The organism is Chryseobacterium sp. SN22 (genome assembly GCF_008329705.1).
Taxonomy (GTDB): Bacteria; Bacteroidota; Bacteroidia; order Flavobacteriales; family Weeksellaceae; genus Chryseobacterium.
Genome location: NZ_VTSX01000028.1, coordinates 1 through 57,671, shown reverse-complemented (window position 1 = coordinate 57,671; position 57,671 = coordinate 1). Strand labels below are relative to the sequence as shown.

Annotated in this window: 51 protein-coding genes and 1 pseudogene; 11 read left to right on the top strand and 41 right to left on the bottom strand. The window is 40.2% G+C overall.

Features of this window, described 5'->3' with window-relative positions; translation table 11 throughout:
- Nucleotides 1-174: 174 nt before the first annotated feature.
- The 17 genes from FY557_RS17250 to FY557_RS17170 all read right to left on the bottom strand — a co-directional run bounded on the left by FY557_RS17250 (nucleotide 175) and on the right by FY557_RS17170 (nucleotide 24,015).
- Nucleotides 175-2,787 (bottom strand): TonB-dependent receptor, encoded by a 2,613-nt coding sequence (locus FY557_RS17250; protein WP_149248484.1) that lies wholly within the window; start codon nucleotides 2,785-2,787, stop codon nucleotides 175-177.
- Between the two features lie 210 nt (nucleotides 2,788-2,997).
- The gene (gene nadC / locus FY557_RS17245; protein ID WP_149248483.1) at nucleotides 2,998-3,858 is read right to left on the bottom strand and encodes a carboxylating nicotinate-nucleotide diphosphorylase; all 861 of its coding nucleotides are present in this window, start codon (nucleotides 3,856-3,858) and stop codon (nucleotides 2,998-3,000) included.
- A gap of 10 nt (nucleotides 3,859-3,868) precedes the next feature.
- Entirely contained in the window at nucleotides 3,869-4,504 is a 636-nt protein-coding gene (locus FY557_RS17240; RefSeq protein WP_149248482.1) for a hypothetical protein, read from the bottom strand.
- Nucleotides 4,505-4,514: 10 nt separating this feature from the next.
- Entirely contained in the window at nucleotides 4,515-6,086 is a 1,572-nt protein-coding gene (gene nadB, locus FY557_RS17235; protein WP_149248481.1) for an L-aspartate oxidase, read from the bottom strand.
- Nucleotides 6,087-6,118: 32 nt separating this feature from the next.
- Nucleotides 6,119-6,745 (bottom strand): NAD(P)H-dependent oxidoreductase, encoded by a 627-nt coding sequence (locus FY557_RS17230; protein WP_149248480.1) that lies wholly within the window; start codon nucleotides 6,743-6,745, stop codon nucleotides 6,119-6,121.
- 264 nt (nucleotides 6,746-7,009) lie between these two features.
- Entirely contained in the window at nucleotides 7,010-9,271 is a 2,262-nt protein-coding gene (locus FY557_RS17225) for a T9SS type B sorting domain-containing protein (RefSeq protein WP_149248479.1), read from the bottom strand.
- 175 nt (nucleotides 9,272-9,446) lie between these two features.
- Complete coding sequence (locus FY557_RS17220; RefSeq protein WP_149248478.1) at nucleotides 9,447-11,699, bottom strand: T9SS type B sorting domain-containing protein; 2,253 nt, start codon at nucleotides 11,697-11,699, stop codon at nucleotides 9,447-9,449.
- Nucleotides 11,700-12,063: 364 nt separating this feature from the next.
- Entirely contained in the window at nucleotides 12,064-12,540 is a 477-nt protein-coding gene (gene rnhA / locus FY557_RS17215) for a ribonuclease HI (protein WP_149248477.1), read from the bottom strand.
- Nucleotides 12,541-12,601: 61 nt separating this feature from the next.
- The gene (dnaB, locus tag FY557_RS17210; protein ID WP_149248476.1) at nucleotides 12,602-14,200 is read right to left on the bottom strand and encodes a replicative DNA helicase; all 1,599 of its coding nucleotides are present in this window, start codon (nucleotides 14,198-14,200) and stop codon (nucleotides 12,602-12,604) included.
- 164 nt (nucleotides 14,201-14,364) lie between these two features.
- Nucleotides 14,365-16,719 (bottom strand): T9SS type B sorting domain-containing protein, encoded by a 2,355-nt coding sequence (locus FY557_RS17205; protein ID WP_228451822.1) that lies wholly within the window; start codon nucleotides 16,717-16,719, stop codon nucleotides 14,365-14,367.
- 91 nt (nucleotides 16,720-16,810) lie between these two features.
- Nucleotides 16,811-18,901, bottom strand: coding sequence for a T9SS type B sorting domain-containing protein (locus tag FY557_RS17200; protein ID WP_149248475.1), 2,091 nt, complete (start codon nucleotides 18,899-18,901; stop codon nucleotides 16,811-16,813).
- Between the two features lie 30 nt (nucleotides 18,902-18,931).
- The gene (locus FY557_RS17195) at nucleotides 18,932-19,591 is read right to left on the bottom strand and encodes a hypothetical protein (RefSeq protein WP_149248474.1); all 660 of its coding nucleotides are present in this window, start codon (nucleotides 19,589-19,591) and stop codon (nucleotides 18,932-18,934) included.
- Nucleotides 19,592-19,681: 90 nt separating this feature from the next.
- Nucleotides 19,682-20,917, bottom strand: a complete 1,236-nt coding sequence (locus tag FY557_RS17190) for an MFS transporter (RefSeq protein ID WP_185151757.1) — start codon at nucleotides 20,915-20,917, stop codon at nucleotides 19,682-19,684.
- 95 nt (nucleotides 20,918-21,012) lie between these two features.
- Complete coding sequence (locus FY557_RS17185) at nucleotides 21,013-21,342, bottom strand: hypothetical protein (protein WP_228451821.1); 330 nt, start codon at nucleotides 21,340-21,342, stop codon at nucleotides 21,013-21,015.
- Nucleotides 21,343-21,441: 99 nt separating this feature from the next.
- A complete protein-coding gene (locus FY557_RS17180; RefSeq protein WP_149248472.1) occupies nucleotides 21,442-22,944 on the bottom strand; it encodes a GH3 auxin-responsive promoter family protein in 1,503 nt (500 codons plus the stop codon).
- 126 nt (nucleotides 22,945-23,070) lie between these two features.
- Nucleotides 23,071-23,358: a hypothetical protein gene (locus FY557_RS17175; RefSeq protein ID WP_149248471.1), complete on the bottom strand. Its 288-nt coding sequence runs from the start codon at nucleotides 23,356-23,358 to the stop codon at nucleotides 23,071-23,073.
- A 264-nt stretch (nucleotides 23,359-23,622) separates the two neighbouring features.
- Nucleotides 23,623-24,015 carry a hypothetical protein gene (locus FY557_RS17170; RefSeq protein ID WP_149248470.1) on the bottom strand — a complete coding sequence of 131 codons (393 nt, stop codon included), beginning with the start codon at nucleotides 24,013-24,015 and terminating at the stop codon, nucleotides 23,623-23,625.
- Nucleotides 24,016-24,259: 244 nt separating this feature from the next.
- On the opposite strand from FY557_RS17170, the gene mfd reads away from it, so the two are divergent.
- The 7 genes from mfd to pth all read left to right on the top strand — a co-directional run bounded on the left by mfd (nucleotide 24,260) and on the right by pth (nucleotide 33,270).
- A complete protein-coding gene (gene mfd, locus FY557_RS17165; protein WP_149248469.1) occupies nucleotides 24,260-27,631 on the top strand; it encodes a transcription-repair coupling factor in 3,372 nt (1,123 codons plus the stop codon).
- A gap of 571 nt (nucleotides 27,632-28,202) precedes the next feature.
- On the top strand, nucleotides 28,203-29,027 hold the full coding sequence (locus tag FY557_RS17160) for a hypothetical protein (RefSeq protein ID WP_149248468.1): 825 nt from the start codon (nucleotides 28,203-28,205) through the stop codon (nucleotides 29,025-29,027).
- A gap of 8 nt (nucleotides 29,028-29,035) precedes the next feature.
- Nucleotides 29,036-29,848, top strand: a complete 813-nt coding sequence (locus FY557_RS17155; RefSeq protein ID WP_149248467.1) for a hypothetical protein — start codon at nucleotides 29,036-29,038, stop codon at nucleotides 29,846-29,848.
- A 2-nt stretch (nucleotides 29,849-29,850) separates the two neighbouring features.
- Nucleotides 29,851-30,594 (top strand): hypothetical protein, encoded by a 744-nt coding sequence (locus FY557_RS17150; protein WP_149248466.1) that lies wholly within the window; start codon nucleotides 29,851-29,853, stop codon nucleotides 30,592-30,594.
- 136 nt (nucleotides 30,595-30,730) lie between these two features.
- A complete protein-coding gene (locus FY557_RS17145) occupies nucleotides 30,731-31,582 on the top strand; it encodes a hypothetical protein (protein ID WP_149248465.1) in 852 nt (283 codons plus the stop codon).
- A 102-nt stretch (nucleotides 31,583-31,684) separates the two neighbouring features.
- Entirely contained in the window at nucleotides 31,685-32,620 is a 936-nt protein-coding gene (locus FY557_RS17140) for a hypothetical protein (RefSeq protein ID WP_149248464.1), read from the top strand.
- A gap of 86 nt (nucleotides 32,621-32,706) precedes the next feature.
- Nucleotides 32,707-33,270 carry an aminoacyl-tRNA hydrolase gene (gene pth / locus FY557_RS17135; RefSeq protein WP_149248463.1) on the top strand — a complete coding sequence of 188 codons (564 nt, stop codon included), beginning with the start codon at nucleotides 32,707-32,709 and terminating at the stop codon, nucleotides 33,268-33,270.
- A gap of 38 nt (nucleotides 33,271-33,308) precedes the next feature.
- Here the strand turns inward: pth and FY557_RS17130 are convergent, their stop codons facing one another.
- The 11 genes from FY557_RS17130 to FY557_RS17080 form a co-directional block, all read right to left on the bottom strand.
- The gene (locus FY557_RS17130; RefSeq protein ID WP_149248462.1) at nucleotides 33,309-33,734 is read right to left on the bottom strand and encodes a hypothetical protein; all 426 of its coding nucleotides are present in this window, start codon (nucleotides 33,732-33,734) and stop codon (nucleotides 33,309-33,311) included.
- 214 nt (nucleotides 33,735-33,948) lie between these two features.
- A complete protein-coding gene (locus FY557_RS17125; RefSeq protein ID WP_149248461.1) occupies nucleotides 33,949-34,584 on the bottom strand; it encodes a carbonic anhydrase family protein in 636 nt (211 codons plus the stop codon).
- Nucleotides 34,585-34,640: 56 nt separating this feature from the next.
- Nucleotides 34,641-36,233: a SulP family inorganic anion transporter gene (locus tag FY557_RS17120; RefSeq protein WP_149248460.1), complete on the bottom strand. Its 1,593-nt coding sequence runs from the start codon at nucleotides 36,231-36,233 to the stop codon at nucleotides 34,641-34,643.
- 130 nt (nucleotides 36,234-36,363) lie between these two features.
- Entirely contained in the window at nucleotides 36,364-36,663 is a 300-nt protein-coding gene (locus FY557_RS17115; RefSeq protein ID WP_149248459.1) for a hypothetical protein, read from the bottom strand.
- 17 nt (nucleotides 36,664-36,680) lie between these two features.
- Nucleotides 36,681-37,346 (bottom strand): carbonic anhydrase, encoded by a 666-nt coding sequence (locus tag FY557_RS17110; protein WP_149248458.1) that lies wholly within the window; start codon nucleotides 37,344-37,346, stop codon nucleotides 36,681-36,683.
- A 252-nt stretch (nucleotides 37,347-37,598) separates the two neighbouring features.
- Nucleotides 37,599-38,156: a serine acetyltransferase gene (locus FY557_RS17105; protein WP_149248457.1), complete on the bottom strand. Its 558-nt coding sequence runs from the start codon at nucleotides 38,154-38,156 to the stop codon at nucleotides 37,599-37,601.
- Nucleotides 38,157-38,200: 44 nt separating this feature from the next.
- On the bottom strand, nucleotides 38,201-39,349 hold the full coding sequence (locus FY557_RS17100; RefSeq protein ID WP_149248456.1) for a glycosyltransferase: 1,149 nt from the start codon (nucleotides 39,347-39,349) through the stop codon (nucleotides 38,201-38,203).
- On the bottom strand, nucleotides 39,350-39,913 hold the full coding sequence (locus tag FY557_RS17095) for an acyltransferase (protein WP_149248455.1): 564 nt from the start codon (nucleotides 39,911-39,913) through the stop codon (nucleotides 39,350-39,352).
- The gene (locus FY557_RS17090) at nucleotides 39,910-41,073 is read right to left on the bottom strand and encodes a glycosyltransferase (RefSeq protein WP_149248454.1); all 1,164 of its coding nucleotides are present in this window, start codon (nucleotides 41,071-41,073) and stop codon (nucleotides 39,910-39,912) included. Before FY557_RS17090 ends, FY557_RS17095 begins: the two co-directional genes overlap by 4 nt.
- Nucleotides 41,073-41,909, bottom strand: a complete 837-nt coding sequence (locus tag FY557_RS17085) for a glycosyltransferase family 2 protein (RefSeq protein WP_228451820.1) — start codon at nucleotides 41,907-41,909, stop codon at nucleotides 41,073-41,075. Before FY557_RS17085 ends, FY557_RS17090 begins: the two co-directional genes overlap by 1 nt.
- Nucleotides 41,906-42,451, bottom strand: a complete 546-nt coding sequence (locus tag FY557_RS17080; protein WP_149248453.1) for an acyltransferase — start codon at nucleotides 42,449-42,451, stop codon at nucleotides 41,906-41,908. The genes FY557_RS17085 and FY557_RS17080 overlap by 4 nt, the downstream gene beginning before the upstream one ends.
- 95 nt (nucleotides 42,452-42,546) lie before the next feature.
- Between FY557_RS17080 and FY557_RS17075 the strand changes: the two genes are divergently transcribed.
- The 3 genes from FY557_RS17075 to FY557_RS20410 all read left to right on the top strand — a co-directional run bounded on the left by FY557_RS17075 (nucleotide 42,547) and on the right by FY557_RS20410 (nucleotide 44,633).
- Nucleotides 42,547-43,317: a class I SAM-dependent methyltransferase gene (locus FY557_RS17075; protein ID WP_149248452.1), complete on the top strand. Its 771-nt coding sequence runs from the start codon at nucleotides 42,547-42,549 to the stop codon at nucleotides 43,315-43,317.
- Nucleotides 43,318-43,725: 408 nt separating this feature from the next.
- Nucleotides 43,726-44,037 (top strand): hypothetical protein, encoded by a 312-nt coding sequence (locus tag FY557_RS20415; RefSeq protein WP_228451819.1) that lies wholly within the window; start codon nucleotides 43,726-43,728, stop codon nucleotides 44,035-44,037.
- Between the two features lie 236 nt (nucleotides 44,038-44,273).
- Nucleotides 44,274-44,633, top strand: a complete 360-nt coding sequence (locus tag FY557_RS20410) for a hypothetical protein (protein WP_228451818.1) — start codon at nucleotides 44,274-44,276, stop codon at nucleotides 44,631-44,633.
- A gap of 10 nt (nucleotides 44,634-44,643) precedes the next feature.
- On the opposite strand, the gene FY557_RS17065 is transcribed toward FY557_RS20410, so the two are convergent.
- The 13 genes from FY557_RS17065 to FY557_RS17005 all read right to left on the bottom strand — a co-directional run bounded on the left by FY557_RS17065 (nucleotide 44,644) and on the right by FY557_RS17005 (nucleotide 57,451).
- Complete coding sequence (locus tag FY557_RS17065) at nucleotides 44,644-45,585, bottom strand: glycosyltransferase family 2 protein (RefSeq protein ID WP_149248451.1); 942 nt, start codon at nucleotides 45,583-45,585, stop codon at nucleotides 44,644-44,646.
- A 66-nt stretch (nucleotides 45,586-45,651) separates the two neighbouring features.
- Nucleotides 45,652-46,530 carry a hypothetical protein gene (locus FY557_RS17060; protein ID WP_149248450.1) on the bottom strand — a complete coding sequence of 293 codons (879 nt, stop codon included), beginning with the start codon at nucleotides 46,528-46,530 and terminating at the stop codon, nucleotides 45,652-45,654.
- Between the two features lie 184 nt (nucleotides 46,531-46,714).
- Complete coding sequence (locus tag FY557_RS17055; RefSeq protein ID WP_149248449.1) at nucleotides 46,715-47,668, bottom strand: glycosyltransferase family 2 protein; 954 nt, start codon at nucleotides 47,666-47,668, stop codon at nucleotides 46,715-46,717.
- A complete protein-coding gene (locus tag FY557_RS17050) occupies nucleotides 47,665-48,570 on the bottom strand; it encodes a GT-D fold domain-containing glycosyltransferase (RefSeq protein ID WP_185151756.1) in 906 nt (301 codons plus the stop codon). Before FY557_RS17050 ends, FY557_RS17055 begins: the two co-directional genes overlap by 4 nt.
- Before the next feature lie 2 nt (nucleotides 48,571-48,572).
- On the bottom strand, nucleotides 48,573-50,369 hold the full coding sequence (asnB, locus tag FY557_RS17045; RefSeq protein ID WP_149248447.1) for an asparagine synthase (glutamine-hydrolyzing): 1,797 nt from the start codon (nucleotides 50,367-50,369) through the stop codon (nucleotides 48,573-48,575).
- Between the two features lie 115 nt (nucleotides 50,370-50,484).
- Entirely contained in the window at nucleotides 50,485-51,414 is a 930-nt protein-coding gene (locus FY557_RS17040; RefSeq protein WP_149248446.1) for a glycosyltransferase family 2 protein, read from the bottom strand.
- A gap of 6 nt (nucleotides 51,415-51,420) precedes the next feature.
- Entirely contained in the window at nucleotides 51,421-52,089 is a 669-nt protein-coding gene (locus tag FY557_RS17035; RefSeq protein WP_149248445.1) for a hypothetical protein, read from the bottom strand.
- Nucleotides 52,090-52,102: 13 nt separating this feature from the next.
- Nucleotides 52,103-53,035: a glycosyltransferase family 2 protein gene (locus FY557_RS17030; RefSeq protein WP_149248444.1), complete on the bottom strand. Its 933-nt coding sequence runs from the start codon at nucleotides 53,033-53,035 to the stop codon at nucleotides 52,103-52,105.
- A gap of 10 nt (nucleotides 53,036-53,045) precedes the next feature.
- Complete coding sequence (locus FY557_RS17025; RefSeq protein ID WP_228451817.1) at nucleotides 53,046-54,011, bottom strand: glycosyltransferase; 966 nt, start codon at nucleotides 54,009-54,011, stop codon at nucleotides 53,046-53,048.
- A complete protein-coding gene (locus tag FY557_RS17020) occupies nucleotides 53,983-54,780 on the bottom strand; it encodes a glycosyltransferase family 2 protein (RefSeq protein ID WP_149248443.1) in 798 nt (265 codons plus the stop codon). The genes FY557_RS17025 and FY557_RS17020 overlap by 29 nt, the downstream gene beginning before the upstream one ends.
- 13 nt (nucleotides 54,781-54,793) lie before the next feature.
- Nucleotides 54,794-55,726 (bottom strand): glycosyltransferase family A protein, encoded by a 933-nt coding sequence (locus tag FY557_RS17015; RefSeq protein WP_185151755.1) that lies wholly within the window; start codon nucleotides 55,724-55,726, stop codon nucleotides 54,794-54,796.
- A 47-nt stretch (nucleotides 55,727-55,773) separates the two neighbouring features.
- On the bottom strand, nucleotides 55,774-57,108 hold the full coding sequence (locus FY557_RS17010) for a GNAT family N-acetyltransferase (RefSeq protein WP_149248441.1): 1,335 nt from the start codon (nucleotides 57,106-57,108) through the stop codon (nucleotides 55,774-55,776).
- Nucleotides 57,101-57,451 (bottom strand): hypothetical protein, encoded by a 351-nt coding sequence (locus tag FY557_RS17005; protein WP_149248440.1) that lies wholly within the window; start codon nucleotides 57,449-57,451, stop codon nucleotides 57,101-57,103. The genes FY557_RS17010 and FY557_RS17005 overlap by 8 nt, the downstream gene beginning before the upstream one ends.
- 8 nt (nucleotides 57,452-57,459) lie before the next feature.
- Here FY557_RS17005 and FY557_RS20405 point away from each other — a divergent pair.
- Nucleotides 57,460-57,671, top strand: a pseudogene (locus tag FY557_RS20405) (hypothetical protein); the annotation flags it as partial.

Below are 57,671 nucleotides of genomic sequence, written 5' to 3'. Positions count from 1 at the left end.
TTCTAAACCTACAGCATAGCTTCCGCTTAAGAGAATACCAATAACATATTTTTTATTCTTCCAGTAATTGACGAATTCTTGTAACGCTTCATCCATTTTAATTTTCTTTAAAAATAAAAAAATCCCGGCGAATTGCCGGGATTTGTAGGTATAAAATCTAATGTTTTTATTTGATTAGAAGTTAAATGATAATGTTGCAGCCCATGTTCTTCCGAATCCGAAAAATACACGGTTTGACGTATCAATACCTTTGAAGAAATTATTAGGGTTATTGATATATGTATTATACTGTTGCTGCGCAGTGGCTCCTCCTGCAATATCTTTGAAGTCACCTTGCTGCTTAACAAAATTGTTGGTAGCTCCGTCCTGAATATATGTTTTATCAAACAAGTTGTAAACGTTTGCTCCGATGGTAAAGAATTGAGAAGGATTATTTAATCTTATTCTATACGATACACCGACATCCGTTAGGTTGTAATCAGGTAATTTCAATACTCCTCTTTCCTGGTTTACTGGATTTGAGAAAGTAGCAATATCAATAGATGAATAGAGTTTTCCTACATAACGCCATCCTGCATAAATACTCAAATCTTTTACTGGCTTAACGGTTGCTCCTAAAGCTGCGGTCATTTGCGGGATACTGTTGTTGCTTGTTCCTCCTACTTTTACTTTGTCAAGATAAAGAGTAGTAGTGTTGGAATCACCTGCAACAGTTAAAGGATTGTTGTTCCCATCAAATGTTGTACCTGTAGCATTTCCTTTATAATAGTAATCGCCCCAAGAGAACATTCCGTTAAATTCTACAATGTTATTAAGTCTATAAACTGCATCTACCTCAACTCCTTGGTGGATTTCAGTAATTCCGTTCATTTCTGCATAAGCATCCGTTACGTTTGGAACCGTAATTGTTCTTCTTAATGCTCTGTCTTTCCACTCTGTTCTGTAAACATTCACATTTGCATTGAATTTCGCAGATCTAAAACCGTATCCAAGTTCAGCAGAGAAAATTTTCTCATTCGTTAGCTGAGGGTTAACCACTTGCTGGTTACTAGGGTATACCGTATTCATAAACGGCTGCTTACTGTAATAACCAATATTTGCAAAAACATTATTGTTTTCATCGATGTTGTAGTTTACACCCCCTTTAATGTTATATCCAAAGATATTTTTAAATCCGGTCTTTCTGTTTACAGTCTGGTTTCTCTGTACAGTAATACCATCCTGAACGAACTCGTCAATCCTCTGATATCCCTGATTTGAAACGGACCCTTGAATGAATGCAGATAAATCGTTTTTAGAATACTCGATTTGTCCGAATCCACTATACCATAGTACTTCACCATCATTGCTAAATCCTACTCTTTCATTTAATGGAACCTGGCTTCCACCAAAAGGGTTCCAATTTAATTTTTTATAATCAGAAGTGGCTGTTACTATGTTAGGAGCTATATTTTTATTGGCATTATCTTTATATCCTTTTGCTCCATAAAGATCTGAAATAACCTGGTAATGATAACCATAATAATATCTATTATCTGTACCTATTGAGAAATTCCAATTATCATTCAATTTGTGTTGGAAATTTGCTAAGATACCATACCAGTTGTGAGAATTAATACTAGCTCTGCGGATTAGTGTACTTCCTGCATTGGCCGCATTAACATTAACAGCAGCATTTTCAGCAAATAATTTATCGTAGTTATACAGACCTTGTGCATCTCTGAAATATGGCACTCCATTTACAGATGCTGTAAGGTTTCTTCCGTTTACCCTACCAAGATCACCTGTTCCACCACCTCTACCGTTGGACATATAAGCGACGGTACTTAACTTTGATTTTTCATTAAATGTCCAATCCCAGTTCAACATCATTACAGGCTTGTTATAATAGTTGGATCTATTAGATAACGCAATCCTTCTGCCTTCTGCATTTGTATAATACCCCCAGTCACTGTTATAAGTTCTGTCCGGCGTTCCGTCATTATCCGGATTATATTTAATATAATCAGAAATGGTAGGTGCGAAAGATCTTTGGTCATGCCACTGCGGAGCTCCTGTTATCGTAAATTGTAAATTGTGCTTTTGGTTTACTTCCCAACCCAAAGCGAAGAAATAAGTATATGCTTCGTAATCTGTATTTTGAATATAAGTAGATCCTGATTGTCTACCCATTAAGAATGATGAAGACCATCCCTTATCAGATTTTCCGGTATTATAAGCAAATGAAGTTTTTAAATAATCATTGTTACCAACTCCCAATCTTACAATACCGCCCTTTTTCATATCGGCTGATTTTGTAATAAAGTTCATCGTACCTCCTACAGATGCAATGGCCAGTTTAGAAGAACCAAGACCTCTCTGTACCTGGATAAAGCTGGTTACATCAGAAAGACCAGTCCAGTTTGAAAAATAAACAGTACCTCCTTCCATATCATTTACAGGCATACCGTTTACCATTACTGCAATATTTCTGGATTCAAATCCACGCATTACAATCTGAGAGTCTCCGAAACCACCACCACCTTTTGTAGCATAGATGGACGGTGTCGTATTAAGCATTTCAACAAGCTCCTGATTTCCTTGTCTCTCAAGAATTTGTGCTGCTTTAATAGTAGATACCGCAACTGGTGTTTTTCTATCTTTAGCGATATCTGTAACACCTCGCAGGATTACCTCTTCAATGTCTTTGGACTTTGCTGCTGTGTCCTGAACCTGTTGAGCGTAATAGACACTAGCTGTAGATAAAGTAATTACTGCAGTTAGAATCGATTTGTTGATTAATTTCATAATCGTTAGTAATAGTTAGATTAAATTTTCTGCAAAATTGAGGAATTATATTTTAACTAATATTAACTGTATGTTAATTTTTAATCATTCTCAATAAGGTTTAAATTTCTGATTTACAATGCATTGAATAATAATTGGAATTTCGTATGAAAAAAATCACGTTATTGAATTTTTAACAGAATATAGTTATTTTTATTGAAAATTAAATCCCTATTTAACAGCTTTCAGACTTAAATCCATATTGCCGGCCGAGTGTGTCAGGGCTCCGGCTGAGATATAGGTCACACCTGTGGAAGCAATTTCTTTCAGCTGGTCGCGGGTAATTCCTCCGGATGCTTCGGTTTCGCAGGTGCCGTTGATAAGCTTTACCGCTTTCTTCATGGTCTTTACATCCATATTGTCGAGCATGATCCGGTCGACTTTTGCATCGATGGCTTCCTGGACTTCCTCAAGGTTTCTCGTTTCAACCTCTATTTTCAGTTTTTTCTTATTCTTCTTGATATACTCCTTGGCCATCTTCACAGCATTGGTAATGCTTCCGTTGTAATCGATATGGTTGTCTTTCAGCATGATCATATCATAAAGACCGTACCGGTGATTGGTTCCGCCACCGATGGCCACTGCCCATTTTTCACAGACCCTGAAGTTCGGGGTGGTTTTCCGGGTATCCAGAAGCTTGGTCTTTGTTCCGACCAACCTGGAATCCCAGTCGTGGGTCAATGTTGCAATACCGCTCATCCGCTGCATACAATTTAATACCAGTCTCTCTGTAGAAAGAATTGACCTTGCGCTACCTGTTACGATAAAAGCAGTGTCGCCAACTTTTACAGCGTCCCCATCTTTTACGAAGGTTTCAACTTTCAGGTTTTTATCAAAAGTTTTAAAAATAATTTCGGCCAGTTCCACTCCGGCAAGAATGCAGTCCTGTTTTACCAGAAGCCTGGCGCTTTGTTCCAGGTCTTTCGGAATCGTGGAAAGGGTAGAGTGGTCGCCATCCTGGATGTCTTCCTCCAAAGCATTTTTAATAAATTGTTTTAAAACTTTATCGGTAACGTATATCGGTCTTTTCATATTTTTTAATTTAGTAATAAAAGGAAGATTTTTTTCCAAACAAGAGGTCATGAATGATAAAGAGTAAAAGAACTTCATTATCTTTTGCATCTATTTTTTCAAAATCTATATTATCTTTTATTTGAATGTTATTTTGATTAATACCTTCAAATTGAAGTACGGATTTTTCCTGTTTCCCCTGAGAAACGATGGTGTGCTTCCATTTAAATGTATTCCAATCATATTCTTGGGTGAAATAAGTAATTTTATTTTCTTTAAAAGTCAGGATCGGATACTGAGGATTATTAATATAATACAACGTTAAACGTAATCTATTATCCTGAATAATATTATTTAAGTCAAATTCTGTGTTTCCATAATATTTTGGTTTCCCTAGACCATTCATATTACATAGAAGATTCAGTACCAATGGATATTTTGATCTTGGAACTATGATTTTCTTTAATAAATCTGCTCCAAATATTCCGCCGATAGCACTTAACAGAATTAATCCCATCATAGCAAAGCCATCAAAAGAGTTGGTTATCTTAAAATTTTTATCTGAATACAAATACATCAACACACAAGCGCAGATCAAAGAAAAAATTATTCTTGAATAGAATAAAACATTAACTATTGTAAGAATATTCAGATTCAGAGTTTTCATGATTAATAAATTAAACCAAGTCTTTATTATAAAACGCCCCCTTGTTTTCCGTCATTTCCATCGACTGGGTAATGATGAGGTGCGCCACGGTGGTTAAATTTCTCAGTTCCGATAATTGCGGTGAAAGAATGGAGTAGTGGTAAATTTCATCCACGGCCGCTGCAATTTCCTGGTGTTTCTGCAAAGCCATATTCAGACGGCGGTTGCTTCTTACGATACCCACCAGGTCACTCATCATTTCCTGAAGCTGTTTCCTGAGGTAAGAAACGATTACCATTTCGTCCATGATCTTCATGCCTTCTTCATCCCATTCCGGAACCGCTTTCAGGTCATCGAAGTTGAAATTATTTTCGTTCAGGAGATCTACGGTTTTCATTGCCGCATTATGACCAAAAACCAAACCTTCCAGTAGAGAATTGGATGCCAGTCTGTTGGCGCCGTGAAGCCCGGAGTTTGTACATTCTCCCACACCAAACAGGTTTCGGATGGAAGACTGCCCGTCCCGGTCGACTTCGATTCCCCCCATTAAATAATGACAGGCGGGAACTACAGGAATCAGCTGGGTAAAAGGATCAACGCCTTCATCCCTGCACTTTTTATAAATATTAGGAAAATGTTCGAGGAATTTTTCGCGGTTCATTTCACGACAGTCCAGTCCTACATATTCGTCACCGGTCACTTTCATTTCGGCATCAATTGCTCGGGCAACAATATCCCGGGAAGCCAGCTCTTCACGCGCATCGTATTTGTGCATGAATTTTTCACCTTTTTTTGTCCTTAGCTTGGCCCCGTCTCCGCGTACGGCTTCCGAAATGAGGAACAGCATCCCGTCGATCTTGCTGTATAAAGCCGTCGGATGGAACTGGTAATACTGCATATTGGAAACTTTTCCTTTCGCTCTGGCGACAAATGCAATTCCGTCTCCTGTGGCAATGGTCGGGTTGGTGGTGTTTTTATACACATGGCCTGCCCCGCCGGTGGCTACCAAAGTGATCTTAGAGGTGATTTTTTTTATTTTTTTAGACTTTTCATCCAGGATGTAGGCTCCGTAGCAGTGGATATCGCCTTCATTCAGTTCTTTTCCGGGAACATGGTGCTGCGTGATGATGTCGATTACATAATGATGATCCAGGATCTCAATATTTTCGCTCCTGTTGGCGGTTTCCAGCAAAGCCCTTTCAATTTCAAACCCGGTAATGTCTTTATGGTGTACGATCCTGTTCTCGGTGTGCCCGCCTTCTCTTCCCAGCGCAAATTCACCGTTTTTCATGTCAAAATTCGCACCCCATTCCACGATTTCATTAAACCGGGCGGGAGCTTCGGTAACGACCATTTCCACAACGTCGCGTTTGTTTTCCCCGTCTCCGGCGCGCATCGTATCTTCGATGTGTTTCTGGAAATTGTCGTTTTTAGAATCCGTCACTACCGCAAGGCCGCCCTGGGCATATTTGGTATTGCTTTCATCTTCGTCCGACTTTGTTACGATGATTATTTTGGCATCAGGAAGCTGCTCAGAAACTTTTATGGCATAAGAAAGTCCCGAAATTCCGGAACCGATTACTAATACATCCGCTTTTATCATATCCTTGGTTTAAGACAAAACTGTCTAAATAATTAAATAAATTTAAACAATTTTTCGTTTGGTTTTCTCACTTTTTTCATGTGCTGAAAATGATCTTCCTCCGAACGGTAGCCCAGTGCAAGGGTAACGCTTACTTTTTCGGTTTCAGGATTGATGCTTAAAAGCTCTTCAATAAGTTCCTGGCGGAAGCCTTCCATCGGGCAGGTATCTACATTTTCGATCGCGGCGGCATACATGAGGTTTGCCAGAACGATGTAGGCCTGCTTTTCTGCCCAGCTGAAGATTTCATCCTGGGTTTTTTGATTAATGTGTTGATTGATGCTGTTTTTAAAAAGATCCAGTTTTTCCATTGGGGTTTCCCTTACTTTGGAAATATGCCTGAAATACCCGTTGATGTAGTTATCGTCCACTATTTTTTTAGCCACAATAACGATCAGATGGGAGCAGGTGGAAATCTGTGACGGATTGTAAAAAGCCGGAATTAATTTTTTCTTCATTTCCTCACTTTCCACAATCAGGATTTCGTAAGGCTGAAGACCGAGGGAGCTTGCCGATAATTTTCCCGATTCGAGAATATTATGAAGGGTTTCCTGAGGGATGATACCGTTGTTAAATTTCTTTACAGAATATCTTCTGCTTAAAGCTTCCAAGTAATTCATAAGACAAATTTAATCATTGAATGCGAATTAAATACCGATAAACGAAAATATCTTATTCTAAATTAGACTAAAAAAACAAGAGTTCGAAGTGGAAATCGGATGAATTGGCCGGAAGAGGGAAGCTGGATGCCGGAAGTTTCCCCCCGTCGACTTTACAGTCAGTGATGTTTATTAACAAATGATACTGGCTGATAGCCTGTTAAAAAAGATCACCCCGGAATAAATCCGGAGTGATCCTTTCATATATAGGGAATGGTTATTTCGCTAATCTCTGTTTTTTACCAGGATCCATCCGGAGTACTTTACCGGCGTATTCTTTTTGTCGTTTTCATTCCATGAAACGGAATACCAGTAGTTTCCGGTAGGCATTTTCCGTCCGCCCACGGTTCCGTCCCACTTGTAGCGGTTGGATTTATCGGCTTCATGGATTTTCGCACCGTACCGGTCATAGACATTGAATACCATGTTTTTCTTCCCGGCAAGGGCAGAGTAATCGATGACATCATTTACGCCGTCACCGTTCGGGGTAATCACATTGATCAGATTAGGCACCACGATGGTAACGGTGATCGGATCACAGTCGTAGGCATCTTTCAGATATACCTGGCTGTCTCCTCTCGGCACATTCTTAAATTCATTGGCGTCCTGCCAGTGAATCCCGTCCATGGAATATTTGTAGGGGGCCGTTCCGCCGTTTGCAAAAATGGTGACCGTGGTATTGGCAATATCAACCCCGGTGATTACAGGCTGTTCCGAAGCGTATACTTTTATAGTTTGCCTAACGGTACAGTCTCCCGTTTTCAGATCTACCCAATAGGTTCCTACCGTTACGTTGCTGATGCTCTGGCTGGTGGCTCCGGTACTCCATTTGTAAGAAGTGAATCCAGGTCCTGCATCCAGGGTCGTGGTATCTTCCATACAGATAATCTTATCCTCCAGAAGTGTAGAGAAAACCTGTGGAATAACGATCAGGGTAACTTTTGCGATGGCATAACAGCCGTTGGTATTGGTTACTTTAATAAATGCGGTACCATTCGGAGAAGTATAGGCAGCAGGCATCGGAATCGGATTAGTTCCGTTCTGTGCATCCGTTAAAGACGGGTAGTAAGTTTTTGTCCCGGGTTGGGAAGTAACTAAAGCGGTAGTGAGGTCGAACAATCCGGTTGAAGGGTTGGTCGCGATTGCACAGGATCTCAGGGTAGCATTCTGCACAACAACGACAGGAGCGATCGTCAAAGTGACGTCGGCAACATCCGTACAGCCCTGCGGTGTGGTGACTTTAGCATAGATGGTGGCTGCCGGCGAGAAAAATGCCGAAGGATTGGCAATCGGACTAAGGTTGTTGTTCAGGTCGTACATGGAATTGTAAAATACCGACGTACTTCCCGGGACTGAAGACACCGCAGCATTGGTAAGGTTGAAAACAGCGCCTCCTGCATTATCATTGTTACAACCCGTCAGCGTTGCATCAGTAGCTGCAAACGGGGTCGGAGTAAGTATGATTTTTCCGTCGCCGTTATCGCAAAGGGTAGACGAAGGGTCTTTTACAACGACCGTAATAGTTGTTGTTCCTGAAGGATAAACGTAATTTGCCGGATTGGTAATCGGTGTTCCTCCCGGACCCAAATAAGTAAATACATAATTGGCCGGGTTGGTCACAAACTGGTTCTGGAAAGAAGTTAAATTTACCGTTCCACTGCCTGTCGCAGGATTTGAACATACGAAAGGGGTGATGGTATTGGTAAGGATCGGAACTTTATCGATATAGATTTTAGCATTTTTAATCGAATGTCTTGCGCTGGCCCCTCCTGTGGCAGCAGAAAACCCGAAGAACCCGGTCGTCATCCCGACAGCACCTCCGGAAGCGGTGAACGGCTGGTCTGCCAGAACCACCCCATCCAGCTGGATTTTAATATTCCAGATATTCGGATTCACAGGATCTATGGTTCCGTTTACGATAACGTGTCTGTAATTCGATCCTACAAACGGCTGTGTAGGATTAAGGTCGGCTGTGTGGAAGGTGCTTCCCGGCGTATTGTTGTATTCGATGTTGTTGTTCCCTACGGGTAAATTATTGGTCCCGTAAAGAACGTGCACCTTGCTCATCTGGCCTTCCGTGGAATTGTTGAAAATATCAAAACCCACCATCAGTCCGTTGGCGTTGGAAGGAATGCCAAGACCGCCACCGCCGGTAAATCCGGTTGGTGGATTACTCAGATACCAGAAAGTAAACCCGTCACCGCGGCCGTAAGTTGCTGTTCCGTTTCCGTCGATCCTGAAATCGAATTCTACTTTCCATTTGTCGCAGTATTTAAGGTTAATGGGGGTTGACAGTTTTACTACCCCGAACTGGTTGGTAACATCCTGGGTAAGCTGTACAAAATCCCCGCTTACGGATGCATTGGAAACCAGATCCCACCCCGTAGTGTTTACCGGGCTTCCGGTAAGCTGATAAGTCTGTGCGGAAAACCTTCCGCTAAAACAGAGGAAGATGATAAAAAAATTAAGGAGTAATTGTTTTTTCATTTGAACAGATTGAATAATGGTTAATAGAATAAACCGATTCCCAGCGCTATCTCTTTCCAAATGCAATCATTTTTAAAAGTCGGCATAAAGGGCAGGAAATGGATTTTTGGTTGATTAAATGGGGAAGCTGAAAAATAAAAAAGATCACGCCGCCCGGCGTGATCTTTCATATATATTATTCCCGGTTTTTCACCAATACCCAACCGTTATAAGACGTTTGCGTATTGTTTTTGTCGTTTTCATTCCAGGTAATGGTATACCAGTAAGTACCGGTCATTATTTTTTTGTTTCCGGAAGTTCCGTCCCATTTGAAGTCCCTGATTTTATTGGCTTCATACAGTTTGTTTCCGTACCGGTCATACACAGTGAAAACCAGGTTTTTCTTATATGCCAAAGCTGAATAATCGATAACGTCGTTTACATTATCTCCGTTAGGCGTAATGGCATTGATCAGATTAGGTACGGTGATCTGAACGTGAATCGGCGTACAGTTGTAAGAATCTTTCACATATACGGTAACTTCGCCTCTCGGAAGTCCGGTAAATACATTTGAATCCTGCCACTTTATTCCGTCCAGGGAATACTGGAAAGGGCTTTTTCCGCCTTTTACATTGATGGTAATGGTATTATTGGTGATATCGATGCCTGAAATCACCGGCTGGCTTGCCGCGTTTACCTTTACGGTCTGCAAAGTGGTACATCTTCCGGTTTTTAACTGCACCCAGTATTGTCCCGGTGCAATATTCTGGATAGACTGTGTAGTTGCTCCCGTGCTCCATAAATAGGTGTCGAAGCCCGGCCCTGCATCGAGACTGGTCTTGGCGTCAATACAGATGGTTTTGTCTTTCAGGACAGAAGAATAGATGGGAGGGAGAACCTTCAGTGTTATTTTAACGACTACAAAGCAATTTGTTACATTGGAAATTTTTACATAAACCGTTGATGAGGTTGCAATATAGGCTGTCGGATTTAAGATTTCATTGGTTCCTGCCAGAGCGTCAGCCTGTGTTTTGAAATACCTCTTGACCACTCCGGTAGCTGAGGTTACATTGGCCTGTGTAAGATTGAATAAAGCCGCCGTCGGTGCCACATCGATATAGCAGGATTCCATAGCCGCATCCTGGGAAGCGATCTGCGGGTAAAAAGCTAACGTGATAGGGGCAGAGCCCTGGCATCCCTGTGGTGTTGTTACTTTTACATATACGGTTCCGGCTGCCGAAACATACGCCGTCGGATTTGTAATTTCAGGGGTTCCCGCATTTAGATTAGCCATTGTTGTGTAAAACTTCTTGGTAGAACCGGCCGGTTCATTTACATTGGCAAGCGTCAGGTTAAACGTTGCCGTTCCGGCATTATTGTTATTACATTCGGTAAGAGTGGCAGCTGTTGCGGTAAAAGGAGACAGGGTCAGCAGGATCTTGCCGTCCGGATTATCGCACAAGAGCCCGGAATTGTCTTTAATGCGTACTGAAACCGTTGTATTTCCGCTGAACTGGAAGTTCGCAGGATTGGCAACCGGAGTTCCGCCAACGCTGTAAGTAAAGGTATAGTTTGCCGGATTTGCTACAAACTGGCTCTGGAATGTTGTTAAATTAATGGTTCCCTGTCCGGTAGACGGATTCGGGCAAACACTTGCAGAAACAGTCGGTTGGTTAATAGAAACTTTATCCGTGAAAATTTTGGCATTTTTGATTGAGTGCCTGGCACTGGCTGCTCCGGTAGATGCGGAAAAGCCGAAATACCCCTGTGTCATCCCGACTGCTGCTCCCGAAGGGGCAAACGATTGGTTGACTACCGTAATTCCGTCGATCTTGATGCTGATGATCCAGTTGGCCGGAGTTGCAGGATCTACCTGCCCCAATACTTCCACATGCTTATAGGCAGCTCCTACGAAAGGCTGTGTCGGGTTAAGATCCGGGGTATGAAAGGTACTGCCGGGCGTATTGTTGTATTCAATATTCGATCCTGGTGTATTGTTGGTTCCGTAAAGAACGTGCACCTTGCTCATTTGCCCTTCCGTACTGTTGTTGAAGATGTCAAATCCTACCATCAGTCCGGTAGAGTTGGCCGGAATCCCTAAGCCGCCGCCTGAAGTATAAGCTGCGGGAGGATTGGACAAATACCAGAAAGCAAAACCATCACCGCGGCCGTAGCTGGCTGTTCCGTTTCCGTCGATCCTGAAATCGAATTCCACCCTCCATTTATCACAGAATTTAAGATTGATAGGAGCGTTTAATTTAATACCGCCCACCTGGGAAGTCTGGTCCGCAGTAAGCTGAATGAAGTCGCCGCTGACCGTTGCAGAAGGAACTACATCCCATCCCGTAGTAACTACAGGGTTTCCTGTAAGCTGATACGTCTGGGAAGAGAATTTTCCTATGAAGCAGGATAAAAGCAGGATAAAAAAAGCCAATAGTTTTTTATTCATATAGTATGATACTTAAAATTAGACCTGTCAAAGATATTAAATCCTAACCAATAAATATGTATTCAGTGTTAATTTTGCCGGAAATGATGGCTATTCGTTAAAGAATGATAAGTTTAAAAGGTAAATTATGAAAATTTTGGATCGGAGTGGTAGACGATAAGCTAACTTAAACTTAAAAAGAAATCGGATTAATAGGATGGAAGAAGGAAGCTGGACGTGTTTTATGTTAATATAACAGTAAAGGATTCTGAAATATTGAATGGTAATGTTTGTTATTTTAAAGAATGTTCTATTTAAAATATTTATTTAACCGGGTGAATTTCAGTGTATTAATTATTGAAAATAAATTTAATATTATCAGATCTTAAAATAAAGTATTGTTTTCCAGGCTTTCAAAATAATAATCTGTTTCAAGATCCGGTGAAGCGGCTGCGGCTACAGCCAGTTTATCGCACAGCTCATTTTCAAAATGCCCGGCGTGGCCTTTGATCCAATGCATCTTAGGTTTGTGCAGGTTGTACAGGACTGCAAATTTCTGCCATAGATCAGGATTCTTTACATTTTTCCAACCGCGCCGGATCCATCCGGCAAGCCAGTTCTGGTTAATGGCATCCGCTACATATTTGCTGTCGGTGTAAACATGGATGTCATTGTCGGGGGATTTCAGTTTTTCCAGCGCAGTAATCACTGCCAGCAGTTCCATCCGGTTGTTGGTAGTTTTCCGGAAGCCTTTTGAGAATGTTTTCTGGTAATTTTTTTCAGGAACGCGCATGAGGATCCCATATCCGCCTTTTCCGGGATTTCCGCTGCATGCTCCGTCGGTGTATATTTCAATTCTCATGTCAGGTAGAGGCTAAGGCTTAGGTTCAGTTTAAGATTCAGGAAAATTTAACCTTAATTTTTTAAAAAGGAAAATCATCATCATCATCAAAATCATTCATGGAAGATCCTGAAAGTTTTGAGCTGTCCGGCAAATCAAAAGCGGCTCCCGGCTGGATGGTGGTCTTAATCTTATCGAAACCGCTCGGCTCTCCCAGTAAGCCACCGTTAGAGCTGTACCCCATCGATCCGCTACCTATGTCAAATGCCATTTCGATATCGGCAAATTTTGCAAAGTGTTTAAGGAAAGACAGGCGCACATCGGCTGTCGCCCCGTTCCTGTGTTTGGCGATAATAAGCTCGGCCTGGTTTTCCGTTGAGGTTTCCTGCCCTTCTTCATCGTTATCCCAGACGGTAATCTTATAATATTCCGGTCTGAAGATGAAAGATACGATATCCGCATCCTGCTCAATGGCTCCGGATTCCCTGAGGTCGGAAAGCTGCGGCCTTTTTCCGGGACGGGTTTCAACACTTCGCGAAAGCTGGGAAAGTGCGATTACCGGGACATTCAGTTCTTTGGCGATGGCCTTTAATGAACGGGAGATCATGGAGATTTCCTGTTCCCGGTTTCCGGCTCCTTTTCCGCCGCCTCCGGCCGTCATCAGCTGAAGGTAGTCCACCATGATGATTTTCACCCCATGCTGCATCACCAGTCTCCGGCATTTCGCCCGGAAGTCGAAGATGGAAAGGGAAGGGGTTTCATCAATATATAAAGGTGCATTTTCAAGTTCGGATACATTGGAGAAGAGCCTTTGCCATTCGTCGTCATCCAGCGTTCCTTTTCTGAGTTTTTCAGATGAAATCCTGGTTTCGGAGGCAATCATCCTCGTGATCAGCTGTACCGAGGCCATCTCAAGCGAGAACAGGGCCATCGGAATTTTATGGCCGACCGCAATATTTCTGGCCATGGAAAGTAGGAATGCCGTTTTTCCCATTGCCGGACGTGCCGCAATGATGATCAGGTCAGAATTCTGCCAGCCCCCGGTTTCTTTATCCACATCGCGGAATCCGGAAGGGACTCCGGAAAGCCCTTCTTTGTCCTTCAGGGATTTAATGGTATCGATGGCCTGCTTTACCAATGAGTTTGCCGTATCGAATCCTTTTTTAATGGTCCCGTTGGTGATTTCAAAAAAGGACTGCTCGGCTTTATCCAGCAATTCAAAAACATCCGTTGATTCTTTATAGGATGCATCAATTACGTTCGCTGAAACATTAATTAAGCTTCTTAAAATGTACTTTTCAAGAATGACGCGTACGTGATATTCAATATGTGCCGATGAGCTTACCCCCATCGTCAGATCGATAATGTAGCTGTCTCCGCCTGCATGATTCAGCTGCCCTTCTTTTTTCAGCGCCTGAATGATGGTCATTAAATCCACCGGCTGGTTGCCTTCGTATAATTTTAAAATGGCAGAAAAAATAACCTGGTGTCTCGGATCATAAAAAACCTCCGGTGTCAGTAAATCGATGGAATGGTCAAGCCCTTTTTTATCAATTAAAAAAGTTCCGATTACCAGCCTTTCGAAATCCAGTGCGTTGGGAGGCATTTTCCCATCGGCAATAGAGAGTTCTTTTGCAAAGTTTCCGTTCGTTAAGGTGGATAAAGTTTCTTTCTGCGCCATAGTTGTGCAAAGATAGTTTTTTTGAAAATCAATTAAAAAATAGTATTCAACAATTTATAAACACAATCTTATCCGGATTTATTGCAGGAAAGGGATTGCGTCGATGTGCATAAAAAAATCACCTCAAGATTGAGGTGATTCTAATTTGAATATGAAGGATTCTCTTAGTTGATATTTTTTACCAATACCCAACCGCTGTATTTCGTTTCGGTATTGTTCTTGTCGTTTTCGGTCCAGGTAATGGTGTACCAATAGGTTCCTGTTACGATTCTTTTACCGTTGGAAGTTCCGTCCCACGTGTAATTTCTTATTTTGTCCGCTTTGTAAATCATGTTTCCGTATCGGTCATATACCGTGAATACGAGATTTTTCTTGTAGGCTAAAGCGGAGTAATCGATATAATCGTTTTTATTATCCCCGTTCGGTGTGATGGCATTCAGAAGGTTGGGAACCGTTACCTGAACGCTGATCGGGTTACAGTTGTAGGAATCTCTCACATACACTTTGTTTTCCCCTCTCGGAAGACCGGTGAAAACATTGGAATCCTGCCAGTTGGTACCATCAAGGGAATACTGGTAAGGGCCTTTTCCTCCGTTAACCGTTACCGTAAATGAATCATTGTTGATTTCAATATTGGTAATCACAGGCTGGGCAGAAGCATTTACTTTTACTTCCTGCAACGTCCAGCATTTTCCTGTTTTCAGTTTTACCCAATATGCTCCGGCGCCTATATTAGTGATGGATGAAGTGGTAGCACCGGTGCTCCATTCGTAGCCGTCAAAACCCGGACCTGCATCCAGCGTCGTTTTGTTTTCAATACAAATGATCTTGTCTTTAAGAACGTTGGATTTTACAGGAGGCAGAACTTTCAGGTTGATTTTGGCAATCGCATAACAGTTTTGTATGCTGATTACTTTTACATAAACAACACCTGTGGTTGCGATATACGTATCAGCATTTAAGATTTCATTGGTTCCTGCAACAGCATCTGCCTGGGTTTTGAAATACTTTTTAGTAACGCTGGGTTGGGACGTTACGTTTACCTGAGTCAGGTCAAAGGCTGCATTGGTAATGTTGGATTCAATATAACATTCTTCCACGCTGGCATCATTTACCACTACTCCGGGATAGAACTCCAGTTTGATCTGGTTGTACCCGGTACATCCCTGCGGCGTTCTTACTTTTACATATACTGTTTTCGGTGCAGCAGAAGTATAAGCGGCAGGATTGGTGATCTCATTGGTCCCTGCATTCATATCCACAATGGTAGGATAATATTTTTTCGTAACGTTGGTAGATGTAGGGTAAACATCAGGAGTCGTCAGATTGAAAACTCCGGTTCCCACATTGTTATTGTTACATGCATTTACGGTAGCCGGAACCACAGTCAGAGCCGGCAGGAACTGCAGGGTAATTTCCCCGGTTCCCACACATCCTTCGCTGGTAACGATTTTTACATAAACTTTATTAGGAGCCGAGGCATACGATGAAGGCGTGGCAATCTGGTTGGTGCCTGCATTAAGATCGGCCATGGTCGGATAATACGTTTTTGTTACATTCGTCGGTGCATAAACGTTTGCTGAGTTCAGGTCGAAGTAGCCTATACCGGTATCATCATAATTACATGCGGTTATGGTGGCATTATTCACAACGATATTTCCTGACCTGAATTTAAACTTCCCGATCTGGAAACAGCCGTTTATCGGATTGGCAGGGTTTGCCGGATCCGTATATTTGAGTCTGTAATAATAAACGGTCGTTGCATTTACCATGATTGGTGTGGTGATCGGCGAATTTCCTGTAATCGCATCATTACTTGTCAAATGATAAGTTACCGTAAAGTTCGGGTTATTGTTGATGATTCCTGCCGATAATGTACTGAAATCAAACATCGTCGGTAAAGCACATTTCAGGATCTCATTCGGATCAGCCGGGTTTGCTGCCGGTGCACCTGGTGTAATAAAAGGGTTCGGCGTTAATGCAGGATCGGTGAAGGCTGAGGTTAACGTAGCGGTGCCTCCCCAGGTCATTGAAAAGGCCATAGCGGCCGCCGCACCGGACCAGTTGTCTACGACAAGATAATAGGTTTCGCCGGCTATCACATCCATTGCAGGGCTCCATGCAACGTTATTGGCTGTAAGACCAAGCTGTAATCCTGTCTGATTGGGTGCAGGTTGCGCACCTGCATAATTGCATCGGATCGGTGCCCCTTTGGTAGCACAGGTTACATTAGGTCCGTATACTGCAAAATCATAATCGGCTGTATAAGGAGCCTGTGGAGAAATGGTAAATGTTAAAGTCCCCGAGGTTGCTATGGTGAACTGATACCACACGGAGTAATGCTCGTTCCCACCCAAACAGCTTCCGTTGGCATTTACCTGATCATCCACAATCCCCGGACCTGTAGGGAAATAAGAGATGTCTGAGTTTCCGCATATCGGGATTGCCGATGCACAATCTGATTGTGAAAACAGCAACTGCGACAGAAACAGGACAGTCAGAAGTAGTAATTTCTTCATTATAACTGATTTTTATATGATTAAATTTCTTGTTTATTAAATGTGAAAAAAACCGCTTTTACCAAGCGGTTTTTTTCTATTGTCAATCGTTTTATTCTCTGTTTTTCACCATTACCCATCCGGAGAATTTGAACGGTGTGTTTTTCTTGTCGTTTTCATTCCACTCTACCGAGTACCAGTAGGTCCCCGTAGGTACTTTTTTACCCAGTGTGGTTCCGTCCCATTTGTATCCGGTGGATTTATCAGCCTGGCCAACTTTTACACCGTATCGGTCGTAGATGCTGAGAACCAGACCTTTCTTGCCTGCTAAAGCGGAGTAGTCGATCACATCATTGACACCGTCTCCGTTTGGTGTAATTACATTTACCAGGTTCGGTACCACTACCGTTACCGTAATCGGATCACAGTCATAATCATCCTTTACATACAGGGTATTATCACCTCTCGGAACATCATTAAAGATATTGGAGTCCTGCCATTTGATTCCGTCCAGTGAATATTTGTAAGGAGCGGTTCCTCCGACAACATTTGCCGTTATGGTATTGTTGGTAATATCGATGTTTGAAATAACAGGCTGTTCAGCAGGATATACCTTTACCGTTTGTCTTGCTATACATTCTCCGGTTTTAAGCTCTACCCAGTACGTGCCTACCGATACATTGTTAATGCTCTGAGACGTTGCGCCGGTGCTCCATTTGTAAGACGTGAATCCCGGGCCTGCATCCAGTGTAGTGGTATCTTCCATACAGATGATTTTATCTTCCAGAAGGCTGGAATAAACCGGAGGAAGAACAACCAGGGTTACTTTTGCTACGGCATAACATCCGTTTGAATTGGTTACTTTAACGAAAACTATTCCGTTTGGAGAAATGTACGTTGAAGGATTCAATATCTGATTGGTCCCTGCGATGGCATCCGTTATCGATGGATAATAAGTTTTCGTTCCCCCCTGCGATGTTACCGGAGCTGCCGTAACATCAAATGAAGCCAGTGCAGGATTTGTTGCAAGAAAACATGATCTAAGGGTAATATCCTGAACGGTTACAACAGGATGAAAATTCAGGGTTATTTTTGCAATATCGGTACATCCGAGGTTGGTGGTTACTTTTGCATATACATCTCCTGTTGAAGAAGTGTAGGCCCATGGCGTGGTGATTTCGTTTGTTCCGTTGTTGGCATCCGCAATGGTCGGATAATACTTCGTTGTATAGGTATATCCCGGGGTCGGCGTATATAAGGTCGTAGCCGTGAGGTTATATACCGCCGTGCCGTTATTATTGTTGTTGCATTCCGTCAGACTGGCATTGGTTGCCTTAAAGGTGACGTCTTTAAACTTAAATGCGTTGATGTTAAAGCATTTGTTTGTCGGGTTATTAGGATTGGTTGGGTCCTGGTAACGGACGGTATAATAGTAGGTGTTTGTGTTGTTTACAACAATCGGTGCTGTAATAGCGTTTACGTCTCCTAAAGCATCATTGGATGTTCTGTAATATTTTACATAGAAATTCGGATTGCCGTTAATGATATTGGCGCTGTTGCTCTGGAAATTATAAGGCGCTGTAATATCACATAATTCGATGATTCTTGGATCCGCGGGTGCAGCTCCAGGAAGCCCGATCGGATTAAACGGATTAGGCTGAATGGAGGGATCGTTAAATGGTGAAGTTAACGTAGCCGTACCACCCCAGGTTAATGAGAAAGCCATTGCTGCATTGGCACCGGACCAGTTATCGACAATAAGATAATAGGTTTCGCCCGGCAGTACATTCATGGCAGGACTCCAGGCACCGGCATTGGCCGTAAGGCCGAGCTGTAATCCCGTCTGGTTCGGAGCGGGCTGCGCACCGGCGTAATTACATCGGATCGGCGCCCCCTTGGTACCACAGGTTTTGTTGGGTCCGTATACTGCAAAATCATAATCTGCAGTAAAAGGAGCCTGAGGAGAAATGGTAAACGTTAAGGTTCCGGCAGTTGCTATAGTAAACTCATACCATACCGAAAAATGTTCGTTTGCACTTAAACAGCTTCCGTTCGCCTCTACATGGTCGTCTACGACTCCAGGACCGGTAGGAAAATAGGAGATATCTGAGTTTCCGCAAACCCGGATTGCAGTCGCGCAATCGGACTGGGCAAAAAAGATTTGTGAAAGGGTTAATAGTAATATAAGGTAGATTTTCTTCATAACAGTAGAATTTATCTTGATTATGATACGTTATTTAAGGGTAGAAAGATAATATTCGGCATCTTCTTTTCCCCAATTCGGATCAAGGCCGGACTTTTTACTATACGTCTTGAATTTAGCGATAGCCGAATTGAAATAGGTTTTTGCCAATTCTTTATCTCCTCCGTTTTTTACCGGAGAATTTAATGCAATCTCTCCTTTCACTACCTGGATTCTGGGATTGTTTTTGTCTGCTGCTTCTGCTTTAGCCAGATATTCTTTTGCTTTGGCCAGGTTGGCAGCACCGTCTGTATTGTTTAATGATTTCAATACGGAAATCTGGGATAAAAGGATATTTGCTTCTGCGTTATCCGGGTTTTTTACAAACACTCCGGAAAGGTATTTTTCTGCCAAAGCTGAAGTTTCGTCAATATTCTGCATATTACCGGCACGCTGAGCGTTGATCTCACCTCTTACCATTGATAGGGCAGCATAGTAATAAGCCCTCCAGTCTTGTTTTGTTGTTTTGGCACCTCTGGCAAGGGTATTAACATATTGCATGAAGTAATCTTTTGACTGCTGGAAGTCCTCGGATTTTTTTGCAGACTCAAATTTAGCAATCTGGGTCGCTAAGCTTTTTTCAGTTGACGTTTGGGCAAAGCTGCAGGCACTTGCCGCCAGTGAAAAGAAAAGGAATAGTTTTTTAACCATGATATAAAATATTTTATGAACAAATATAAAAAATTATTAAATTTAATATTAAGTTTTTAATATTTATTTAATTTTTTAGCTAATATTTATTTAATATTGCATTTTTCTTAATTTGGGATTCGTACTTCCCACAACCAGTGCAATCAGCACCGTCATGGTCCCTCCGAAAACAACGGAACGTACCACCCCTAATAATTTTGCGGATAACCCGCTTTCAAACTGCCCCATTTCATTACTCGACATAATGAATATGGAATTCACGCTCATTACCCGTCCCCTGATGTTATCCGGGGTTTTCAGCTGAACGATGGTACCTCTGATGACCACCGAAATACCATCCAGCATGCCGCTTATCACCAGGAACATGAAAGAAAGCCAGTACCAGGTCGACAGCCCGAAGCCGATAATGCAGAGTCCGAACCCTGTAACAACAGCAAGCAAGATCTTTCCCTGGTTTTTTCTTAAGGGAACAACTGACAGAATGGTGATGATGCACATGGACCCGATATCAGATGCGGCATTCAGCAGTCCGAAACCTTCTGCTCCTACTTTCAGGATGTCGGTTGCATAGACGGGAATCATCGCAACGGCACCTCCGAAAAGAACAGCAAACATATCCAGACAAAGCGCTCCCAGAATTTCTTTTGTTTTAAAAATATATGAAATTCCTTCCCGCATACTATCCATAACGTTAATATTCTCTTTTTTGTATTCGGAATACTGTTTATTTAACTGAAAAAAGAATAATGAGGCCAGAAATATCAGTAGGATAATAACCAACAGGGTCCATTTTATCCCAAAATAGCCGATCAGAAAGCCGCCTGCTGCGTGTCCGCAGACTGAAGAGATCAGAAAGGTTGCCTGGTTGAGAGTAACGGCATTCGGAAGATTTTCTTTTTTTACAATTTTGGGAATCATCACCGGGATGATCGGTCCTATGAATGCTCTGGCAATCCCAGTAAAGAAAATAACCCCGTAAATGAAATAGGTAATCTCATGGCCGGTAAAATGCATCCGGACATCTAAAAATGCCGGAATCAGCAACAGCCCGATCAGGAAAATATACACGTAATTGCAAATCAGCAGCAATTTTTTTTTCTCATTCATATCGATCACGTGCCCTGCGTATAAAGCACAGCTTACCGCCGGAATAACTTCTGAGAGCCCGATAAGTCCGATAGAAAAAGGATCTTTTGTAAGTTGATACACCCACCAGCCAAGTAAGGTGGCAAGCATTCTGAAAGCCAGAACAATAAAAAATCTTCCCGTAAGAAGGTTTCTGAATTCAACGTTTTTCAACGTCTGTAACGGGGTAAACGACATCATCCGACAAAAATAGCCTCAAATATTGACTTGAGGCTATTGTTATATATAATTTTTTAAATGAAAAATTAAATGAAGGCTAAAAGATAAAATCTATTTTAGTCCGCTCTTGAAGCACTAAATACCAATGCTGCTACTCCGGCTGCACCGATTACCACTGCGCCTGTAGCCATACCTGCTTTTCTGCTGTCTCTAACAGCCGCCACATTAGCTTTCGGGATCGTTACCACTGTACTGTCTTTTTTGCCTGCAGTTCCGATCAGGTTGTCTCCTTCCACATTACGGAATAACATTTTTTGATTTTTCGAACCATCCCTCATCATGACCGTATACATTTTTCCTGCCTGAAGATTGGAGTAATCGTTTTTAGCGGTATCCATACTGTATTTTGTAGTGGCACAAGATGAAATGACAAATAGCGACGTCAATAAAGATGATTTTAAAAGTATAGATGCTCTCATTATTATTTTTTAGTTTTCCAAATTTATAATTTTTTTCCAATATATGTTTCCGGAATTGAAAAAATGTCATTGAAGTTTATATATTTCCAATAAATCCGCGATTTTTCTGTCATTGGCCAGTCTGGGGATCTTATTCTGCCCGCCCAGCTTACCCTGTGATTTGGCATATTCCTGAAAGGCATTTTTCCGTAACCTGGTGATGTGGAGCTTCTGCAGAATATTTCCTGAAATCAGATCATCGTAATAAGTGTTGCGTTTCCTTAGCTGGTCGTCCAGTTCCTGTCTGAAAAGTTCCGGATCTTCGGGTTCTTTTTCAAATTCGATAGACCATTCGTGATACGGAAGTCCTTCGGCAGGATTCACCTGGGGCGCGAGATGGAATTCCGTAATTTGTGCCGGATATTTTTCCAGGGCTGCCTTCAGGGCTTCTTCCACTTCAAAAGCAATCACATGTTCGCCGAAAGCGGAAGTGAAATGTTTGGTCCTGCCGCTCACCAGGATCCGGTAAGGCTTCCTGTCGATAAACCGGACAACATCGCCGATCGAATAGGCCCAAAGTCCGGAATTGGTGGTTAAAATTAAGGCGTAATCTTTATTGAGTTCTATCTCTTTCAGGGTTAAACGTCCTGCGTCCGGCTTTCCGTATTCTTCCAGCGGAATAAACTCATAAAAAATTCCGTGATCGGTTAAAAGCAATAACCCTTCTTTGGTATAATCATCCTGGAACGCAAAAAATCCCTCCGAAGCCGGAAAGGTCTGGACAATATCCACGGGTCCGCCCAGCAGCTCTTCCATTTTATCGCGGTACGGCTCATAATTTACTCCGCCGGTTACGATAAGCTGAAGGTTAGGAAAAATCTGCTTGATTTTTTTTCCATGCTTTGCGGTAAGCTTTTCAAAATACATGATCAGCCACGGCGGAATTCCGGAAATCAGGGTCATGTTTTCCTTTTCGGTTTCCTCCACGATTTTATCTACTTTGGCTTCCCAGTCTTCAATCATATTGGTTTCCCAGCTCGGAAGCCTGTTTTTCTGTAAATATTGCGGAATATGGTGGGCAACGATTCCGGAAAGCCTGCCGGTCTTGATCCCGAAGACTTCTTCCAATTCGGGGCTTCCCTGGAGAAAAATCATTTTCCCGTTGACAAAGTCGGCGTTATTTTTTTTCGCTATATAATGGAAAAGCGCGCTTTGAGCGCCTTTCACCTGAAAAGGCATCCCTTCTTTGGAAATCGGGATATACTTTGAACCGGACGTGGTCCCGGAAGTTTTGGCAAAATACTCCGGAACATCGGTCCAGAGAATGTTGGCCTGGCCTCTTTTCACCCTTTCGATATACGGTTTCAGGTTTTCATAGTCGCCTACTTTTACCCGGTCCTGAAAATCTTTTACCGACCTGATGTTTTCAAAATCATGTTCTCTTCCGAAAAGGGTTTTCTTCGCAGCAGCTGTTAGAGACAGCAGCAGTTCCTCCTGGTTTTTCTCCGGGTTTCTTTTGAATTCTTCAGTGTTCCGGACGTGTTTTTTTGCCCAGATTAAAGCGGCTTTTTTCTTTAGGAAGTTTAGCATGGATCAAATTTATAAATAACTGAAGAATTGCAGGGCATTTTCAGAAAATAAGGCACAAAAAAACCGATGAATGAGTATACATCGGTCTTCGAAATTTGATTATGAAAATAACAACTATAATGTTGATTACTTATTGGCTTTGTACCTTTGATCAGGAGTTCCGTCCTTTTTAAGGTTTTTGTTCTCCTTGTACCTTTTGTCAGGAGTTCCGTCTTTTTTCATCTTTGCCGGAGCGGGTACCGTTGCCGGTTTCATAGTGGCGGCCGGTTTTGCCGCTGCTACAGGCATTTTCTGTTTAACCGGCTTAACTGTTGTTTTTACCGTTTGAGTCTTTACGGCTCCGGGAGTCGTGTGTTGAGCTGTGGCAAGTCCAAGTCCTAAAACAAGAGACATTGCAGTTAAAAAATTTTTCATGGCGGATAAATTTGCTTTTTGTTGATTCAAAGGTATACAAAAAACAGACTGAAAAGCCTTGTTTTTCAAACTTAACTAAAGTTTATTACAGCTTAAAAAAAGATTAAACCTTGTTGTCATAATTTTAAGAATCATGTAGAGTTCGTTAGAAGTGACAACATCTGAATCTTGAAGTTTGTAATTCCATCTTACCGCTATGGGCTAAAAAAAAACCTGCTTTCCCTTGAAGAAAAGCAGGCCCTGACATAAAATATGAAAAGCTAATTATCGCGTCGCATTAGCTGTCCATGTTTTTCCATCTCTACTATAGAAAATTTTCAACTCGTTGTTATCGATTCTGATGTAAGAAGTAGCGGTAGAACCTACCATTACCAAAGTATTATCACCTTGTTGGTTGAATTCAACTCCGTTAAGATCCGGAATGCTGTTCGAAAATGCGAAATTGTATTTTGTTCCGCTTGCGATTTTTGTTACAAAAACGCTTCCGTCGTTGCTGCTGATGTTGTTTCCGTCCCCATTATAGGATACGCTTCCTCTATAAGTCCCTGCAAAGAAGTCGTTGTTTGCAGGATCGTCGTCATCACTACATGATGTTACAGCCGTGACTACAAAAAACGTTAGCAGGAATAACCCTAAAATTCTGATTGCTTTTTTCATAATAATATTTCTTAAATGGTTTGTAAAGCTGTCCATTCAAACAGAGTGCCACTTGGTTTAAAGACGGTTTTTTTAACGTTCAGATTTAAAATTTTAGCAAAAAATTAAGATTTGCCGGAGCATAAGGAGCAGCTGTATCCTGCTTTTTTCCTTTTTATAAAGAATATTTATCCTTATCTTTGGGTGAATCAAACGGTTCCGGAAATTTCCGGAATCGCTTTTGCCGTTTATACCAAAATATTTTATGCAATTAAAAACCATCAGCGAAAAATTCCTTCCGGACCTGCTTCAGAAAGAATTTGGAAAGGAGATTTTCATTCAACTGGAAAACCATCAGCATATTTCTGTAAAAGGCAATGCAGGATCTTCAGCTTCCCTTTTTGTGGCTGAGCTTTTCCTGACGCAGAAAAAACATATTCTGTATGTGGTAGATGATAAAGAAGATGCTTTGTATGCCAATACGGAAATGGAAGACCTGTTGGGAAAAGAAAAGATCCTTTACTTTCCCGCGACTCATCTTGAACCTTACCAAGTAGAAAAGACCCAGAATGCCAATCTCGTCCTGAGAACGGAAGCCATCAATAAAATTACCTCCGGAAAATCTCCTAAAGTTATTGTAGCCTATATTGGGGCACTGTCTGAAAAAGTATTGAAAAAGGAAGATTTCAAGGCGATCTCTCATCATATAAAAGTGGGCGATCAGCTCGATTTTGATTTTGTAGATGAGCTGCTGAACCATTATAATTTCCAGCAGGCAGATTTTGTTTCCGAGCCGGGAGAGTTTTCCGTGCGGGGCGGGATTGTGGATGTCTTCTCTTACTCCAATGAAAAACCCTATAGAATTACCTTTTTTGGAAATGAAGTAGAAAGCATCAAGACCTTCGACATCGAAACACAGCTTTCGGTGGATAAGATAACGGATTTCCAGTTGGTGTCGAATATGAATTTTACGGTAACCGGCAGCCGGGTATCCCTGCTCCAGCTGTTGCCGGAGGGAAGCTGTGTGGTTTCCAGAAACGGAATTGTCGGGATGCAGAAATTGAGGGCATTTTATGAAAAATCCCTGGAGAAATATGATACATTAAGCAAAGATATTGCCCATCAGACTCCGCAGGAACTGTTTATTTCCGATCAGGAGTTTCTGTTTGATTACAAAAAGTTCAGGACCGTTGATTTCGGGGCGGTTCCCATCGAAGGGCTGATCGAGCTGTCGAAACTGAAAATGGACCAGACGGCACAGCCTTCATTCCATAAAAATTTCGAACTTCTCATTGAAGATCTTGAAGGAAAACAGAAGGAAGGCTTCGATACCTGGATTTCCTTTTCCTCCGAAAAACAGAGAGAACGGCTGCAGTCTATTTTTGAAGAACTGGAACACGAGCTTCCTTTTAAAAGCTTCAGGTCTGAAATTCATGAAGGATTTGTAGACCACGAACACAAATTTCTGGTGTATACCGATCACCAGATCTTCGACCGTTATCAGCGGTATAAAGCCAAAAATACGTTTGCCAAATCCGAACAGTTGACCTTAAAAGACCTGATGTCCCTGAAAATCGGCGACTACATTGCGCACATCGACCACGGGATCGGGAAATTCATGGGGCTGGTGAAAGTGAACAACGACGGCAAAATCCAGGAGTGTTTTAAGCTTACCTACAAGAACGGCGATCTGCTTTATGTAAGCATCCATTCCCTGCATAAAATCTCCAAGTACAACGGTCCGGAAGGTCGGGAAATCGTCCTGAGCAAACTGGGATCGCCAACCTGGAAATCTTTAAAACAGAAAACAAAGGCACGGGTAAAACAGATTGCTTTTGATCTTATTAAATTATATGCGCAGCGGAAATCAGCCAAAGGTTTTGCTTACACACCGGATTCTTACCTGCAGAATGAGTTGGAGGCAAGTTTCCTTTATGAAGATACGCCGGACCAGGAAAAAGCGACCATCGATGTGAAACGCGATATGGAAAATGATACCGTAATGGACCGTCTGGTGTGCGGGGATGTAGGTTTCGGTAAAACAGAAGTTGCCATCCGCGCAGCATTCAAGGCAGCAACGGATGGAAAACAGGTGGCCGTGTTGGTACCGACGACGATCCTTGCTTTTCAGCATTACCGGAGCTTTAAAGACCGTTTGAAGGATTTTCCGGTAAATGTAGCCTACGTCAACCGTTTCAGGACAGCGAAACAGAAATCGGAAACCTTACAGGACCTTAAGAACGGGAAAGTCGACATCATTATCGGAACGCACCAGCTGGCAGGAAATTCCGTGAAATTTAAAGATCTCGGACTGCTGATTATTGATGAGGAACATAAGTTTGGTGTTTCGGTAAAGGATAAACTGAAAACATTAAAAGCCGATGTGGATACTTTAACGCTGACGGCAACACCTATTCCAAGAACTTTGCAGTTTTCCTTAATGGCTGCAAGGGATTTATCAGTGATCAAAACGCCGCCGCCGAACCGGCAGCCTGTAGATACCCAGCTCATCGGATTCAGCGAAGAAATTATCCGGGATGCGGTTTCCTATGAACTGCAGCGTGACGGGCAGGTCTATTTTATCAACAACAGGGTGGAAAACCTTAAAGATATTGCAGGACTGATCCAGAGGCTTGTTCCTGATGCACGGGTAATTACCGGACACGGGCAGATGGAGGGCAAACAGCTTGAAAAGAATGTTCTGGATTTCATGGAAGGAAAATACGACGTCCTGGTGTCGACCACCATTATAGAGAGCGGCGTGGATGTTCCGAATGCAAATACCATTTTTATTAATGATGCCCACCGATTCGGGATGGCCGATCTCCACCAGATGAGAGGGCGTGTCGGACGAAGCAACCGGAAAGCCTTCTGTTACCTGATTACACCGCCTTATGATATGATGACTTCCGATGCAAGGAAACGTCTGGAAGCGATTGAACAGTTTTCCGATCTGGGAAGCGGGTTCCAGATTGCGATGAAAGACCTTGAAATCCGTGGGGCAGGGGACCTGCTGGGAGCCGAACAGAGCGGATTTATTAATGAAATGGGATTTGAAACCTACCAGAAGCTGATGCAGGAAGCTTTGGAAGAGCTCAAAGACGACGAGGAATTTCAGAATCTTTTTGAGAATGAAGAGGAAAGGAACAAGCTTTTCAAAACCACCAAAGATGTAAATATTGATACAGACCTCGAGCTGATGCTGCCGGACTGGTATATTTCAAATACGGAGGAAAGGCTGCTGCTGTATCAGAAACTGGCCGAAATCGACAATGAAGAAAGCCTGATGAAATTTGAATCGGAACTGATCGACCGGTTTGGGGAGCTGCCGAAAGAAGCGGTTAATCTACTGAAAAGCGTGAGCTTAAAGTGGCTGGCCTCGGATATAGGCTTTGAGAAAATTGTTATGAAAAACGGTGTTTTCCTGGGATATTTCCCGGGTAATCCACAGGATAAGTTCTATCAGACCAGTAAATTCAGGAAAATTATCAGCTATCTTACCAAAAATCCGGCACAGGCACAGCTGAAAGAGAAAACCGGAAAAGAAGGCAATCAGCTGATGATGAGAAAAGACCGGGTTGCCAATGTGGATGAAGTGAATGCACTGTTGAAGTCTATCTTAAAGAGCGAAGACTAATCCTGGATTTCAGATTATAAATTGCCGCTTCGATGCTTCGATGCGGCAAATTTTTTATAAATCGAACGGTAAAAAACCAAAATAAGGTCAGGATTTTAAGCTGTTACATCAAATTTTTTCCTGAGATTTTTCATGTTTTTGAAAAAAATCAGAATATAACTATGAGATCACCGGGCCCGGATCACGACGATAAAGATCGAAAAATACGGATATTGGGCTGCTGCTTTTCCCAAGTGTAGAGATTGGTACCGACCTGATATTTTCACGTTGCTAGGATTAATACATAACAGATTATAGTTATTTATATTTTTCTTAAACGGCTTTATGATTCATTATTCTTCAGGGATAAAATTCACTTTTTACTGATAAATAATTGCTGTTTTATTCTTTTATGGCTCATTTTGGGATTGATTTTTCTTGATTAAATGATGAAAAACTAACAGCTGTTCGTAGAAATATTTCTATTTTTTTTAAAAGATTAAAAACCTGTAATTAGTTAGTTTATATTGGGTTGTGATCTTTATCTCTACTTTTTTAGCGTTTTTTTTGTTACCTTTGCAGCCCCAATATTATGAAGAAAACGATGTATTACTGCGTGGCCGGAATTGCACTTTCAATATCGGTTAACGCCCAAGTGGGAATAGGTACGAGCTCACCTAATGCGCTTCTTGATGTGAACGGAAGCACCACTTTGCGAAAAGAACTTAGAGTAGGCGGTACTTCGGGTACGGCCGGTAATCCCGGACTGAACGGACAGGTTTTGGTGTCGCAGGGAGAAGGATTGCCTCCTGTATGGAAATCCGTGAATGTGTCCTTTATGGAAGAAGGCCAGTATAAACTAATCAATTCTTATTTAACTTCCGACCAGACCGGTATCAGCGGGCTTTCAAACGGTGTGGCCGGTGACGGTATTTATAAAAATACGGTAGGAAGCGATATTTCAGATACTTCCGGCGGAAACTGGGTGAAGATACCAGGTCTTGTAGATAATTTTATTATTAAAAATGGAAAAAACAGGCTGACCTATCAGTTTCAGACGGGTGTAGAGATGAAGGCTCCTGCCGCTGCAACTTCTCAGAGTATCACTTTTACCTGTGGTGTCTTCCGGAACAATAAGGTGGTGGCGGTTCGCCCCGACAGAATTGCTTCCAATAACAATACGGATAAGAACGGCTTCCAGGATTATATATTCACCCTGAATTATACGGAGCAAAATGTTCCTGTAGGTACGCAGAAAGTGGAGGTTGCCTGCCGGAAGATCGAATCTTCCAGCATCGATTCCCAATTTACCATCGGCCGTAATATTTCCAACAGCAATACCATATCCAATGCTTTTAATCTGGAATCCGATTTTAAAGTGGATATCATCGAGTATGTAACCTATAAAACCAATTAATCTGATTTATGAAGAATTTATTTTTACTGTTCTGCACTGCTGCCAGCCTTTTGCTGAACGCGCAAGTAGGTATTAATACAAAAACCCCGCAGGCAACACTGGATGTTAACGGTGATGCCAACCTCAGAGGAAAATTATCTGTTTTCATCCCTTCTGATAACATCCTTTCTCATGGAAATAACGATCAGATACTGGTTTCGCAGGGGGCAGGGTCTCCCCCTATCTGGAGATCGCTCCGTATCCCGGAATACGAACCGAACAAATTTTACCTGATATTCAACAATTCCTTTTCGGACCGTACCGGGGTTACCTTTTCCAGTACCGAAGAGCAGGCGAGCAGCTTCAACCGGTCTGCGTCACTGGTGAAAAATGCAAATTACAGCAGCCTGACCCAGTTTAAAAAGATCGATCAGCTGTCCCAGCCTTTTACCGTATACAGTACGGAAAGCAAGACGTATTTTCAGTTTGAAACCGTAGTTCAGGCAAACTTTCCGTCCAATACAGCAACCGATATTTCAATAGATTATGCGTGCGGTATTTTTGTAGATGACAAGCTGGTCAACCTCAGACAGCGGAATTTAAAGGCGAGTACATCTTCCAGTACATTTATTACTCATAACCAGATCGGGATGGCAGAGAATCTCTCGAAAGGCACCCATTCGGTAAGTGTGGCGTGTACCAGGCTGAAATCGTATAACACGACAGCGAACCTGGGTATCGGGACCAATGTCGCAACCAACATCGATAGTTTTATTACCCAGTCTTCCCTGAAAGTGGATGTTTATGAAGTACCGCAGGTATTCAATTCAATTTTAAACTAATTATGAAAAAAATATTTTTTTTAACGGGATGTGTGTTTTCGTTTGGCGTGTACGCTCAGGTGGGTATAAAAACAACAACCCCGGTAGGTAAACTGGATATAAACGGAGACCTTAATGTAGCGAAAGAATTAAGGACGGGCGGAACCGGTACGGTAAAAGGTGCGGCGGGGGCTGCCGGGAATATCTTCCACAACAGTTCCGATCTTACCGTAAACGACTGGAAGAACATTAAGATTGCAGACGGGCAGGGCAGTATGTCTCTGTTTTCCATGAATACGGTTTCGGATACAACCGGGGCAGTATTCAGCGGGGCGAACGGATCAACAAGTCCTTATACCGAAAACGCTGCCATTACCAGTGCGTGGACAGTACTTCCGGGAACAACAGATACCTATTCGGTAACCAACACGACCAATAAAGTGGTATTTGCTTTTCAGACTACGGCACAGAAAACAGCCAACGGTGCTTCGTCTTCAGGATTTGCCTGCGGGATATTTGTGGATGATCTGCTGAAAGCCGTAAGAACCGATGTTCTGATCGGTATGGACGGATCCTATAAAATTTTCAACCTGAATGCTACCCTTACAAACGTAACTCCTAAAAATAATTACTCGGTAAAAGTAGCATGTACCAAGAGGAACCTGAACTCGGGAACGCTGGGTATCGGAACAGCAGTGAATGCAACCTTTTTAAATTCAGATATGTCACAATCTGTGCTGACGACTTCTGTTCTCCAGCCTTATTAAAAGAATGAGCATCAATATTCTAATCTAAAAACGGAAGTTTTTAGATTTTTTATTTTAAAGATGATTTATTTGTGATTTTTAACTTCTTGTTAGGTGAAAATAAATTATATTTGACGGCATTAAAAATTAATAATTTATGAAAAAAAAATACTTTCTTTCTTCTCTGGCCGCTTTAGCATTGGGTTTTGTGACCTCTTGTGATAATACCACAGAAGATCCGCCGAATCAGAATAATAATACGATACCCAGTGCCACGATTAGCGGACCGAGAATCTTGAGCAAAGTGAGCAACGGGACCAAGGATCTTGAGGAATATATAACCAACGGAGGAATGCTCTCGCTGGTATATGTACGAGATGCCGGATCTGCCAATGCCACGGTTTCAACGGTAACGTATGCCGGATCTTCCGTTACTCAGATCAAAATCCAGGATAATACAAATCCGCATGCGACGGATAATCTCTATGCACTTACCTATACCGGTGGAAAACTGTCGTCATTTACCATGGATCAGTCAATTATGGGTTCTGCCAACCATAGCGATTTTACCGTATATTATGATGCCGGCGGAAGCCTGTACCGGATTGTAGAAAAGAAAAAGGTAGGCGGAAGTTCTTCATATTCCTTTTATAATGAAATGAAATTTACTTATTCGGCAGGGAATATTGTAAAACTGGACTATACGAGAATGATGATGAGCGGGGGAACGCCTACTGCCTCCACTGCTTCTACCACAATGTATTACTTTGATAATTATGATACCAAAGTTAATCCTTATACTACTTTACCAAAGGAATATTTCATGGTAGCTTCTACATTGACGCAGATCAACGCCCATATGCTTTCGATCAACAATGTCGGAAAAATAACCATGCAGAGTCCTTCCGGTCCGCAGATGTCTTACCCGAAAGGTTATATGTACGATTCTCAGAATTATCCGGTTTCAGATGTTAACCAGACCATTAAATACCTGTATAAACCGTTATAAAGAAGAATGATCTTTTAATGGTTTTATCGTTATATGAGTAAAAAGATACTTTTTATTCAAAAAAAAATTATATTTTTGACAAAATAAATAATCCCCTTTGGAATGAAACGACTTTTTTATTTTATTTTAATACTGGTGGGTGTTTCTTCAGTTCATTCTTGTAAAGAAATAATGGATGAGAACGGAGATCCGCTGGTTGATATCAACAGCAATTCAGGGCTTAACGGTCCGAGAGCTTTATATAGGGAAATCACGGATTCAGATACGCTGGCTACGTATTATTACAATGGGCTGCAGCTATCCAAAGTGGTTACCGACAGTATGAATTCCACGGCAGATATCGCATGGAGCGGAGACAAGATCAGCAGGGTAGATTTCAGAGGATTCCTGGATCTTGACGGAAACGGGAAACTGGATAAAGACAGTATTACCTATAACCAACAATTTACTTACGGAAGTACGGGAAGGCTGGAAACCGTTTCCGAAAGCCGGTCATTCTTCAAAAGAAGTACTACTGCACCTTACACGGTAGCAGCGCCGGGGCCGCAAACCCTTTATCAAAAGACGAAAACAATTTACGGTATCAAGTATTCAGCAACAACATCAAAGCTTGATTCCATCAATATGAGAACCGGCCCTGAAGTAGCAGGAGCTCCTTCTTACAACAAATATTCAAAGGTGAAGTTTGAATACTCAGGAGACAATGTTTCTAAAGTAACAAAATTCGGAGGGAATATAACGGGAAGCGTAATGGCAGCCCCCAGCGAAAAGCTTAGCTTCGAATATTCCAATTATGATGATAAAATAAATCCGTTTACCTTGCTTCCGCAGGTTTATAAAATTTCAAGAATTTTATCTACACAGAATAATGAAGTAAAAAGCTGGATCTTATCACCGAACAGCCCGACAAGATATTCCATTACAAATCTTGCGCAGCCTATTCCGACTTCGGTTTTTTTCTCGACCAATTATAACTACGACGCTCAGACGTATATGAGAAAAGGATACGGCGTAAACTATATTTACAAGCCTTTGTAAGAATAATCTAAACAATATTGAAGCTCAATCTCTCCGGGATTGGGCTTTTTTATTCAGAATGCCTTAATTTTGCAAAAAATTCCGCAATGAAATATTTAATCGTCGGGCTTGGAAACAAAGGCGCCGAATATGAAAATACCCGTCACAACATCGGCTTCAAGGTAGCGGATAAAATTGCCGGAATGCTGGAGGTTTCATTCAGTACCACTAATTTCGGATGGATGGCTGATGGAAAGTATAAAGGAAGAAGGGTACTGGTGCTGAAACCGGATACCTATATGAACCTTTCCGGTAATGCAGTGCGCTATTGGATGCAGAAAGAAAATATCCCGTTGGAAAATGTGCTGATCGTTACGGATGATCTTGCGCTTCCGTTCGGGACCCTGCGGATGAAGGGAAAAGGTTCCGATGCCGGGCACAACGGGCTAAAAAACATCAATGAAGTTTTGCAGACCCAGAATTATGCGCGCCTCCGGTTCGGGATTTCTGCAGACTTTTCAGAAGGCAGACAGGTGGATTATGTGCTGGGTACCTGGAATGAGGAAGAAAATAAAAAGCTGGCCGAGAGAATTGAAAAGTTTTCGAAAGCGGCCCTGTCGTTTGTTTTTGCAGGCATCAGCAATACCATGTCTGCGTTCAACGGTAAATAAATAATGATCAGAATAAATAAACCTCCGGAATTGGAGGTTTATTGTTTGTAAACCACAATGTCCTGGATGATTTTATTTTCGAAGAAGTTTTTCTCACTCACGGTAAATCCATAATTGTGCTCCTGCTCGAAAAATTCAAGGGGAGTGGTAGGCGTATTATCAGGTTTCCACTTGATTACGACCGTTACCTGTCCGTAAGCATCAATATCTTTATCGGAAAACCTGAACGAAGTACCCGGCAGGGGATTATCCCTGTCTTCTTTAATGTCGGATTTTGCCTTTTTAAACGGAAGCTGGGTCATGTCTTTCAACAGCAGGGAAAACTTCTTCCCGATATACTTTTCTTTATTCGTCTGGAATTTTTTAGCATACGCTAAAGTATCGCTTACTGTTTTCTGAGCCTGGGCCAGCCCGCTGAATAAAATGAGAAAAGCAATAAGAAGGATATTAACGGTCTTTTTCATGCAAAGAGGGATTCTTGTTTACCAAGGTCAAATGTAATGATTTTTGGGATCAATTTAAGCTGACTATTTCTAACTTCAATAATCCATACTAAGAAAATCAAAAAGGCTGCCGGATCCGGCAGCCTTCTCTTGGAATTTTAAAAAGTTAATTTCCAATTTATCTAAAGATAACATTCCTGTGATGAAGATCCTTCTGTAGAAAGGGATCAGCCTGTTACAGCCAGTTTACCACTCCCGTCTCAACATCGTAGTTGGCACCCACGATCTTGATTTTCCCTTCTTCTTCAAGTCTTCTCAGGGTAGAGCTCTGCTTACGGATGTCTTCGATGGCATTTTTTACATTGTGCTGGTTCAGCCTTTCAAGCAGTTCGGCATTAGCAGAAGAACGCTCTTCACCGTTTTCGATGATCTTATCGATGATCGGATCAAAATGGTTGATCAGGTGGTTCAGGTTATCCATTCCCATTCCTTCAATCTGTGCTGCATCAAGACCGCCTTTCAGCGCGCCGCATTTTGTATGTCCCAAAACCACGACAAGTTTGGAACCTGCTACATTGCATCCGAACTCCATCGAGCCCAGGATATCCTGATTGACGAAGTTACCTGCAATCCTGATGCTGAAAACATCCCCCAGCCCCTGGTCAAAGATCAGCTCTGCGGAAGTACGGCTGTCGATACAGCTGAGAACTACGGCAAAAGGCCACTGTCCTTCACGGGTAGCGTTCACCTGTTCCAGAAGGTCTCTGTTGGCTTTCAGGTTGTTTACAAATCTCTGGTTTCCTTCTTTCAGGAATTCCAATGCTCTTTCAGGAGTAATAGTGGCCTGGGTTTCGTGCGTGTGTGCTTTCATATAATTTATTATTTATTTTGAATTGTATTTTATAAGGTTAAATTCGGGAAAAGAATTTACATTGCCCTTTTATGGGTTACGAGAATATGGGAATCTTCGTCTCTTTCATAATCCCGGTATGAGGTCTTAAAGCCTAAGAGCTCCACGGTGATGTCTTCTTCTTTTGCCCGGATGTTGGCAAAATCCTGGATCATTTCCAGAACATCGGTTGCAATATAGGATGTTCCTCTTGCATCGAAGGTTACCGTAGAATTCGGTTTAATGTTTTTCAGCGTTTTTTTAATGGCTGCCTTATTTAAAAATGATACTTCTTCCGCCAGCTTTATCGTAATCCCGTCTGCATCATCCAGCTCTTTCCGGCTCAGGTAATAAGCCCTTTTCATATTCCCCTGCAGGATATAAAAAACCGAAATGGCAAGTCCGATCCCGACGCCTTTCAGAAGGTCTGTGGCTACAACGGCAACTACCGTTGCCACAAAGGGAATAAACTGGAATTTCCCCAGATGCCAGAAATGTCTGAACGTTGCAGGTTTAGCCAATTTATATCCCACCATAATCAAAACTGCAGCCAAAGTAGCCAGAGGAATTAAATTTAATACCACAGGGATCGACAGGACACAGATGAGCAGCAAAATCCCGTGGATGACCGTAGACATCTTGGATGTGGCTCCCGCATTGGCATTGGCAGAGCTTCTTACCACCACCGAAGTCATCGGAAGCCCGCCGATAAAGGAACTGATGAGGTTCCCGATTCCCTGGGCTTTCAGCTCAAGGTTGGTATCGGTTATTCTCCGCTGGATATCCAATCGGTCCGAAGCCTCGATACAAAGCAGGGTTTCAATAGAAGCGACAATCGCAATGGTTGCTCCGGCGATCCATACTTTCGGATTGGTAAATCCTGCAAAATCAGGCATGGTCACCAGGTTTTTGAAGTCATCAAAAGACTGCGGAACCGGTAATGAAACCAGATGCTGCGACTGGATGGCCAGTGAACTGCCGGTCATTTTAAAAACTTCATTCAGGATAATTCCCATTACTACCGCTACCAAAGCACCCGGAAGCATTTTAATCCTTCTCAGGGCATATACTTTATCCCAGGTAATGAGAATTACCATGGAAATCAGGGTGATAATAATAGCTCCCGGTTGAACCGCTCCGAATAATTCAGTGAAATACCCGAAGTTCAGGCCGTTGTCGAAAATCGATTCGTGACCTTCATAATCCTTGTCGAATCCGAGCGCGTGCGGAACCTGCTTTAAAATGATGATGATCCCGATGGCGGCAAGCATTCCTTCAATTACGTTATTCGGGAAATAGTTGGAAATGCTTCCGGCCCTGATGAAACCCAGTATAAGCTGGATAAGCCCGGCGATAAGCCCGGCACAAAGGAAAAGCTCGAAAGCCCCCAGATCTTTAATAGCCGTTAAAACGATGGCCGTCAGCCCTGCGGCCGGTCCAGAAACCGAAATATTCGAGTTGCTGATGGTACCTACAACCAATCCTCCTACAATTCCGGCGATAATCCCGGACAAAGGCGGTGCTCCTGATGCTAAAGCGATTCCCAGGCACAGGGGCAGTGCTACCAGAAATACAACGAGGCCTGAAGGGAAATTTTCCTTTATTCCTGCGATGAATGATGTTTTTTTCATGATGTTAAGCTGTGAAAGATAACCGGTTTATTTTCAGGAATAAATCGGCTATATAATGAAATTTAATTTTTAAAAGGCATGGGTATTCATATCAGAATTTTGATATAAACAGTAAAAAACGTAAATGGAATTAAGCTTCGGGAGGTGGGGAAAACAGGGTAAGAAGAGGCGACAGATGAAAAGAATCATCGATCAGTACAAAAGATTTCTCTTCGCCGGAAGGTTCGAAAAACTTCAGATAATCGAAAACATCCAAAGTTTTGGGAAGTGTTTTTTCGTAGACGATAAAAGAGGTAGGGTGGGAATGCGGTTCTTCTTCGTTGATAACAACGTTGGTTCGGGTAAGATCCCAACCGAATACGGCAGCCATACCGGGTAAGGCCGTAAAGTTGAGAAAGAACACCAATGTAATTATACTCCAAAGCTTCATTTCACATTTTTTTTGAGCTATTTTTTTCTGCTCATGACCCAATCTGAACTGGTCAGGTTATAAATTTTCTGGATATCTTTCAGAATTTTTTCAAAATCGATTTCCAGATCAATAATTTTACCGGTCCTCAGGTCGAAAACCCAGCCGTGTACTACAGGAAATTCTTCCAGAATATAGCGTTCCTGCACACAGGCCATTTTTACTACGTTGATGCATTGCTCCTGAACATTCAGTTCCACAAGCCTGTCATAACGTTTCCCTTCATCTTCTATTGCGTCCAGTTCGGTCTGGTGTAAACGGTAAACATCACGGATCGTTCTCAGCCAGGGATTCAATAATCCCAGATCCTCAGGGGTCATTGCTGCTTTCACGCCACCGCAGTTGTAATGCCCGCAGACAATAATGTGCTTTACCCTGAGATGTTCTACAGCGTACTGTATGACTGCCGTGGAACTCATATCCAGTGTATTGACTATATTGGCAATGTTCCGGTGAACAAAAACTTCGCCCGGCTTTGCGCCCATCAGTTCTTCCGCGGTTGCCCTGCTGTCCGAACATCCGATGTATAAATAATCGGGCTGCTGGGTTTTCGCAAGGTCATGGAAGAAATCAGGATTCTCTGCAATTTTGGATTCCACCCACTTCCTGTTGTTTTCAAAAATAACTTTGTACGATTGTGACATAAATAAAATGTATATAAGTTCTAATTATTTATTTCGTTTAAATTATTTTTAAAATCAATAGACTAAATCAATAATACTGCAAAAATATAATTTTTGATCAAAAAGCAAATATATTTAACAAAGTTTAATAATAATATATTTAGGCTACTGATATATTTCAGCTGATTTAATTTATACTGATCACCTTTCGACTGACGTTAAAATTACGAACTATTTGAATACTACAGCTGCTTTTCTAAATTATATTGAATATTATATTTTATTATTAACATATCCCTCAGTCGCTTTTGGATTAGGATAGATCTTTGCAGGATTCCCCACTACCACCGAATCTTCAGGAATGTCATAATTTACATAGGAATTCGGAGCAATCAACACATTGTTTCCGATAGTAATGCCACCAACAATAACCGCATTGGTTCCGATCCAGACTTCATCACCGATTACCGGAATGCCCGCTTTGCTGCCGCGGTTCTGCTGCCCGATGGTAACGCCCTGGGCAATGTTGCAGTTTTTCCCGATCTTCGTTCCGGGGTTAATGACCAGGCTTCCCCAATGGCCTAAATAAAATCCTTCTCCGATTTCCGTTTCCGGATAAATCTGGAATCCGTATTTAATCTGGTAATGCCGCAGCACGAATTTCCAGAAGACATTCAGCAGAGGGGTCTTCAGGTGCTGCTGGGATTTTCTCAGGACATAGATGAAATGGAGATTGGGATTAAAACATTTTTTCCAGATCTCTACAGTGGAAAGCCATTTTCCGCTTTCCCTGAAAAAATCTTTCTGAAGGGTAGAATATTGTTCAGCCATACAGCAAAAATAAAAATTTACGGTTTAGGTTAAAATAAACGGTATTAAAGACTGTCCAGAACTGAGATTATTTTTTCGACAGAATTTGTAAGCGTAAACGGCATTTCATAGGATTTCAGCTTTTCCGAATATTTTTCAAAACTTTCAGGATGGGCCAGTGCCTGTTTCATCCCGGAATAGATCCCTTCTTCGGAATTTTCTACCAACAGCCCCAGTTCACCGTTGTTCAGCATTTCGGCGGAGCCGGAAACTTCCGTGGAAATAATTTTCTTTTTTAAAGTAATGGCTTCAAAAAGAACCGTCGGAAAGCCTTCGTACCGCGAACTTAAAATATAGAAATCCGCTTTTTTAAAATAAGGGTAAGGATTATCGGTAAAACCCAGCATCACCGCCGTCTCATTGACTCCGAGATCGGATTTCAGCTTTTTGATATTTTCAAAATCGTATCCGTCTCCTACAATCAGGACCTGGTGTTTGAATCCTTCCTCCAGAAGTTTTTTATGAACCTTCAATAACCGGTCGAAGCCCTTTTGCGGGAAAACGGTTCCTACAGAGATAAAGGTAGGTACGGATTTGTCGAAACTGTAATTGATTACCGGCATTTCCGCCTTGGAAACAAATTCTTCCGTATCCAGGGGATTGCAGATTTTTACAATCTTCTTTTTCTCCGCTTCGTTTTTGGCCAGATGGTGAAAAAGCTTTTCGATTTTCTCTGAGATCACCATGATTTTATCAAATCCGAAAAACTTCCGGATTTCCTCATCGGTATACCCTTTCACCTCCGAAAGATCATTATGTATCCAGACGATTTTCTTTGACGCCAGGGGAGAACCCAGAATTTCATCCCGCATCCCGTGAATGGCGGCAAACTCGATGTCGTACTGCTTTTTCTTCAATTTATGTTTATAGAGAAGGTTCGGAAATTTGTTCACGATTTTTTCATGCAGTACCCGGGCAGCTTTACGGGGAATCTCATGCGGCCTGTTGGTGGTAATCATTTCCCCTCTGTGGAGGTACAGCACATTGATCCATTTCGGGACTTCCGGCAGGTATTTTCCCGAATACAGATTCAGCAGCAGATCGATCTCGTATTTGTCTTCAGGAAGATTTTTCAGAAACGTTACCAGCACTTTCTCCGCTCCGCCGTGGCGAAGGGATCCGATACGGATCAGGATTTTCTTTTTTTCGGCCATTTATTTTTTTACGGGTTTGTAATGGTGGGGAAGGTTTTCTTTGATGTAAGCTTCAAGCTTTGCTCTTTCCGGCTCCAGTTCTCTCGGGTACATCACATTGTTAGCCAGGGCTTTATTACCGTAATCTTCAATGCTGCAGATAAATTTTGCCGGTATTCCCGCATAAACGGAATTATCCGGCATGGTAGAATTAAGAACGGAACCGGCACCCAGAATACAATTATTGCCCATCTGAGAGCCTGGAAGGAAAAGGCAGTTATTTCCTACGAAACAGTTCTTTCCCAGCTTTATCCGGCCGAAATTTCTGGCGTCCTTATACTTTTCCATGCTTCGGATCACATACATGGCGCCATCATGGTTTACAAACCGGCACCCTGCCGTAATTTTTGTCCTGTCACCGATCTCAATCAGAAATGGTTCCGAGCCGAAATCGGGGGCTTCTACAAATATTACGTCTTTTCCTACCTTCAGTCCTCTGGCAATCGAGATTTTAATGTAAATATTCTGGATTATCTTCTGGTAAGTGGTATGGATTTTCAGAATAAGCCGGTATAAAAAAATCATTGTTCTCTTTTTACTAAATTAGTGAGGATTGTTTCAACAGCATGAAAAATCTTCTGACTGTCGAACTGTTCTTCAATGGGTATTAAATTCTTTTTGATTTCAGCAATAAATTCGGGCTCCGTAAGGAATTTTTTCATTGATGCATACATTTCATCCGTTTCATAATTGATGAGGTAGCCGGTTTTCCCATGATCGATCATGGCCGGAATATCTCCGGTGCGGGTGGCAATCACAGGCTTCTGAAGAATGAGTGCTTCTGCAATAACGAGCGGCCAGGCTTCGGATTCCGACGGAAGGATAAAGTAATCTGTGTTTTTAACATACGGATACGGATTCATCTTATTTCCTGCCAGAATAAAGGTGTCTTCCACCTTGTTATCGGCAATTTGCTTCTGAAGATTCCTGAATTCTTCACCGTCCCCCACAACAATAACCGAATGATAAAAACCTTCACGGATCAGCTTGGTATGGGCCTCGATCAGTTTATGGTATCCTTTTCGGGAATGCAGCCGTCCGATTGAGGCAAACACCGGACCTGAAGGTAAGCCCTTAATGTGTTCATCCGATTTCCTTCTGATCTCTTTAATCGGAATGGCGTTGATGATCACTTCTTCTGAAGGATACTGAAGATCGGGATAATACTGGTGCATCATGTCTTTGATCTTCTCCGAACAATAAATCATCTGATCAAATTCGGGGAAATTTTTCAGGATTCCTGGGACCAGAGGCTGGAGTTTCGGCAGATTGATTTCAGAATGAAACCAACCGACTTTCTTTGAGTTTTTATTGGTGGAATTCAGCACAGCCGGGAAATCTCCGTAGGTCATGCCGATTTCAATATCGTATTGTTCTCCTAAAAGCTGATCGGCAATAGCAGGCTGCTTCTGGATTTGCCGAAGTCTTAGATTTCTGCGGACCAGCTGGATTTTTTGGAGTATTCTGTTTTTAGAAAAATCTTCTTTACCGGGAGTAAGAGATACTTTTCTTACATGCTCCGGAAACTCGTCCCGCAGCTCTCCCTGATTGATGTTGAGGCAGACGGTCATTTCAAACTTTTCCCGGTTAAGATTATTAAGCAGGCTCAGCATTACTTTTTCCACACCGCCCATTTCCATCGACCGGTGCCTGAAAAGCACTTTTATTTTATTATTCCCTTTCATTAACCAAAAATTTGTTGTGCAAAAATGCTGATCTTATTCTTTATTCTGTACGGAATGGAATGCTGATATTCCAGAAGGTCATAAATTTCTTGAGAATGGGTGTATTCATCAGGAATATTTCTGCCGTTTATTTTTTTTAAGTTTCTGCGTTTCATAGCGTTAAAAATTACTTTCGCAAAGTACTCATAGGATTTGGACTTGTTGTCATTCTGAGAAATCCCTCCCGAATGAAGCCGGTATAGATAGTTGACTTCATCAATGAATTTCACTTTTCCTTTTTCATACATTTTCAGGTACAGGTCCTGGTCTTCCGAAATTTTCATAGCCGTATTCATTTTTTCCGTCTGAAGATAAATCTTTCTGTCAAAACATACAAAATGCGCAATCTGAATCGGATAATTAAAGAAAAAGGGATCATTATTTTTTACCTGCCTTGTTCTGAAAGGATGAAGAGGCTGAAGATTTTTATCGCAGCTCATGAATACAGAATAGGTAAGGACCACCCCTTTTTTCTGAAAATTTCTCATGCTGGAAGAAATGGCTGTAAGAGTAATGGCATCGTCAGGGTCTACGAATCCGCAGACCTCACCTTCCGCAAGTTCGATGAGCTTATTTTTGGTAATCCCCACGCCGCTGTTTACGGGATTTTCAAAAAGCCTGAAACGGCTGTCGTTTCCGATGATGTTCCTGATAATACTTACGGAATCATCGGTAGAGGCGTCGTCCAGGATAACCGCTTCCCAGTTTTTGTACTCCTGTGCCATAATGGAATCATAGCATTCTTTAAAATATTTCCCGTTGTTATAATTGGCAATCAGGACCGAAAACTTCATCATAAAACGGATTTAGAGATTAGATGCTGCTGATTGAAGACCTTCGTATTGCTCGGGACGTCTTTGAAAACAGTACATCCCGCACCAATAATACAGTTATCACCGATCGAGACTCCTTTCAGTATCGTAACGTTGCTTCCCAGCCAGCAGTTTTTTCCGATTTTTATCGGAGCCGTAGAAAAATCCGACTTTGAAACATTAAATTCAGGTGCAGCATTATAGGAATGATTATGGTCATACAGCTTTACATTTTCCCCGAAAAGCGTATTTTCCCCTATTGAAATAGAATCGAGGCAGTTCACCGAGCAGAAATTATTCATGAAAACACCGTTTCCGATAGTAAGCTTTGCTTTTTTTTCCACTAAAATATGAATGTAATTTCTGAAATTTACAGAGGAGCCGATGGCTACCTTTTCCAGTTCTTCAGATAAGATAAAATGGTTGTTGATGCCTACTTTGATGCTTCCTACATTGGTGTTGGGATTTTTTTTGAGTACAGAAAGCTGGTGCTTGCGTTGGAGCTTTTCAAGAATAAGGTGCAGCATGTTGGGATTATATTTAATTCATAATTTGTATCGCAAAGATAATTAATTGTATTATACCGCAAAAAATATTATTTTTGTGTATTAAATTCAACACAGTGAGCGAAATATCATCGGTTCTCAAAACACTTATTGCTTATCTTAAAAGGCCTGACCTTTATCCGGAATTAAGAAGGAAAATCATAAAAAATACTTTACAGAGAAGGAATGCTTTCAAAGGAAAGGAAAAAACAAATTCCTGGGCTGCTTCAAAGGCGATTTCCCAAAAAGAAGCAATTTCCAAGCTTTTCGGACTGGACATGGATTCCTTTAGAAGTACATATGCTGAGGTTTTAAAAAACTCCGAACAGAAACAAAAGGAATGTCCCATTAAAATGGGCGGAGCCGGAGCATTGGAACTGATTTATTATGCCTGTGAATTTGCAAAGGCAAAGAACGTAGTGGAGACGGGAGTTGCTTACGGATGGTCTTCTTTAGCCGCGCTTTTATCTCTTGAGAAAAGAAAAGGAACGCTTTACAGTTCCGATATGCCTTATCTGGCACAGGACGGTGACCGGTATGTAGGATGTATTGTTCCCGAAAACCTGAAACCTCACTGGAAGCTTTTCCGTTTTGCGGATAAAGAATCCCTTCCTAAAATTTTCGCTGACAGCCCTGTTTTCGATGTGGTTCATTACGATTCGGATAAAAGCTACAACGGAAGGTTCTGGGCATATAACGAACTCTATAAACACCTGAAAACCGGAGGTATCTTCATCAGTGACGACATCGGCGACAACTCGGCTTACCAGGATTTCTGTGAACAGAATAACCTTAAAACCACAGTGGTGGAGTATGAAGGGAAGTATATCGGGATTTTTGTAAAGTAAAAATGGCAATGGTTTAACCTTTGAAATTCTCATGAATTTTTAAGATTATACAATCAACCTGACTATTATTTCTTAAAAATCAAACCGTGAATCAAAACCGTTTTCACATTGTCTTCTCGTTTTAAAGGAAGTTTACGGAGTTTTCCGGTATAAATTTTCGTAAGAAATTCATTTAAGAGGTATGCTATTTAATTCCGTAAACTTTTAATCTTTTACCAGGTGTTTTTATACTGTACTGGTTTGTTTTCAATAAAAAATATCAATATCAGAATATACTTATTCTCACAGCAAAATTAGGAGGTTTAATCCCTGGTTGAAGAGAATGATTTATATAAGCATAATTATTATTATTTTTCCGTTATGCAGTTTCGGAAATTATGAATTTATTTATTTATTTCCAGTTTTAGTATGAAAACATTTTTGCTAAAAATATCATTATATGGTTTTGGGTGTATCTTCGTACTGGCTGTACTGGGAGCATTTGCGGACGGAAATACGGATGACAGCTATATGCATTTTGCGGTGGATAAGCCGATCAATATCATCTTAGGAGATTCAAGGGGGTCGCAGGCCGTACAGCCCGGTGTTTTGGAAGAGAAACTTCAACAGAAATTTGATAATTTTTCACTAAACGTAGTGCAGTCTCCATATGGGTCGGTTTATCTGGATGCTTTAAAAAGAAAATTAAACCCGGATACAAAAATGGTCTGTTTATCATAACCGTAGATCCTGGAATTTATCGTCAGATAAAAATTTTAAGGGTAGGGCTGAAGAACTTCCCGAAAAAGAAAATTCCCCTTTGGGAAATATGTATTTCTATAATATGTCGCCTAACTATAAGTACCTTATGAAGAATTTACTCCAGAAGCTGGTTTAAAATCTTTACAGAACGTGAGCAGAAAGGCCGATCCAATACTTATCTGCATAAAGACGGCTGGCTGGAAGTAAATGTGGATATGGCCAAAGATTCCGTAAGGAAAAGAGAACTGTCAAAGATCGCATTTTACAGGGACCAGATGGCCAGGACGCAGAAACTATCCTCTTTTAGAATCAAAGCACTTGAAGATATTATTCGGTTTCTTAAAGATAAAGGGACGGTCTATCTCGTAAGGATTCCCGCATCCGAAAAGATAATGGCTGTTGAAAATTCTTATTCGCCCGAGTTTAGCGAAAAAATAAGATCCATTTCAAAGCAATACAATGTTCATTTCTTCGATTTCTCCTTAAAGGCAAAAGATTACCGCTATACCGATGGAAATCACATGTATAAAACCTCCGGGAAAATATTTACGGGCAGATCGCAGATTCCATTTTAAGCAAACACCATTAGAATAAATATTTCCTGAAATTGATATTATATAATCCGGAACGGATGCTTCGGTAATCTTTAACAAGATACTTGGTAATCATCCCCCATTTTTTTACAGCCGGTGCAAGGGCAATTTCGTAGCTGCGGTGCATTCTTTCAATATGCAGCTTTACATCCTGGGGAATTGTTTTTTCATTCTTTGCCCAATTATTAATTTCTCTCCAAAGCAGTACCCTGGTTATCGCCGGATTTACTTTTTTCGAATCAACGGCAGTAATCCTGTTGTTTTCATGAACCCCTCTCATGGCAATGGCCTGATCTAAGATTCCGGGATAAAGATCCACGTAATATGAAAGCCTGAATAAAAACTCCGTATCCTGATGCAGCCTCAGATGGGTTTTGAAGAACGGTTTCAGTTTCCTGACCATTGACGTTCTTCTTATCGTGAGACAGTCGATGCTAAACAGTCCGAAGCTCCCCTTCATATTCAATTGCCCTGGAAAAACATCTTTCGGATCATGCTTTTTGTATACCGTTGTCAGATTGTCTTTAAACAGTGGGTAATATTGCTCTTTTGCCTTTTCAGAATAATAATGAACACCCAATGCTCCATAAACGCCTTCCACTTTAGGGTCTTTGAAAAGTTCTTTCTCCGCATCAAAACGGTTGGGAAGATAATAGTCATCTGCATCAAGGAAAGCGATAAAATCCCCGGTTGCCTTTTCAAGCCCAAGGTTTCTTGTCGGCCCCGCTCCGTGATTGCCTTTGTCCGGGTGCTGAAACAGCTTGATGCGGTCGTATTTTTCGGCCAGTTTCTGGCAGACTTCCAACGCATTGTCCGGCGACTTGTCTTCAACCAGAATGATCTCGTACACTTCATCAAACTGCAGGGCAGATTCTACGGCCTGGGTCACATATTTTTCGGCGTTGTAAACGGGAACAATAACGGAGATTTTCATGATGAATAGGTGTTTGTAAAGTCTGATTAAGTTTAATTTTCAAAAGTATTTACTGAGTTTTGTAACTCATCTTAGAAATTTTACACTTCTGTGTTCTGCCTGTAAATATATCGGTTTTTTTTTCAAAATGCTTTGGTTAAGGTTTTTTACCATACCATGCGGGGAGAGATATTTATCGTAATATTCCAGAACATTTGTCTTCATAGTTAGAATCTCCTGGTCAGAATAATTAAATATTTTATCTTGAATAATATATTCCAAATCATCCAGATCATTAAAGATGATCGCGTTTGATTGATGGGTGAGATTGGGATACATAACCTCAGCATATTCTTTCTGGATAAGTGGAATAGTTCCTACTGACATGGCCTCAATGACGTTATGGCACAATGGCATCACTACGCCCGGACAGCAGAGGTAAAAATTAAAATAGGAGAGAAGTTCCCGGATATCTTCCATCTTGATACCATAGTTTTCTTTTATGGCAAAAACATATTTCTTATTCAGTTTATTATCTGCAGAAACGATCTCTTCTTTTCCGTGAACAGAAATGAATTTTTCTTTCTTCTGAAAAAAGGCTAATAAATCAACTCTGGTCTCTACCGTGAATTCTGTTCTTCTTATATCCAGATAGGCCTGCGCATCGAAATTGCCGTAACAGAAGATCGAGCTAAACCTTTTTCTTTCCGTATTGACTTTGCGATTCCAAATCTCCTGACTGTACATAAAAGGATGAAAACTCATCGGCACATGGAATACATTTTCCTGTTTATTCTGATATTCAAAATAGTTGGAGAAATAATCTGGGCTGAACATTTCATCGCTTATTTCAATTACACTTTCGGGAAGATTTCTTTTATGAATGCTTAAAAAGTTTTTTTCGCGAACAATAAGCCCGAGATAGCGGTCTTTATTCCTTAAGTTTCTGAATCTTGCGAAATCCATGGGGTAACAAATCGTATATCCTGAAAGCTGATAAAATTTTACCATCAGATAGAAAAACCGATGATAAAGATTTGGATTTTTAAAATTGATCAGCAAAACTTTATCATTTTTATGCGGAGTATAAAGTTTCAGCTGCAAAAAAGCTATAGAATCACTAAAAAGCCTTTTAACCTGATTTATTTTTTTACTGATCATACTGAGTGTTTAAGGCGTGAAACCGATATCTTGTTTTAAGAAATTCAGGGTATCTTAAGGCTACTGATAAAAATAAAATCCATCTTTTCAGCCCTTTCTGATTGGCTATTTTAAAACTTAGGTAATTAAGCTTTATTTTTTTTGCATACTCTTTATTTAAAGGGACTTCCTTACTCCAGGTATATAAAGATTCATTATACAGGAAACTGTTTTGATAAAATTTTGCAGAATACGGTTTTATTTTGGTAATTCTGTTGTCGTCGTGAACACCTCTTATCGCGACAGCTTTATCAATAATTCCGGACTTCAGGTAACAGTGGTAGGTAAGCTTCAAGTTAAAATCGGAATCCTGATGAACACGAAGATTAATATTAAATCGCAGCTTTGTTTTTTCTAAGGCCGATTTTCTAATGGTTAAAGTATTTAAATGAAAAAAGGAACCAAAAGGATCAGACGTTAATCCCAATAGTCCTTTAAAAACATTTTCTCCTTCCGCCGCAAAGTTTACGGTAGTAAGAGGAGAATCCCTAAACTTGACCTGATATTCTTCTTTCCCTTTTTCAGTTAAATATTCAACCCCTATCGCTCCGAAAACACCGTCTATTTTCGGGTCCTTAAGGGATTCTCTTTCAGCATCAAAACGGTTGGGAAGATAATAATCATCGGCATCCAGAAAAGCAATAAAGTCCTGTGTTGCCATTTCGATTCCTAAGTTACGGGTTGCGCCGGCTCCGTGGTTCCCTCTATCATGGTGCTGATAAAGACGTATTTTAGGATTTTCGGAAGCCAATTGTTTGCAGATTGCCAAAGAATTATCTGTAGAACCGTCTTCTGCCAATATAACTTCTCTTACTTCATCAAACTGTAGTGCAGAATCAACCGATTTTCTTAAAAACCGCGAAGCATTGTAAACGGGAATGATAACAGATATATTTAGATTCATACAGTGATATTTAAAATAATACTTTGCTGATAAACTTCTGCAAATTCAATTGGCAGCTCAAAGGATTTCTGTATTTCTGCCTCATTAACATGCCGTCCTTCAATTGAAATTTTTTCTGTTGCTTTTCTTAAAAACCATATATACTCAATATCAATATGACCGATATCAACTGCCCAATAGTTAAGTTTAGCCAGATCATATGCTAAAATGGTAGCAGACGGACCCAAAGCTGCAAGAATAACTTTATCTTTTCCGAATCTGATAGCTGCTTCAAAAATATGGTCATAGCATGAGAATGCATTTTTTTCAGGACAAATAATTCTCTGTATTGATGCTGCATTTGCAAATAAGTCATTTCCAACACCCAGCCTCGAATATTTACCTTCTATAATCAGAATATCTTTTTGATCCCAGATTTTTTTCAGGTGATGGATAATTTTCAGATTTCTTTTTTCAGATTTATCTTCATATCCCAGATAGAATCTTGTAATAAAAGAATTTCCATATCTTCTGTTCTTATTCAGAAACGGGGATATTCGTGGACCATAGTTATTGATGAATTTTTTCCACCAGTATTTGGTCGCTATATCAAAAGATCTTACTGAAATAAATGGCTCTGGAAGGCAAACCAGATGATTGTCAAGGTCTGATCCAATGACTTCTCTCATTTTTTCTCTGATCCTTTCGCTGTTTTCCTGAAATTCTAATTGATACTCAGGAAACATCAGCCGGAATTCTCCATCCCCGAATCTGCTTATGGATCTTTTATTTTTAATAATATCATCAATGGTACCCTTAATATCCATAATATGGCAATATGGAAAATCTTCGCGAAGTTTTCGCGTATTGATAAGCCATTGATAATAATAAAGCCTGGATGATATTTTTTTCTTTAAGCTCATGATCATATGTAAACCGCATTATTATGTGCCCAAAGTGCCAGCTGTAAAAGATTCCAGTGCTTATGATCTTTGTTTAAAAACTTTTGGACAGCTTTAAAATCGATATAATTAAATATTTTCTGATCAGGATTTTTCAGAAGCTCGCCGGATAGACGGATAAGATTCTCTTCATCGAACCAGCTTTTAACACTCATTCCAAAACCTTGTTTATGACGTTTTCGGATGGTCTCTGTCCAGTAAGATCCCATGGCTTCACGAAGAATGATTTTATCATGATCATGATTAAGTTTCAGCTGTTCAGGAAGCTGAATACAGAATTCGGCGAAATCGATGTCCAGAAAAGGCGTTCGTACTTCCAGGGAATTGGCCATTGCCATCCTGTCGGATTTCACCATCATATTGGCCGGAACATAGGTTTCAAGATCATGCCTCATGATGTCATTTAAAGAATCCGGATTGGGCGTAAAGCTATATGGCTGTTCGTAGGATGAAGAAATACCCAGCGCAATTCTTTCTTCAGGATTAAAGGCATTCCTGACAAAATTCCGGTGGAAATCCAGCATATTCTTGTGGTTCAGATTCTGTTGGGAAACAAAGGAAATGGGTTTTATTTTCTGATATAAATTTAATCCGAACCGGGCAATGATATTTTTATAACTGAAATGATTCTTCAGCTGATTTTCTACCCTGTAAAAGTTATAACCTCCAAACAACTCGTCACCTGCATCCCCTGACAAAACAACCGTAAGATTTTTTCTTGCATTCCTGCATATTTCGAAATGCGGGATAAAAGAAATGTCGGAAAAAGGCTCATCAAAAAACGGAGAGATTTTTAGCAGTGAAGTTGCCAGATCCTCTTTTTTTTCATGGACTTCAATATGGTTGGTTTTGTATTTATCGGATATTTCTTTAGCAAATTTAAGCTCGCTGTCCTGATGATCGTAGCCAAAACTGATGGTTGTCTGCTTCGGTAAAAATTCGGCAACCAAAGCAACAATGGAAGAGGAGTCCAGCCCTCCGCTTAAGAAACTTCCTACTTCAACATCAGCAACAAGCTGTTTCTTCACCGCATTTTTTAAGAGATAGGTAAATTCTTCCTTCGCATCGGATAAGCTGATCACCTTATCTTTTTTAGGAAGGCTGTAATATCTGGAAACGGTTACTTTACCTTCTTTCCAGATCAGCTGATGGGCGGGAGGCAGCGTGTAAATATTTTTATAAATGCTTTGATATGTATTAATATAACCATGCTGAAGATAATGGGAAAGTGCGTCAGGATTTACTTCCGGGCGGATCAGTCCTGATGCCAGGATAGCCTTGATTTCAGAGGCAAAAACAAATTCATTATTGCTTCCGATGGCATAATAGAACGGCTTTTCCCCAAAACGGTCCCTGGCACAGAATAATTCCTGCTTTTCATCATTCCAGATAGCAAAAGAAAACATTCCGGGAAGGTCATGGATCAGCTTTTCCTGCTTCCGTTGGTAAATCGCCAGGATGACTTCCGTATCGGAACTTCCACGATAAGGATATGCAGGATATTGTGCTTTAATTTTTTGATAGCCGTATATTTCACCATTCAGGACAATGCATTCATTTTTTGTATTGGAAAACATCGGTTGTTTTCCGTTTTCGGAAAGGTCAATAATGGAAAGCCGGCGATGTCCTAATGCTGCATTTTCATAAAACTCAGAATGCGTAGCATCCGGACCCCGGTGCGCGATGGTATCCGTCATCTTATGAAGTTCTTGCTGATAATTTTTTGCATTATGGGCAATGATGCCTGCTATTCCGCACATATAATTTTTTTTGCTGATTTATTTGTTTTCACAAAGAAAATACCTTTATCTGAATTTGAAAACGGTTTCTTTTCAAAAGTAATTGTAGTCATCATTTCTTGTGTTTTATTTAATATCATCCGTTTATCTGAATGTTGAGAAAGGAGGGTGCCTTTTTTGTTACCGTCTGCCTGAGTTCCAGTAGTCTTTTTTCTTCACGAATGATTTTTCTGTATTTTTCAGATAATTTCAGATACGTTTTTACTTTTCCGGTAAGCATGTTTTTAAGCACACTTTGTCTGAGTGCTTTTTTTTCTGACTGTATGGCATTAGTCAGCAACGGATTCATCATATTGGTCTCAATCCGGAGATCCTGATATTTTGAATAATCTACTTTGGATAAAGACTGTTTTCCGTCGTGTATGACTTTACTGCCCGGAACCAGAAAGGTTTTCTTTCCGTGGAAAAGCAGACGGTTTACGTACTCGGTATCTTCTCCATAATGAAAAAAATAAGGATTAAACCCCCCCACTGTCTCGATGGTATCTTTCGGAAGCAGCCAATGCGCCGCATTGATGAACTTCATTTCATAAAATGGCTTCAGGCTTTGAAAATACAGGTCTGAGATTAACCGGGTTTCAAAGTTGTGGGCTATATATTTATCTAAAAAAATATCCAGTTTTTTTTCTGTACCATCGATGTGCATCGGGCTGAGAATGCCAATTTCCTCTTTACCGGGATAGGAATTATAAACATCCAGTAACTTTTCGATACTGTCTTCATAAATCCAGGCATCCTGATTCATCAGGTAAAAGAAGTCCGCACCTTCACGATAAGCTTTTTCTATGCCGATGTTATTGGCCTTTCCAAATCCCAGGTTTTCCTCGGATTGTATAAATTCCACTTCTGGAAAGTTAGTCGTGATATATGCCTGACTGCCATCCGTAGAACCGTTATCCACTACAATACAGTGAACCGGTACTGAAGACTGTCTCAGACTGCTGAAACATTTCTCCGCCCATTTCATGGCATTGTAGGTTACGATAATAAAAAAAATTTTAGGCATTCAGATTTAAATATATTTTTCTGCTAAATCCCTTAAATATTGATCCGCATCGATCCCGATAAAAAAGTTATTTGCGGTTTCATCAAAATCCACTATATAAAAATCGCCTTCATCGGTTTCCGTATATCGGGCTGTTTTCTGCATCCTGCTTTCCAGGGCCTGTACAATTTCTTTCAGATCAAAATAATAAGGATACGCAAAGTTAACGGTTTGATTATTTAAATGATCATCATTCGTTTGTAAAAATTTTGAAACATCATCAATGTCCACCAAAAGCCTTCGAGCGCGCTGATGAATGGTAAAGGTATTTCCCTGGAAAATCTGGTTTCTAAGAAAATTGAATAAGGTATTGGGATTTCCTCCGTTTCCTACAATATTTCCTATTCTTAAAATCGAATAACTACCGGTATTATTCTTAATATAATCCTCGAGTTTAAGTTTATGCAATACATATGGGCTTTCCTGTTTAGACTGGTCATTTACACTGAGGGTCGAAAAATAAACCAGTCTGCAGCCCGGATGTTTTTCAATACGGTCTTTCAGGAGTGAAAATTCTCTTTCAAACTCCGAACTTCTGATTTCTAGTGAATTGGAAACCCCTGACGCAAAGAACAGGTAATCTTCAGTGTCAATTTTTTTTAATGCATTGGCAATAAGTCCGTTTCCTACGATCATTATTGTGTGTGTTTTAGATAAAGCTTTTATTTTGTTCCTTTATCTTATATTTCTGTTTAATGGTATGTCTGCTCCATTTTACAGCCAGGTATAATTTTATCGGGCTAAATGAAAATTTTGATAAAACATTTGCAATAAAATATCCCGCTGCAGCTCTGTAGAAACTGACTTTTGTTATCACATTTGAATATGACATCAAGGTGTAGTAAAAATAAGCTTTTAATTTAAGTATACTATAATCCGGACCATATTTTTTAATAAACGGAATGATGGCAAAATCTTTTTGCATTATTTCAGAGGTTACATTTTTTGAAATACTTGCTGAAAACTGCCGGTACGTGCTCATCTGTCCGGGTAGGATTTTTATCTTTCCAAAACATCCGGTCAGCAGATAAAGGCAGCGGTCTGCCGAAATTATTCCGGTAGGGAAGTCTTCTTTCAAAATATTTTTTCTGAAGAAGAATGTTGAGGTCTGACAGATCTTCAGGTCTGTCAAATCATCTTGATCCAGTTCATTTCCTGCATGATTGGAAAAGCCATGGCTTTGAATTTCCAGATCTTCATAGATTACCAAAGAATCTGCTCCGGCTCCGGCAAAATCTGAATGTGTCTCTAAAAAGTCGAATTGCTGCTGCAGTTTGGAAGAATCGATCCAGTAATCATCACCATCTAAAATCGCGATATATTTACCTGACGCTTTTGAAAAGGAAAATAAAGTATTTTTAACATATCCCAGATTCGGTACATTTTTAAAATACTTAACCGTATTGCCTTTGGGATGCGAGTTTATAATTTCCAGGATAATATCTTCCGTGCGATCCGGAGAATTATCATTACAGACAATAATTTCATACGTACCGCTAAATTCCTGGGCAAAAATACTCTCAAGACATTGGGTAATATATTTTTCATGTTTATAGGTGGTAATGCAAATACTTACATCCATAATAATCGGGTTATATTCTGAATAAATCGGTTGTCATAAGGTCAAGATATTGGTGGCGTATACATTTCAGAATGTACAGCTTTCTTTTTCCGAAACTCAGCATCTTCAGGTAAGTATCTCTTTTATTGATAAATTTACTGTAAATGGCGGTCTTTTTTTCATCTTCACCGGGATTTATTTCTTTATATCTTTCCAGAATTTTGGTATACAGCCACACATTTTCTTTGAAATACTTTTCGGTATCCGTCACTTTCTTCTCTTCCCGTTTCTCAGATTTGTATCTCAATCCATATACCTGATTGGGATGAAGTCTGTAAGAAGATAATGAGGCGGGAATAAAGCCCAGCTTGTTTTTGGAACTTAGTTTCTGGACGATATAGTAATCATGAGCAATCGGAAAATCCTGCATTCCGTATTTCTGCAATGCTTCTTTCCTAATGGCCAATGCACAACCCAGAATAAAGCTGCCTTTTTTTACCAGTGCTTCAAAAAGGGTATGATTTTCAATTTCTGATGTCACATCTTTATGGCTGATGTCTTTCCAATTTAAGTAAGAAGGCTGTATAATTTGTCCGTCGATCAGTTTTAAGTCATGAAAAACGCCGTCACATTGCGGATTTTTTTCAAAAAAACTGATTGTCTCAGAAACTTTATTATTTTCCCACACATCATCCTGGTCACTGATAATAATCACCGGACATTCACAAAGCCGTATTGCCTTTTCAAAATTTTTAATAAACCCTAAATTGGTTTTATTTTGAAAAATCCTAAATAGGTCGGGATATTTTGTGTGATAGTCGGAAAGTATCTGCAGGGTTTTATCACTGGAGCCGTCATCACAGATTACCACTTCGTCTACCGCTGCGGTCTGGTTCAGGATGGAGTCCAGCTGTTCAGTTAAATACTGTTCACCGTTATAAGTACATAGAGCTACGGATACTTTCATCTTAATAATCTTTACTTTTGGTATTTCCATCTTTATCTGTAATCCAAGAGCTGCTTTGATTTGATAAATTTACATAATACTGCTGTTCCTCAGAAAGATTATTATAATCGATATACCACCCGCCATGTCTTGCTGTATAATTAGAGCCAAGACGCAATGCTTTATAGAAATCTTTTGGAAATTTCATGTATTTTTTTGGGTTAGGTTTATATAAAGCAAAGGTAGTATCAATATGAGCATTATAAACGTTTTTCTCAATTTCGTCAGTCCAATATTTTTTTTCCCAATTTAATACTTTTTCTCTCGCAGGATATTGCAAGGGAATATCATTGATTTCTAAGGCAAAACCAATCTTAAGAATTGTATTATAATATTTAATTAAGAGAAACAGGAGCTTATATAAAAAAAAACGGGGAAGCTTGGGATTAGGTTCTATATCTGCATCGGTGAGTATGAAGAAATTCTGACAATATTTATTTACTAATTCAGGAGATTGAAATAATACCATATGACCGTAATTTCTGTCCATCTTTTCAATAGTCACAAAATGTTCTATCGTTTTATAATAATCCAATAATGGAGGATAGGTTGAAACATTATCGATAACAATAATGTTTTTGAAATTATTTTTTTTTGCAAAGTCTATCAGATGTTGCAAATATAAAAGTTGATTAAAATTAATTATAATAAAAGGTATTTCTTTTGGAAATAAAATTTGCTTTATATTTTTAAAATCAGACAGTAACTCTTTTAAAAAAAGATACTTATTTTTTATCAAAGCTTTTATATTGATGCTCATTATTTTCTTATGCTCAATTTTGTGATTCTATTTTTAATTTTCTCTCTATATAGAAAATCCTCCTTCCTATTTTTAAAGCATTCACTAACTGAAATTTTTTTAATTCATAGAAGATTATACCAATATTAGCCTTCTGTTTTTTATAATAACACCAATTAAGATAATCATTTATTACTCTTCGTACAAAATCAGCCGGAAATCTGGATCCATATTTCATAATCAGTTTTTCCCGATATATATTATAGGCATTTGATTTTTCCAATCCTTTAGCTTCAGATCCGGAAATGCTATTTGAGTAAATACGTACGCTTACGGCAGCATTTTTAAGAAACAGTACTGGTTTTAATCCTGAAAAAGACAAAATTGCTAATTCATCACTGCCCCAAGCTAAAGGTATTTTTTCAAATTTATTTTTTTTGTACATGGATGTTCTAAAGACATTTTCCGAAAGGCTGCTGTCTATTTGAGCAAAATATTTTTTTATTAAAATCTGTTCGGCTCCTATGTATTGTGTATTGTAATCATGAATCTTATAAGGAATACTGTCTTCGTTGATCCAGTGAAATAAAAACTTTAAAACATTAATTTTCTTAGAGTTGACCAAATATAAATTATTATAAAATTCTTCTACAAAATTCTCAGAAATAAGATCGTCATCACCCAAGATCTGGAACCATTCTTCATGAACATTTTCAAGAATTCTTTCCCACTGCAACGCAAGATTCTTGCTTCCCAGATTTGTTTTATAATTAAAATAATTATAATCATCAGAAGAGAAATACTTTTGAATGATAGGTAAAGGATCATTTGGACTTGCATCGTTGCCAATATACAGATTGAAATTTTTGTTTGCCTGTTTAGCAACGGATTGTATAGTCTCCTCAAAAAAATCAATTTTGTAATAAGGGATAACGATAGCAAGTTTATTTTGATCTTTCTCAGACACTATTTATAATTTAAATGATTATGAACTTGAATATTTGAATAAAAATGTTACTTCCTTCTGAATTTATTATACACTTTCTCTAATACTTTATGTCTTCTGGTACTTAATAATCTTTTGTTATTACAATATTGCTTTTCGATCTCAGATATCGCGTATTGTAAATGGTTATAAAATATTTTTTTTATGACAGGGTCTTTTTCATAAGAATATAAGTTGGTAAATAATAATACACTGGCTTTAAGTTGTTTAAAATAATCTGAAGAACTGAAAACTCCCACCCCATAACGGTAAACAGCCATATGTTCTTCTATATATCCAATTTTACCATATAATGTTAAAAACATATATAAAAAGTAATCCCCTATAGGAGCATTAAAAAATTCTACACTATCAAGTTCTTTATCCAATATATTTCTAAAAACGACGCTTGGCGTATGGATGTAATTAGGACTTTCAGCTAAGGTATTTCTAAATTCATAATCTTTTGGGACTTCTGTAATAAAATCATCTAACAATTCTCCTTTTGTTGTAAGTATTTTAACTTTATGAAAACATAAAACGTAATCTTTGTTTTTTTCTAAGAAATCAACCTGCTTTTTCAGCTTTAATGGATCTGTCCAATAATCATCCCCTTCACATATAGCAATGTATTTACCACTACAGTTTTTGTATATTTCTATTTGATTTTTTGCGGCTCCTATATTCTCAGAATGAAGTAAAAGTTTGAATTTTCCAGGATATAGCTGTTGATAATTGTTTAATATTTCTCTTGAATTATCTGTTGAGCAGTCTTCTCCTATAACAATATCATAATCAAAATCTGTTTTCTGCATGAGAATACTATCTAAACACTCCTTAAGATAAGCTGCATGATTATAAACCATTACAAATATACTTAGTTTCGGAGGTGCAAGATCTTTGAGATTTAAGAACATTGTAACAGAATCATCTGTTTTCGATGAAATAGTAAAATTATTATTCTGATAAGATTTTATAGCGGCTACATTTTCTGGTTTCACGGATAAATGTACTTCATTAAGTTTTAAAATCTCTTTAGCATAATAAAGAATTTGATAGGTAGCCAATTGAGAAATGCCTTTTCCCCAGAAGTTTTTATTTCCGATAAATATATGAAACTCTGCAGTGCCTTCTCGAATATTTGTTAGTTGTACATTACCAATGTACTCTGCATCACAAAGGATAGCAAACCTCTTACTGGATTCATCTTTTAGTACCTTTTCCAGCCATGACGATTCAATTTCTTTGGTAATTTCAATATCCGGTCTGGAACCTGTATGTTTCCAAATTTCACTATCATTTCTCCATTCATAAGAAATATTAGCATCTTGTATTGCTAAAGGTCTGATTAAAATATTATACATACTCTAAAATCTTTTTCATATGTTCAATAGAATATCTTTGATCTATCGGCAAAGCAATAATTTCTTTTGTTAATCTAAAAGCATTTTTAGTATTATCACACCAAGTTAATACATTTGGCCAATAAGATGCACAATAAATTTTCTCAGCAATTAACTTTTGCCTAATTTCCATTTCTTTTGTACGCAGAGGATATATCATAGGAACACAATCATCATCAAAATCAATATTGAGAAGATTTTTATCTTTTAAATTTTCATGTAGAAAACTGAAATTTTCTCTTCTCTTTTGCTTTATATAATTGAAATCTACTCCATCTAAAATTTTCTCTGTAAGGTTAGACATTTTTTTTATTGGTTGATTACTTAAAGATTTATCGTTTTCACAAAAATCAGAATATCCTTCCTCGGCAGATAAATCTATTCTTTTTAGCAAATGACTTTTCAGAAAACACATTAGATGCCTACATCCGGGACATCAAGAAATTAAAAGAGTACGCAGAAGAAGATCTGGAAAATATCGGTCCGGATTCTATCGATTATGAAAATCTGCAGGAATACATCTT

Coding starts and splice junctions, on each gene's coding strand:
- FY557_RS17155 (WP_149248467.1), top strand. CDS start 29,036: ATGAAGAATTTATTTTTACTGTTCTGCACTGCTGCCAGCCTTTTGCTG.
- FY557_RS17120 (WP_149248460.1), bottom strand. CDS start 36,233: ATGAAAAAAACATCATTCATCGCAGGAATAAAGGAAAATTTCCCTTCA.
- FY557_RS17005 (WP_149248440.1), bottom strand. CDS start 57,451: ATGTCTAACCTTACAGAGAAAATTTTAGATGGAGTAGATTTCAATTAT.
- FY557_RS17190 (WP_185151757.1), bottom strand. CDS start 20,917: ATGATGTCGTTTACCCCGTTACAGACGTTGAAAAACGTTGAATTCAGA.
- FY557_RS17130 (WP_149248462.1), bottom strand. CDS start 33,734: ATGAAAAAGACCGTTAATATCCTTCTTATTGCTTTTCTCATTTTATTC.
- FY557_RS17205 (WP_228451822.1), bottom strand. CDS start 16,719: ATGAAGAAATTACTACTTCTGACTGTCCTGTTTCTGTCGCAGTTGCTG.
- FY557_RS17170 (WP_149248470.1), bottom strand. CDS start 24,015: ATGAAAAAAGCAATCAGAATTTTAGGGTTATTCCTGCTAACGTTTTTT.
- asnB (WP_149248447.1), bottom strand. CDS start 50,369: ATGTGCGGAATAGCAGGCATCATTGCCCATAATGCAAAAAATTATCAG.
- FY557_RS17175 (WP_149248471.1), bottom strand. CDS start 23,358: ATGAAAAATTTTTTAACTGCAATGTCTCTTGTTTTAGGACTTGGACTT.
- FY557_RS17010 (WP_149248441.1), bottom strand. CDS start 57,108: ATGTATAATATTTTAATCAGACCTTTAGCAATACAAGATGCTAATATT.
- FY557_RS17090 (WP_149248454.1), bottom strand. CDS start 41,073: ATGAAAGGGAATAATAAAATAAAAGTGCTTTTCAGGCACCGGTCGATG.
- FY557_RS17110 (WP_149248458.1), bottom strand. CDS start 37,346: ATGTCACAATCGTACAAAGTTATTTTTGAAAACAACAGGAAGTGGGTG.
- FY557_RS17050 (WP_185151756.1), bottom strand. CDS start 48,570: ATGAGCTTAAAGAAAAAAATATCATCCAGGCTTTATTATTATCAATGG.
- FY557_RS17025 (WP_228451817.1), bottom strand. CDS start 54,011: ATGGAAATACCAAAAGTAAAGATTATTAAGATGAAAGTATCCGTAGCT.
- FY557_RS17250 (WP_149248484.1), bottom strand. CDS start 2,787: ATGAAATTAATCAACAAATCGATTCTAACTGCAGTAATTACTTTATCT.
- mfd (WP_149248469.1), top strand. CDS start 24,260: ATGCAATTAAAAACCATCAGCGAAAAATTCCTTCCGGACCTGCTTCAG.
- FY557_RS17160 (WP_149248468.1), top strand. CDS start 28,203: ATGAAGAAAACGATGTATTACTGCGTGGCCGGAATTGCACTTTCAATA.
- FY557_RS17105 (WP_149248457.1), bottom strand. CDS start 38,156: ATGGCTGAACAATATTCTACCCTTCAGAAAGATTTTTTCAGGGAAAGC.
- FY557_RS17085 (WP_228451820.1), bottom strand. CDS start 41,909: ATGATGAAGTTTTCGGTCCTGATTGCCAATTATAACAACGGGAAATAT.
- FY557_RS17030 (WP_149248444.1), bottom strand. CDS start 53,035: ATGGATGTAAGTATTTGCATTACCACCTATAAACATGAAAAATATATT.
- pth (WP_149248463.1), top strand. CDS start 32,707: ATGAAATATTTAATCGTCGGGCTTGGAAACAAAGGCGCCGAATATGAA.
- FY557_RS20415 (WP_228451819.1), top strand. CDS start 43,726: ATGAAAACATTTTTGCTAAAAATATCATTATATGGTTTTGGGTGTATC.
- FY557_RS17020 (WP_149248443.1), bottom strand. CDS start 54,780: ATGAGCATCAATATAAAAGCTTTGATAAAAAATAAGTATCTTTTTTTA.
- FY557_RS17065 (WP_149248451.1), bottom strand. CDS start 45,585: ATGAAAATCTCCGTTATTGTTCCCGTTTACAACGCCGAAAAATATGTG.
- FY557_RS17145 (WP_149248465.1), top strand. CDS start 30,731: ATGAAAAAAAAATACTTTCTTTCTTCTCTGGCCGCTTTAGCATTGGGT.
- FY557_RS17240 (WP_149248482.1), bottom strand. CDS start 4,504: ATGAAAACTCTGAATCTGAATATTCTTACAATAGTTAATGTTTTATTC.
- FY557_RS17225 (WP_149248479.1), bottom strand. CDS start 9,271: ATGAAAAAACAATTACTCCTTAATTTTTTTATCATCTTCCTCTGTTTT.
- FY557_RS17150 (WP_149248466.1), top strand. CDS start 29,851: ATGAAAAAAATATTTTTTTTAACGGGATGTGTGTTTTCGTTTGGCGTG.
- FY557_RS17055 (WP_149248449.1), bottom strand. CDS start 47,668: ATGAATCTAAATATATCTGTTATCATTCCCGTTTACAATGCTTCGCGG.
- FY557_RS17060 (WP_149248450.1), bottom strand. CDS start 46,530: ATGGATTTCGCAAGATTCAGAAACTTAAGGAATAAAGACCGCTATCTC.
- FY557_RS17115 (WP_149248459.1), bottom strand. CDS start 36,663: ATGAAGCTTTGGAGTATAATTACATTGGTGTTCTTTCTCAACTTTACG.
- FY557_RS17180 (WP_149248472.1), bottom strand. CDS start 22,944: ATGCTAAACTTCCTAAAGAAAAAAGCCGCTTTAATCTGGGCAAAAAAA.
- FY557_RS17125 (WP_149248461.1), bottom strand. CDS start 34,584: ATGAAAGCACACACGCACGAAACCCAGGCCACTATTACTCCTGAAAGA.
- FY557_RS17080 (WP_149248453.1), bottom strand. CDS start 42,451: ATGCTGCACCTTATTCTTGAAAAGCTCCAACGCAAGCACCAGCTTTCT.
- FY557_RS17040 (WP_149248446.1), bottom strand. CDS start 51,414: ATGCCTAAAATTTTTTTTATTATCGTAACCTACAATGCCATGAAATGG.
- nadC (WP_149248483.1), bottom strand. CDS start 3,858: ATGAAAAGACCGATATACGTTACCGATAAAGTTTTAAAACAATTTATT.
- FY557_RS17035 (WP_149248445.1), bottom strand. CDS start 52,089: ATGATCGTAGGAAACGGACTTATTGCCAATGCATTAAAAAAAATTGAC.
- nadB (WP_149248481.1), bottom strand. CDS start 6,086: ATGATAAAAGCGGATGTATTAGTAATCGGTTCCGGAATTTCGGGACTT.
- FY557_RS20410 (WP_228451818.1), top strand. CDS start 44,274: ATGGCCAAAGATTCCGTAAGGAAAAGAGAACTGTCAAAGATCGCATTT.
- FY557_RS17220 (WP_149248478.1), bottom strand. CDS start 11,699: ATGAATAAAAAACTATTGGCTTTTTTTATCCTGCTTTTATCCTGCTTC.
- FY557_RS17095 (WP_149248455.1), bottom strand. CDS start 39,913: ATGATTTTTTTATACCGGCTTATTCTGAAAATCCATACCACTTACCAG.
- FY557_RS17200 (WP_149248475.1), bottom strand. CDS start 18,901: ATGAAGAAAATCTACCTTATATTACTATTAACCCTTTCACAAATCTTT.
- rnhA (WP_149248477.1), bottom strand. CDS start 12,540: ATGAGAATTGAAATATACACCGACGGAGCATGCAGCGGAAATCCCGGA.
- FY557_RS17195 (WP_149248474.1), bottom strand. CDS start 19,591: ATGGTTAAAAAACTATTCCTTTTCTTTTCACTGGCGGCAAGTGCCTGC.
- dnaB (WP_149248476.1), bottom strand. CDS start 14,200: ATGGCGCAGAAAGAAACTTTATCCACCTTAACGAACGGAAACTTTGCA.
- FY557_RS17230 (WP_149248480.1), bottom strand. CDS start 6,745: ATGAATTACTTGGAAGCTTTAAGCAGAAGATATTCTGTAAAGAAATTT.
- FY557_RS17140 (WP_149248464.1), top strand. CDS start 31,685: ATGAAACGACTTTTTTATTTTATTTTAATACTGGTGGGTGTTTCTTCA.
- FY557_RS17100 (WP_149248456.1), bottom strand. CDS start 39,349: ATGGCCGAAAAAAAGAAAATCCTGATCCGTATCGGATCCCTTCGCCAC.